Origin of the sequence: Bacillus paramycoides, from assembly GCF_001884235.1 — a bacterium.
Taxonomy (GTDB): Bacteria; Bacillota; Bacilli; order Bacillales; family Bacillaceae_G; genus Bacillus_A; species Bacillus_A paramycoides.
Genome location: NZ_MAOI01000085.1, coordinates 1 through 57,671 on the forward strand (window position 1 = coordinate 1; position 57,671 = coordinate 57,671).

Annotated in this window: 46 protein-coding genes, 1 tRNA gene and 3 pseudogenes (1 of these 50 running past the window's edge); 35 read left to right on the forward strand and 15 right to left on the reverse strand. The window is 34.2% G+C overall.

Annotated elements, in window-relative coordinates:
- The first annotated feature begins 42 nt into the window (after positions 1-42).
- The 12 genes from BAU28_RS19210 (at position 43) to BAU28_RS19265 (ending at position 12,824) form a co-directional block, all read left to right on the forward strand.
- Positions 43-115 (forward strand) — tRNA-Phe (locus BAU28_RS19210).
- A gap of 282 nt (positions 116-397) precedes the next feature.
- Positions 398-1,105, forward strand: coding sequence for a cell wall metabolism DNA-binding response regulator WalR (walR, locus tag BAU28_RS19215; protein ID WP_002174499.1), 708 nt, complete (start codon positions 398-400; stop codon positions 1,103-1,105).
- Between the two features lie 3 nt (positions 1,106-1,108).
- Positions 1,109-2,944: a cell wall metabolism sensor histidine kinase WalK gene (gene walK / locus BAU28_RS19220; RefSeq protein WP_071719596.1), complete on the forward strand. Its 1,836-nt coding sequence runs from the start codon at positions 1,109-1,111 to the stop codon at positions 2,942-2,944.
- The gene (locus BAU28_RS19225) at positions 2,941-4,278 is read left to right on the forward strand and encodes a YycH family regulatory protein (RefSeq protein WP_071719597.1); all 1,338 of its coding nucleotides are present in this window, start codon (positions 2,941-2,943) and stop codon (positions 4,276-4,278) included. The genes walK and BAU28_RS19225 overlap by 4 nt, the downstream gene beginning before the upstream one ends.
- Positions 4,259-5,095: a two-component system regulatory protein YycI gene (locus tag BAU28_RS19230; protein WP_071719598.1), complete on the forward strand. Its 837-nt coding sequence runs from the start codon at positions 4,259-4,261 to the stop codon at positions 5,093-5,095. The genes BAU28_RS19225 and BAU28_RS19230 overlap by 20 nt, the downstream gene beginning before the upstream one ends.
- Positions 5,079-5,873 carry an MBL fold metallo-hydrolase gene (locus tag BAU28_RS19235; protein ID WP_002174495.1) on the forward strand — a complete coding sequence of 265 codons (795 nt, stop codon included), beginning with the start codon at positions 5,079-5,081 and terminating at the stop codon, positions 5,871-5,873. The genes BAU28_RS19230 and BAU28_RS19235 overlap by 17 nt, the downstream gene beginning before the upstream one ends.
- Positions 5,874-5,936: 63 nt before the next feature.
- The gene (locus BAU28_RS19240) at positions 5,937-7,124 is read left to right on the forward strand and encodes a S1C family serine protease (protein ID WP_071719599.1); all 1,188 of its coding nucleotides are present in this window, start codon (positions 5,937-5,939) and stop codon (positions 7,122-7,124) included.
- 53 nt (positions 7,125-7,177) lie between these two features.
- Complete coding sequence (locus tag BAU28_RS19245) at positions 7,178-7,363, forward strand: CxxH/CxxC protein (RefSeq protein ID WP_001052827.1); 186 nt, start codon at positions 7,178-7,180, stop codon at positions 7,361-7,363.
- A 59-nt stretch (positions 7,364-7,422) separates the two neighbouring features.
- Positions 7,423-7,902 carry a 23S rRNA (pseudouridine(1915)-N(3))-methyltransferase RlmH gene (gene rlmH, locus BAU28_RS19250; protein ID WP_002174493.1) on the forward strand — a complete coding sequence of 160 codons (480 nt, stop codon included), beginning with the start codon at positions 7,423-7,425 and terminating at the stop codon, positions 7,900-7,902.
- 129 nt (positions 7,903-8,031) lie between these two features.
- Positions 8,032-10,050, forward strand: a complete 2,019-nt coding sequence (locus BAU28_RS19255; RefSeq protein WP_071719600.1) for a GAF domain-containing sensor histidine kinase — start codon at positions 8,032-8,034, stop codon at positions 10,048-10,050.
- A 299-nt stretch (positions 10,051-10,349) separates the two neighbouring features.
- A complete protein-coding gene (locus BAU28_RS19260; protein WP_071719601.1) occupies positions 10,350-11,786 on the forward strand; it encodes a WD40/YVTN/BNR-like repeat-containing protein in 1,437 nt (478 codons plus the stop codon).
- A 159-nt stretch (positions 11,787-11,945) separates the two neighbouring features.
- Complete coding sequence (locus tag BAU28_RS19265; RefSeq protein WP_025146952.1) at positions 11,946-12,824, forward strand: radical SAM/SPASM domain-containing protein; 879 nt, start codon at positions 11,946-11,948, stop codon at positions 12,822-12,824.
- Positions 12,825-12,938: 114 nt separating this feature from the next.
- Here the strand turns inward: BAU28_RS19265 and pepF are convergent, their stop codons facing one another.
- Positions 12,939-14,756, reverse strand: a complete 1,818-nt coding sequence (gene pepF / locus BAU28_RS19270; protein WP_071719602.1) for an oligoendopeptidase F — start codon at positions 14,754-14,756, stop codon at positions 12,939-12,941.
- A gap of 134 nt (positions 14,757-14,890) precedes the next feature.
- Positions 14,891-15,874 (reverse strand): GMP reductase, encoded by a 984-nt coding sequence (gene guaC / locus BAU28_RS19275; protein ID WP_071719603.1) that lies wholly within the window; start codon positions 15,872-15,874, stop codon positions 14,891-14,893.
- A 271-nt stretch (positions 15,875-16,145) separates the two neighbouring features.
- Here guaC and BAU28_RS19280 point away from each other — a divergent pair, with 271 nt between their 5' ends.
- The 3 genes from BAU28_RS19280 (at position 16,146) to BAU28_RS19290 (ending at position 20,922) form a co-directional block, all read left to right on the forward strand.
- Entirely contained in the window at positions 16,146-17,123 is a 978-nt protein-coding gene (locus BAU28_RS19280) for a lysozyme inhibitor LprI family protein (protein WP_071719604.1), read from the forward strand.
- 218 nt (positions 17,124-17,341) lie between these two features.
- Positions 17,342-18,787, forward strand: coding sequence for a DEAD/DEAH box helicase (locus BAU28_RS19285; RefSeq protein WP_071719605.1), 1,446 nt, complete (start codon positions 17,342-17,344; stop codon positions 18,785-18,787).
- A gap of 344 nt (positions 18,788-19,131) precedes the next feature.
- Entirely contained in the window at positions 19,132-20,922 is a 1,791-nt protein-coding gene (locus BAU28_RS19290) for a S9 family peptidase (RefSeq protein WP_071719606.1), read from the forward strand.
- 34 nt (positions 20,923-20,956) lie between these two features.
- On the opposite strand, the gene BAU28_RS19295 is transcribed toward BAU28_RS19290, so the two are convergent.
- The gene (locus BAU28_RS19295; RefSeq protein WP_071719607.1) at positions 20,957-21,517 is read right to left on the reverse strand and encodes a DUF1836 domain-containing protein; all 561 of its coding nucleotides are present in this window, start codon (positions 21,515-21,517) and stop codon (positions 20,957-20,959) included.
- 164 nt (positions 21,518-21,681) lie between these two features.
- Here BAU28_RS19295 and trhA point away from each other — a divergent pair, with 164 nt between their 5' ends.
- Together trhA and galE are read left to right on the forward strand one after the other, a co-directional pair.
- A complete protein-coding gene (gene trhA / locus BAU28_RS19300) occupies positions 21,682-22,329 on the forward strand; it encodes a PAQR family membrane homeostasis protein TrhA (RefSeq protein ID WP_025146958.1) in 648 nt (215 codons plus the stop codon).
- 184 nt (positions 22,330-22,513) lie between these two features.
- Positions 22,514-23,530 (forward strand): UDP-glucose 4-epimerase GalE, encoded by a 1,017-nt coding sequence (gene galE / locus BAU28_RS19305; RefSeq protein ID WP_071719608.1) that lies wholly within the window; start codon positions 22,514-22,516, stop codon positions 23,528-23,530.
- Positions 23,531-23,581: 51 nt separating this feature from the next.
- Here the strand turns inward: galE and pelG are convergent.
- Positions 23,582-24,232, reverse strand: a pseudogene (gene pelG / locus BAU28_RS19310) (exopolysaccharide Pel transporter PelG); the annotation flags it as partial.
- Positions 24,233-24,624: 392 nt separating this feature from the next.
- Here pelG and BAU28_RS19315 point away from each other — a divergent pair.
- Both BAU28_RS19315 and BAU28_RS19320 read left to right on the forward strand, forming a co-directional pair.
- Entirely contained in the window at positions 24,625-25,215 is a 591-nt protein-coding gene (locus tag BAU28_RS19315; RefSeq protein WP_071719609.1) for an AmiS/UreI family transporter, read from the forward strand.
- 105 nt (positions 25,216-25,320) lie between these two features.
- On the forward strand, positions 25,321-26,199 hold the full coding sequence (locus tag BAU28_RS19320) for an NAD-dependent epimerase/dehydratase family protein (RefSeq protein WP_116500399.1): 879 nt from the start codon (positions 25,321-25,323) through the stop codon (positions 26,197-26,199).
- A gap of 88 nt (positions 26,200-26,287) precedes the next feature.
- Here BAU28_RS19320 and sodA read toward each other — a convergent pair whose 3' ends face one another.
- Entirely contained in the window at positions 26,288-26,914 is a 627-nt protein-coding gene (sodA, locus tag BAU28_RS19325; protein ID WP_071719611.1) for a superoxide dismutase [Mn], read from the reverse strand.
- 217 nt (positions 26,915-27,131) lie between these two features.
- Here sodA and BAU28_RS19335 point away from each other — a divergent pair, with 217 nt between their 5' ends.
- The 8 genes and pseudogenes from BAU28_RS19335 (at position 27,132) to msrB (ending at position 34,700) form a co-directional block, all read left to right on the forward strand.
- Entirely contained in the window at positions 27,132-28,202 is a 1,071-nt protein-coding gene (locus tag BAU28_RS19335) for a nitric oxide synthase oxygenase (protein WP_071719612.1), read from the forward strand.
- A gap of 144 nt (positions 28,203-28,346) precedes the next feature.
- Positions 28,347-30,116: a two-component system sensor histidine kinase LytS gene (gene lytS / locus BAU28_RS19340; protein ID WP_071719613.1), complete on the forward strand. Its 1,770-nt coding sequence runs from the start codon at positions 28,347-28,349 to the stop codon at positions 30,114-30,116.
- Positions 30,094-30,834 carry a LytR/AlgR family response regulator transcription factor gene (locus BAU28_RS19345; RefSeq protein WP_071719614.1) on the forward strand — a complete coding sequence of 247 codons (741 nt, stop codon included), beginning with the start codon at positions 30,094-30,096 and terminating at the stop codon, positions 30,832-30,834. The genes lytS and BAU28_RS19345 overlap by 23 nt, the downstream gene beginning before the upstream one ends.
- A 132-nt stretch (positions 30,835-30,966) precedes the next feature.
- Positions 30,967-31,398 (forward strand): antiholin-like murein hydrolase modulator LrgA, encoded by a 432-nt coding sequence (lrgA, locus tag BAU28_RS19350; protein WP_002174469.1) that lies wholly within the window; start codon positions 30,967-30,969, stop codon positions 31,396-31,398.
- A gap of 37 nt (positions 31,399-31,435) precedes the next feature.
- The gene (lrgB, locus tag BAU28_RS19355) at positions 31,436-32,128 is read left to right on the forward strand and encodes an antiholin-like protein LrgB (RefSeq protein ID WP_002174468.1); all 693 of its coding nucleotides are present in this window, start codon (positions 31,436-31,438) and stop codon (positions 32,126-32,128) included.
- A gap of 332 nt (positions 32,129-32,460) precedes the next feature.
- The gene (locus BAU28_RS19360; protein ID WP_048375011.1) at positions 32,461-33,495 is read left to right on the forward strand and encodes an AI-2E family transporter; all 1,035 of its coding nucleotides are present in this window, start codon (positions 32,461-32,463) and stop codon (positions 33,493-33,495) included.
- Between the two features lie 239 nt (positions 33,496-33,734).
- A pseudogene (gene msrA / locus BAU28_RS31030) lies at positions 33,735-34,202 on the forward strand (peptide-methionine (S)-S-oxide reductase MsrA); the annotation flags it as partial.
- 45 nt (positions 34,203-34,247) lie between these two features.
- Positions 34,248-34,700 carry a peptide-methionine (R)-S-oxide reductase MsrB gene (gene msrB / locus BAU28_RS31035; RefSeq protein WP_276327755.1) on the forward strand — a complete coding sequence of 151 codons (453 nt, stop codon included), beginning with the start codon at positions 34,248-34,250 and terminating at the stop codon, positions 34,698-34,700.
- A 25-nt stretch (positions 34,701-34,725) separates the two neighbouring features.
- Here msrB and BAU28_RS19375 read toward each other — a convergent pair whose 3' ends face one another.
- Entirely contained in the window at positions 34,726-37,842 is a 3,117-nt protein-coding gene (locus BAU28_RS19375) for an efflux RND transporter permease subunit (RefSeq protein ID WP_071719617.1), read from the reverse strand.
- A 294-nt stretch (positions 37,843-38,136) separates the two neighbouring features.
- On the opposite strand from BAU28_RS19375, the gene BAU28_RS19380 reads away from it, so the two are divergent.
- Positions 38,137-39,012 carry a TetR/AcrR family transcriptional regulator gene (locus BAU28_RS19380; protein ID WP_071719618.1) on the forward strand — a complete coding sequence of 292 codons (876 nt, stop codon included), beginning with the start codon at positions 38,137-38,139 and terminating at the stop codon, positions 39,010-39,012.
- Positions 39,013-39,145: 133 nt separating this feature from the next.
- Here BAU28_RS19380 and BAU28_RS19385 read toward each other — a convergent pair whose 3' ends face one another.
- Positions 39,146-40,699 (reverse strand): ABC-F family ATP-binding cassette domain-containing protein, encoded by a 1,554-nt coding sequence (locus BAU28_RS19385; RefSeq protein ID WP_025146972.1) that lies wholly within the window; start codon positions 40,697-40,699, stop codon positions 39,146-39,148.
- A gap of 169 nt (positions 40,700-40,868) precedes the next feature.
- Here BAU28_RS19385 and BAU28_RS19390 point away from each other — a divergent pair, with 169 nt between their 5' ends.
- The gene (locus BAU28_RS19390) at positions 40,869-41,441 is read left to right on the forward strand and encodes a TetR/AcrR family transcriptional regulator (protein ID WP_071719619.1); all 573 of its coding nucleotides are present in this window, start codon (positions 40,869-40,871) and stop codon (positions 41,439-41,441) included.
- 57 nt (positions 41,442-41,498) lie between these two features.
- Positions 41,499-42,437, forward strand: coding sequence for an SDR family NAD(P)-dependent oxidoreductase (locus BAU28_RS19395; RefSeq protein WP_071719620.1), 939 nt, complete (start codon positions 41,499-41,501; stop codon positions 42,435-42,437).
- Positions 42,438-42,512: 75 nt separating this feature from the next.
- Here the strand turns inward: BAU28_RS19395 and BAU28_RS19400 are convergent, their stop codons facing one another.
- The 5 genes from BAU28_RS19400 to BAU28_RS19420 all read right to left on the reverse strand — a co-directional run bounded on the left by BAU28_RS19400 (position 42,513) and on the right by BAU28_RS19420 (position 49,781).
- A complete protein-coding gene (locus tag BAU28_RS19400) occupies positions 42,513-43,451 on the reverse strand; it encodes a glycosyltransferase family 2 protein (RefSeq protein WP_071719621.1) in 939 nt (312 codons plus the stop codon).
- Positions 43,452-43,535: 84 nt separating this feature from the next.
- Positions 43,536-46,214 (reverse strand): YfhO family protein, encoded by a 2,679-nt coding sequence (locus BAU28_RS19405; protein WP_071719622.1) that lies wholly within the window; start codon positions 46,212-46,214, stop codon positions 43,536-43,538.
- Positions 46,215-46,572: 358 nt separating this feature from the next.
- Positions 46,573-47,988 carry an oligosaccharide flippase family protein gene (locus tag BAU28_RS19410; protein WP_071719623.1) on the reverse strand — a complete coding sequence of 472 codons (1,416 nt, stop codon included), beginning with the start codon at positions 47,986-47,988 and terminating at the stop codon, positions 46,573-46,575.
- A gap of 93 nt (positions 47,989-48,081) precedes the next feature.
- On the reverse strand, positions 48,082-49,062 hold the full coding sequence (locus BAU28_RS19415) for a glycosyltransferase family 2 protein (protein WP_071719624.1): 981 nt from the start codon (positions 49,060-49,062) through the stop codon (positions 48,082-48,084).
- Positions 49,063-49,268: 206 nt separating this feature from the next.
- Positions 49,269-49,781 (reverse strand): acyl-CoA thioesterase, encoded by a 513-nt coding sequence (locus tag BAU28_RS19420; RefSeq protein WP_071719625.1) that lies wholly within the window; start codon positions 49,779-49,781, stop codon positions 49,269-49,271.
- A gap of 387 nt (positions 49,782-50,168) precedes the next feature.
- On the opposite strand from BAU28_RS19420, the gene BAU28_RS19425 reads away from it, so the two are divergent.
- Positions 50,169-51,482, forward strand: coding sequence for a glycosyltransferase family 39 protein (locus tag BAU28_RS19425; protein ID WP_071719626.1), 1,314 nt, complete (start codon positions 50,169-50,171; stop codon positions 51,480-51,482).
- A 48-nt stretch (positions 51,483-51,530) separates the two neighbouring features.
- On the opposite strand, the gene BAU28_RS31600 is transcribed toward BAU28_RS19425, so the two are convergent.
- From BAU28_RS31600 to BAU28_RS19435, 3 genes and pseudogenes are all read right to left on the reverse strand, one after another.
- Positions 51,531-52,232: a methyl-accepting chemotaxis protein gene (locus tag BAU28_RS31600; RefSeq protein ID WP_420866070.1), complete on the reverse strand. Its 702-nt coding sequence runs from the start codon at positions 52,230-52,232 to the stop codon at positions 51,531-51,533.
- A 102-nt stretch (positions 52,233-52,334) separates the two neighbouring features.
- Positions 52,335-52,835: pseudogene (locus BAU28_RS31605) on the reverse strand (protoglobin family protein); the annotation flags it as partial.
- A gap of 127 nt (positions 52,836-52,962) precedes the next feature.
- Positions 52,963-53,595, reverse strand: coding sequence for a trimeric intracellular cation channel family protein (locus BAU28_RS19435; protein ID WP_002174452.1), 633 nt, complete (start codon positions 53,593-53,595; stop codon positions 52,963-52,965).
- Between the two features lie 483 nt (positions 53,596-54,078).
- Here BAU28_RS19435 and BAU28_RS19440 point away from each other — a divergent pair, with 483 nt between their 5' ends.
- The 4 genes from BAU28_RS19440 to BAU28_RS19455 all read left to right on the forward strand — a co-directional run.
- Entirely contained in the window at positions 54,079-55,530 is a 1,452-nt protein-coding gene (locus tag BAU28_RS19440; RefSeq protein ID WP_071719627.1) for an O-antigen ligase family protein, read from the forward strand.
- Positions 55,531-55,625: 95 nt separating this feature from the next.
- A complete protein-coding gene (locus tag BAU28_RS19445; RefSeq protein ID WP_048374973.1) occupies positions 55,626-56,735 on the forward strand; it encodes a glycosyltransferase family 4 protein in 1,110 nt (369 codons plus the stop codon).
- A 21-nt stretch (positions 56,736-56,756) separates the two neighbouring features.
- A complete protein-coding gene (locus BAU28_RS19450) occupies positions 56,757-57,497 on the forward strand; it encodes a WecB/TagA/CpsF family glycosyltransferase (RefSeq protein WP_002174449.1) in 741 nt (246 codons plus the stop codon).
- 154 nt (positions 57,498-57,651) lie between these two features.
- Positions 57,652-57,671: the 5' portion of an MFS transporter gene (locus BAU28_RS19455; RefSeq protein WP_048374969.1), read on the forward strand. The gene runs 1,180 nt beyond the window's last position; only the first 20 of its 1,200 coding nucleotides appear in the window; it begins with the start codon at positions 57,652-57,654; its stop codon lies beyond the right edge, outside the window.

Here is a 57,671-nt window from a genome sequence, read left to right on the forward strand (position 1 = left end):
ACTTTTGTTTATACCACCATTAGTGGTTTTATATATAGTTTTGGCTCGGTAGCTCAGTCGGTAGAGCAGAGGACTGAAAATCCTCGTGTCGGCGGTTCGATTCCGTCCCGAGCCACTCTCAGGATATTAAGTGGGCCCACTTAATATCCTTTTTATTTATGTAATTTTACAAAATTGAGTAGTTATTTTAAAATAGAATGAGGAGCCTCTAGCAGTTGAAGCTAGAGGTTTTTCTATAGATCGTATAGGATTCCGTGTAAAAGTGGATCATACATGGGTCTATGAGAATAGAGGAGAAAATACTTAAACAAAGGGTACGGTCATATAGGGACATACTATATAAACGTCAGTGTGTTTAAGGATTATTGACCATATTTTTATAAGGAGGAAATAGACGATGATGGGAAAGAAAATTTTAGTAGTTGACGATGAAAAGCCGATTGCAGATATTTTAAAGTTTAACCTAGAAAAAGAAGGTTTTGAAATTGTAATGGCGCATGATGGTGATGAGGCAATTGAGAAGGCAAATGAAGAACAGCCAGATATGGTTTTATTAGATATTATGTTACCGGGAAAAGATGGCTTAGAGGTATGTCGTGAAATACGTAAAAGCTCAGAAATGCCAATTATTATGCTTACAGCAAAAGACTCTGAAATTGATAAAGTATTAGGGCTTGAGCTTGGAGCAGATGATTATGTAACGAAGCCATTTAGCACGAGGGAGTTGCTTGCGCGTGTGAAAGCGAATTTACGTCGCCATCAGCAGGGTGGTGCAGCAGAAAAAGAAGAAAATACTGAAATGGTTATTGGACCAATCGTTATTAATCCGAATGCTTATAGTGTGACAAAGCGTGAAGAAAGCATCGAACTTACACATCGCGAATTTGAATTACTACATTATTTAGCGAAGCATCTAGGACAAGTTATGACACGTGAACATTTATTGCAAACAGTTTGGGGTTATGATTATTTTGGAGATGTACGTACAGTGGATGTAACGGTACGTCGTTTACGTGAAAAAATTGAAGATAATCCAAGTCACCCTACTTTAATTGTAACTAGACGTGGGGTAGGGTATTACTTGCGTGACCCAGAGCAGGAATAGTATATGAAGAAAGTCGGTTTTTTTCAATCTATTCATTTAAAATTTGTGCTTATATATATGCTATTGATATTAATAGCGATGCAAGTTATTGGCGTATATTTCGTCAGGGAATTAGAAAAAAGCCTTGTAAAAGGTTTTCAAGATTCCTTAACGCAGCAAACAAACTTACTTTCTTATAACTTGAAGCAAGAGTTTGTAAAAGAGCGTCCTAAAACAGAATCAGTAGATAAGGCTATTAAGGAATCGATTCAAAAATTTGCATCAGACCGTAAGAAAGACATTCAAGAAGTAAGTGTAATTGACGCCAATAGAAAATTGATGGCAATTTCAGACGCGTCTAAGCAAAATAAGGTAGGAAGAATGTCAACAGATAGAGCTGTACAACGGGTAATGGTACAAAAGAAACCAGAGTCAAAGATTGAGAAAGATGGACAGACAGGCCATCGAGTTCAAGTTATGATTACGCCTATTTTAAAAGAACCAGGCGGAGAGGTACTTGGCGTCATTCATATTGTTGCATCTATGGAAGATGTGTATAAACAAATGAAGGATATAAATCAAATTTTTGCAACGGGGACAGTAATTGCCTTATTAGTAACAGCTGTACTTGGAATTTTATTGGCTCAAACAATTACGAGACCAATTTCAGATATGCGAAGACAAGCAATTGAAATGGCGAAAGGAAATTATTCGCGAAAAGTAAAGGTGCATAGTCATGATGAAATTGGACAACTAGCATTATCTTTTAATAATTTATCTAAAAAATTACAACAAGCTCGTTCCTCAACAGAAAGTGAAAGACGAAAATTATCATCTGTTTTATCACATATGACAGATGGGGTAATCGCTACTGATCGAAAAGGGGATATTATTTTATTAAATGATCCTGCGGAAAAAATGTTAAATGTTTCGCGTGAAACAGCGCTAGATCAATCGGTATTAGAAGTGCTAGGGATACAAGAAGAATTTACACTGGATCATTTATATGAAGAACCCGATTCAGTTTTATTAGACTTTAGTACGAGAAATGAACCGTATATTTTACGTGCTAGTTTCTCTGTTATTCAAAAAGAAACAGGGAAGGCAAATGGTTTAATTGCTGTATTATATGATGTAACAGAGCAGGAGCGCATAGAACGAGAGCGCCGTGAGTTTGTTGCAAACGTATCTCATGAGTTAAGAACGCCGTTAACGACGATGCGCAGTTACTTAGAAGCACTTACTGATGGAGCATGGCAAGATCCGAATATTGCACCACAATTTTTAACGGTTACACAAGAGGAAACAGAAAGAATGATCAGGCTTGTAAATGCATTGTTACAACTATCTAAACTAGATAGTACAGAACATCGTTTAATGAAGGAGTTTGTCGACTTTACTGACTTCTTTAACAATGTTATCGATCGCTTTGAAATGTCCAAAGAGCAAAATGTAAGTTTCAAACGATCTTTCTCTAAGAAATCTCGATTTATTGATATGGATTCGGACAAAATTACACAAGTTTTATATAACATTATTTCCAATGCATTAAAGTATTCACCGGAAGGTGGCACAGTAACATATCGCCTACGTGATCGCGGGGAGTTATTAGAAATTAGTGTGAGTGATCAAGGAATGGGAATTCCGAAAGAAAATGTAGAGAAAATCTTTGAACGTTTTTATCGTGTGGATAAAGCGCGTTCGAGACAGATGGGTGGTACAGGCCTTGGGTTAGCTATTGCGAAAGAGATGATTGAGGCACATGGCGGCTCGATTTGGGCGAAGAGTGAAGAAGGAAAAGGGACAACTATTTATTTCACATTGCCAATGGCGGCAGATGAAGAGGACGATTGGGAATGAGCATGGAAAACTTTAAAACGATAGTTCTAATTAATTTAGTTGTCATTAGCCTATTTCTTACTTTTAACCTATGGACATATGTTCCTGATTCTACTTCCATGCAAAACACAAAATTCGTTCAAGGTAACGAAGATATAAATCCAATAAAGATTTCGGAGATTGTTCGCCCATCTTCTGTCATTATTCATAAAGAGAAAAATCATTATGTGAGCGAAAATAAGGAAAATGTGGATTCAATTTATAAAATTCTTGAAAATGGAGAATTACATGATTTTAGGGAGATAACAGGGTCAGTTCCTAAAGGTGATTTTCTTTCTTATGTACACGGAGAAGAAAAAATTGAATTTGTTTTCCCTACAAATATCCCACTGGATACGATTAAAAGTATGTTTAATATTAAAGATAAAAACATAGAAAGTAACAGAAGTTTTAATCGTATTATAATTGACCCTTCTCGAAGCAAGGATCAAGAAATTAAAGTTAATTTTGTTTCCTATGATACTTCTCGTAAAATATATCAAGCGACATTGACTGGTGCTTACGTGAAGGATATTTTGAATGCTCAAAATCAACTTATAACAGTAGCAAGACCATATTTTGAATATCAAATAAATGATACAAAAAAACTTTTTTTACCAGATGGGATTACGGAATTAAGTAAGGTAGAGTATATTACATCTAAACTAGAAGTGGATACGTTTAAAAATGCTTTATTTAGTGATCCACGCTATTTAAGTCCTATTTCTGAGAAAACAAAGGAAACATTTACGGATGGTATCCGTTCTATGGAAATTGATAAGTCGAATGCAATGTTGAAATATAAAAACTCCGCTGTACATAGCGATAAAACTACAGATAATGCAATAATTTTACAAAAAAGTTTTGACTTTGTAAGTGGGCATAGTGGCACTTTAAAGTTTTATCGTTTTGATTACATTAGTAAGGGGAAAACTTCATTCCGTTTATATGAAGGCGGCTTGCCTGTATTTAATGCAGATGGAATCGCTGAATTAAAACAAGCGTGGGGTTCAGGTGAAGTCATGCAGTATGAAAGACCTCTTTATAATTTAAGTTTCAGTTTACCGAATAAACAACCAACAACTTCTCTTGCATCAGGTCATACGGTGATGACATCATTAGAAAATAATCCGGAAATTGACAAAAATTCAATTCAGGATGTTGGGATTGGTTATAAATTATCATTGGAACCTTCCATCAACGCAGGGAAAATGGGTATTTTACAGCCGATATGGTATGTAAAATATGATGAAGAAGGTAAGCAACAAATATTTGAGTGGAGTGAGGGGGGACTAAATGGATTGGGATCGAATTAAAACGATATTTATTGTGACCTTTTTTGTTTTAGACCTCTTTCTTATTTTTCAATTCATTCAAAAGCAAGGTAGTAATCAATTGGAGCTTGTGGCGGAAACAAAGATCGATCAACAATTAAAAGCTGAAAAAATTACTATGGGGAATTTTCCTAAAGAACCGAAAAAAGAGTCACTTATAATGGCGAAAAATAAGGCTTTCAAAGAAGAGGATGTGCAATCTTTAAAAAATCAAACGGCACACTTGCAAGGCGAATATCAAATAGAGAGTAAATTAAAAGAGCCTTTTTTAAATACGAAATCATTGTCAAAAGATAAGTATAATGACTTTTTGAAAAATTATGTGCTAGATGGACAAAAATATGAGTTTGGAGCAATAAAGGACTCAAAAATTTACTTCTTTCAAAAGTATAAAGATAAACCAATTTTCTACAATGAGCGTGCGATGATCGTTGTGGATTTAAATGAAAAGAATGAGCTTGTTTCGTATACACAAACGATGTTAACGGATTTAAAGGAAATGGGCGAAAGTGAAAAAACGAAAGAGCAAGAAATCATTACTGCTCAAACGGCTTTAGTGAATTTATATTTAAAAAATAAAATTGCGGACAATACGCATGTGAAAGAGGCGCAGGTCGGATATGCGACTCTTGCAGAGTCTTCTTCTAATATACAAGTGCTTGCCCCAACATGGAACTTAAAGACAGAGCAAAAAAAGGACTTTTTTGTGAATGCAATTGAAGGACAAGTCATGGAATTAGGCGAAAATCAAGTGCCTGAAGAATATAATGGAGTGAGAAAGAATGAGCATGCAGTTTAGTGTACTTGCAAGTGGAAGTACAGGGAATATGTTATATGTAGGAACGGATGAAAAAAAATTGCTCGTCGATGCAGGCTTAAGTGGTAAAGCTACAGAGGCTTTGTTTAAACAAGCTGAACTGAATATAAATGACATATCAGGTATTCTTGTAACACATGAGCATAGTGATCATATTAAAGGGTTAGGTGTATTGGCACGTAAATATGATTTACCTGTTTATGCGAACGAGAAAACATGGAATGCGATGGAACACTTAATAGGCAATATCCCAACTGATCAAAAATTTATTTTCTCAGTTGGGGATGTGAAAACATTTGGCGATATTGAAGTTGAATCATTTGGTGTTTCTCATGATGCAGCAGAGCCGATGTTTTACGCTTTTCATAATAATAATAGAAAGTTAGCTCTTATTACAGATACTGGCTACGTAAGTGATCGTATGAAGGGTGTTATTAAGGGAGCGAATGCTTTCGTATTTGAAAGTAATCATGATGTTGAAATGCTTCGTATGGGACGATATCCATGGAGCATTAAACGACGTATATTAAGTGATGTAGGTCACGTTTGTAATGAGGACGCCGCATTAGCGATGGCGGATGTTATTACAGACGAGACAAAACATATTTATTTAGCACATTTAAGCTTAGATAATAACATGAAAGAATTAGCGCGTATGTCTGTATCACAAGTATTAGAAGAAAAAGGTTTTGGCGTTGGAGAATCTTTTGAAATACATGATACAGACCCGAAAATGCCTACGAAAATTCAATACGTATAATTCTTCATTTTAGTAAACAATAAAGGTGAATATAGTTGTTTTTAGGAAGATAGGTGAACAAATATGTCCTTTATTGATGAAGAAAAATATCGTATAAAACGTGCGGGTAAAAAGAAGCGTAAAGGTATTGTAGTTTCTAGCATAGCGGGAACAATTGTAGGGGCTTCATTATTCGCATTTGGAGCCCCTTTATTTTCGAATCATGCAGGTACGCTTCCACAAGCTGAAGCAAGTGGAAAAAATATGGCTCAAGCCCAAGCTGGAAATGTTCCAGCTAAACAGATTAGCTTTGTAGATGCTGTTGATCGTGCGTCTGAAGCAGTTGTTGGTGTTATTAATATTCAGCGAGATGATTTTTCAGAGGCGGATTCAGAGGCGGGTACAGGCTCTGGTGTGATTTATAGGAGGACAGATGGACATGCTTATATTGTAACAAATAACCACGTTGTTGCTGGAGCGAATCGTATTGAAGTGAGCCTGAGTGACGGTAAGAAGGTTCAGGGTAAAGTATTAGGAACCGATGTAGTCACAGATTTAGCAGTACTAGAAATAGATGCGAAGTATGTGAAAAAAGTGATTGAAATTGGCGACTCTAATACTGTTCGTAGAGGAGAGCCGGTTATTGCGATTGGAAATCCACTAGGATTACAATTTTCTGGGACTGTCACACAAGGTATTATTTCGGCTAACGAGCGTATTGTTCCTGTAGATTTAAATCAAGATGGACATTACGATTGGCAAGTAGAAGTATTGCAAACAGATGCGGCAATTAATCCAGGTAATAGTGGTGGTGCACTTGTAAATGCAGCAGGACAATTAATTGGCATTAACTCAATGAAAATTGCAGCAAAAGAAGTAGAAGGAATTGGACTAGCTATTCCAATTACAAGAGCCGTCCCTGTTATGAATGAACTTGAGAAATACGGTAAAGTAAAAAGACCTTATGTTGGAATTGAACTAAGATCATTAAACGAGATTCCGAATTATTATTGGTCAAAAACGTTACATTTACCAGACAACGTAACGGAAGGAGTTTGCATTTTAGATGTGAAAAGTCCTTCGCCAGGTACGGATGCTGGCTTGCGAGAACATGACGTTATTGTGGCGGTAGATGGAAAACCGGTGCAAGATATTATTGGGTTCCGCACGGCCTTATATAATAAAAAAATTAACGATAAAATGACTCTTACGTTTTATCGTGGCACAAAACGAGCGACAACAACGGTGAAATTAGGCATTCAAAAGTATTAAAAACAGGAGGGCCTACCTCCTGTTTTCTATTGTAGAAAAGTGAGGTGAGGAATATGAATTTACCTTGTTGTTTAGAACACGTTGAATTAGCACTAGATATCATTGTGGATGAGTGTGAAGTTGCGCCAGTTATTAACAATGTGGATAACTCTGAAAAAGAGAAGAAAACATGTGAATTTTGTCAAAATGAGGCGACATATGTTGTATCGAACACAGATTCTCACACAATATGTGGGTAACATTTGTGGATATGTGGATAAGTTATGTGGATAACGTGTTTGTAAGGTGGGGAATAAATGTGAATATCTCGATTATTTCAATCGGAAAATTAAAAGAAAAATACTTGAAACAAGGTATAGCAGAATACTTAAAACGATTATCTTCTTATGCAAAAGTAGAAGTAATTGAATTACCGGATGAAAAGGCACCAGAAAATTTAAGTGAAGCAGAAATGTTAATTGTAAAAGAAAAAGAAGGTATACGTATACTGGATAAAATTTCTGATGATACGCATGTCATTGCGCTAGCTATAGAAGGAAAACAAAAATCATCAGAAGAGTTTGCAGCAAGTCTAGATCGTCTTGCAACATACGGAAAGAGTAAAGTAGCGTTTGTAATTGGTGGATCACTTGGACTTAGCTCAGAAGTAATGAAGCGTTCAAACGAATCTCTTTCTTTCTCAAAGATGACATTACCACATCAATTAATGCGTCTAGTATTGCTTGAGCAAGTATATAGGGCGTTTCGGATTAATCGCGGTGAACCGTATCATAAGTAAGTGAGGTATTCTATGTAAAACAAGGGTAAGAAAAGAATACAGGAGAAAATCGAAAATGGCAGGTTGGTCTTGATTTTCACTGATATTATCATGTTTATTTTATTATGCCTATAATTGGGGGCTATGTGAATGTTAAGTGATCAGGCGAGATATTCTAGGCTCGCGAATATAACAAAAATAATAAATACAAAATTAGAACTACGTGAAGTATTGCAGCGTGTAACAATGGCGATATCAGAGGAGATTGTTCAATGCAACGCTGTTGGAATTTATTTACCCCAGGAAGATGGAACATTTAGAGGGTTTGCAGGAAAACCAGAGACCATAAATGGCGTAACGCTCGATACTCAGGTAATTGATCCTGAAATAGACTTACTGGCAAAAGAAGTTATTGAAACCAAGAAAACCATCTATATCCCTGATACCTCAAAGGATCATCGGCCAGATCCGAGATCAGTTGATGCGTTCAAAATTAAGTCCTTATTAGTCCTGCCTATCTCATTTGGGCAAGAGTTATTTGGTCTGGTTTTTTTATTTGATTATGGAACTCCAATGAACCTAACAGATTCAGAAATTCAAAGTGTTGAAGCTTATGTAAATATGGCTGCGGTCGCAATTCAAAACGCAAATAATTTAACACAAAAGGAAAACCTTATCGCCGAGAAGCAGCTGTTACTAAATGTTACCCGTGATTTATCAATGTGTTCCTCGATACAGGAGAGTTTTGATAAATGTTTTTTTTACTTAGGACAGATTTTAGAGAGTAAAAACATGGCTGCCCACCTTTTAGACCCGCTAGACAAAACAACGATTAAAACGACGAAGTTAAGCAAGGACTGTGATTGGACAGAAGCGGATTGGATGGAGAAAAGCTATGAAGCCAAGATCCAAGAGGTTATTCAAACAAAAAATATAGATAGTAAGGGTCTACTGATGATTCCATTGGTTTCAATGGGGGAAGTATTAGGGATAATCGTCGTTGGCAAAGAGGGAAAAGCTCACAATTACGATAATTCCCAAATTCAACTGGCAAAATCTATCGTTGATGCCACAGCTCCTACGTTTTCAAACTTGTTATATATGGATCAACTTGAAAGCATGGTGGAAGAGCGAACGAGAGAACTGGCTGTTGCTAATGAAAAAGTTATAAGTGTGATTGAAAGTATTACGGATGGATTCTTTACTTTGAATAATAAATGGGAATTTACGTACGTAAATAAGCATCAATATTTACCACAAAGAAAAACAGCAAAAGATGTATTAGGCAAGAATATATGGGAAGTTTTCCCGATTAGCGTCGACACAGTTATGTATAAGGAATTTCATCGTGCGAGGTCAGAGCGAACTACAGTTCATTTCGAATTTCTTCTTACCCCTGATGAATATTGGCACGAAGTTATTGCATACCCGTATGATGATGGTATTTGTTGTATTTTTAAAAACATAACGGAAAAAAAGCAATATGAACAGGAATTGAAAAGGTTATCCAACATAGAGTTAATAGGGCAAATGGCAGCAGGTATTAGCCACGAGATTAGAAATCCAATGACAACAGTACGAGGATTTTTGCAGTTATTAAAAGAAGAGAACAGCTATGAGAACCATAATAAGTACTTTAATTTAATGATTGAAGAACTTGACCGTTCCAATTCTATTATTACTGAATTTCTCTCAATGGGTAATACAAGGAAATCAGATTTGCAGATGTTAGATTTAAATTCAATTATTCACGATATTATTCCTTTAATAAAGATTGATACGTATAATCAAAATAAATATATTCAAGTCGATACAAATGACATTCCGGAATTACTTTTAAACCGTAATGAGATACGACAATTATTACTAAACCTATACCGTAATGGCTTAGAAGCGATGAGCACAGAGAAAGTTCTAACCATTAGCACCTACAAGGAAGGTCAAAATTGTGCGGTGCTTGCAGTACAGGATCAAGGAAAAGGTATCAAGCCTGAAGTATTAGAGAAACTGGGTACTCCATTTTACACGACCAAAGATAATGGAACTGGATTGGGATTAGGTGTATGTTATGCTATTGCCGCCCGCCATAATGCAAAAATAGAAATTCAAACAGGATCGGAAGGCACTACCTTTTTTGTTAAATTTAATTATGAAAATAATAAAAAATAACCTCATTTAGATTAGTTACGGTGAACCGTATCATAAATAGTGGATAGTAATCGAAAGTTAATACTGCTTTGTGTATTAACATATTGAATAAAAAATATGATCAAGAAAAAAAGCACTTATCTTTACAGGATAGAGTGCTTTTTTATACGCACTTTATAATTTTAGATGTAACTGCTACGTAATGAAAATGTACAATAAATATAGGGATATGCAAGTGTTTGGTAAAATCAAGTATACTCAATAGAGGAGAAAAGAAGTATTAGATGTAATTAGGGGGGCTTAACATACTTAGGGGAAATATGAAAAAAATACTTATATCATTACTAAAAAATCCATTAGTAATAATCGTATACTGGATTTTTTGCTATGAGTTAGCTTTATTATGTATGTATGGAAGAATCAATAATAATATTTATATTTGGTTATTATCTATAGCATTTTTAATACTTATCATTATATTTACTACAATTAAAGTTATAAAAAATAGGGAACGTGAATCGTCCAAATTATTAAATGTAAAGGGATGGAAATACATTTCCGTTATCATCCTTATCTTTATAACGTCTTTTTATGGGATGAAAATTTATAAAAGTGCAACGAATTATGGTGGTAAACTAGCATGGTTTATAGAAAGCGTAAAAAACGAAAGATCAGTTAAACTTGAGCGTGATAATATATATAAGTATGGTGTAGAGGGTATTTTTGAAGATATAAATAAGAAATATACTTTGCCAAAGAAGTTATATATGTCGGATGATTTTACTTTGGAATTTAAATCAGATGGAACAATTATATCATTTGATACTTTTCTTTATGGAAAAAATGCTGCTGGAAAAGAGGAAAGCTACTTAATATCTTATAATAAAAATAAATCAAAAGATATTTTTGTAGGATTAAATGGGTATGTTAACGCTGATTATAATGAAGATAAATTAGTAAAACCTTTAATTAAAACAGTTCAAGCTATTCCAGTTAAACAAACTGTCAGTAAGTGGAATGAAGATAAGTATGGGCTGGTTTATTATGGGAAAAGGAACTGGGGTTACAATGGAGAAGGAATTATTAATATTAATAAAGATGGGAAATTAGAGAAGCTTGAAGAAGCAAAATCCGAAATAATTGGATATACGGTATCTATATTTATCCCTGGAAAAGAGAAAGAGATAGTACCTGCTAGATATAATTTACTAGGTGACCCAAATTGGAGTAAGGAAAGTAGTTCTAAAAAGAAAAAGAAGGATTTAACTAATAATAATGAGCAATTTTACTTTTCAAAAGAAGTGGGTTATAAACTAGATGTTACAGATAAAGCATTAGGGAGTACCTTTTATTCCCTAAGCAAGACAATTGATGGTGGGGAAACATGGGGAGTTATAAATGAGGACCCGTTCAATGAAGCGGTTGGTAGTGCATCAGGAATCATCTTTTTTAATGAAAAGCTCGGATTTTTAAGGGCAGCCAGACCCTCTGGCAATGAAGGGAGGCTATACCGTACAGATGATGGTGGTATAACTTTTAAAAAGGTGAGCTATACGAATTATGAAGTGAAACTAGAAAGTGGACAGGTAATAAATCCGTTTGATTTTCCTAATCTGCCTTATGAGAAGGATGGAGTTTTTAACATGCTAGTAGGGCAAGGAGCAGATGGAGACTACAATGGTAATAGTAGTATACTTTATCAATCAAAAAATCAAGGTGAAACATGGGAGTATGTAAAAGAGGTTAAAGATAATTAATAGTGGGAAAGATCATTGGATAAAAATCACCGATGGTCTTTTAAACATTACTAGGTGGTATGTAGATTTCCTAAAATAAGTATGTTTCTATTTCCATAAAAATGTGCTGTAATATGAAGAGGAAAAAGTATAAGTAGTTAGAGAAGTGAGGAATTGAAGGTGAAGAAGTTTAAGAAGTTTTACTTGGAGATTACAAGTGTATGTAATCTTGCATGCAGCTTTTGTCCGCCGACGGAAAGGCAGAAGCAATTCATTTCTGTGGAGGATTTTGCTAAAAGATTAGATCAAATTAAACCTCACACAGACTACATTTATTTGCACGTGAAGGGGGAGCCATTACTCCATCCGAAAATAGATCAATTATTAGATTTAAGCCATGAAAAGGGGTTTAAAGTTAATATTACAACGAATGGAACGTTAATTAATAAGAGAAGGCATAGATTGTTAAATAAACCTGCATTAAGACAAATGAATTTTTCGCTGCACAGTTTTGATGGACACCCGGGATCGCAAGATAAAGAGGGCTATGTAAGGAGCATACTTTCTTTCATTAGAGAGGCGACAAGTCAATCGGATTTAATTGTTTCGCTAAGATTATGGAATTTAACTCAGGACAACAAAACGAATCTTGAAATTCAGCGGAATAGAGAGCTATTATCTATTATCGAAAAAGAATTTGATCTTTCTTATAAAATTGAAGAGAAGCTTACACCAGGAAAAGGTATAAAAATTGCGGAACGTGTATTTATTAATCAAGATTATGAATTCCAGTGGCCAGCATTACATGAAGAAGAGGATGATGGAAAAGGTTTCTGTCATGGCTTACGTAATCAGGCTGGAATTTTAGCGAACGGAACTGTTATTCCTTGTTGTTTAGATGGTGAGGGGATTATTAATCTTGGGAATATTAATAATGATTCATTCTCTAATATTATTGAGGGCGATAGAGCGAAAAATATTGTAGATGGATTTTCAAAAAGGGTTGCGGTAGAAGAATTATGTAGAAAGTGCGGATACCGCAAAAGATTTGGAAAGTAGATATAGAATAAGCCCTCATAAAGCGAGGGCTTATTTTTATCCCGCAAAAGCCCGATTGGTGTGGGCTAATAATCAGCGGGGATGGACAAAACCCCCACTGATTAAAGTTTCACTTTATTCCTGATAAGAACGTTCTAATTCATCAATTAATGAACCGACATAAGAAACAGCTTTACGGATTGCATCTGGTTTTGACATGTCTACTCCAGCGTGTTTCATTAATTCGAGTGGTTTCATTGTACCACCTGCACGAAGTACATTGAGCCAGCGATCAACAGCAGGCTGTCCCTCTTCCTTAATCATTTGGGCTACAGCGGTAGATGCAGTTAGGCCTGCTGAATATGTGTAAGAATATAAGCCCATATAATAGTGAGGTTGACGCATCCATGTTAAACCAGCACCTTCATCAATTTCTACTGAATCTCCCCAGAATGTAGAAAGGACATTCGTTTTTATGTCAGTTAAAGTTGTAGCAGTAAGCGCTTGCCCTTCTTCTGCTAAGGAATATACTCTGCGTTGATATTCACCCTCAAGTAAATGAGTAACAAAGTTATGATAATATGTGCCGAGTAGTTGCAAAATGATCCATCTACGCATTCTCTTATCCTCATTTGTCGCGAGTAGATGCTGTGCTAATAGTAATTCATTCATTGTTGAAGGTGCTTCCACAAAGTACATAGATGGACGTACGTTCATAATACGCTGATTCTTATTTGCTAAATAAAAATGACCAGCATGTCCAAATTCGTGAGCTAATGTGAAACATCCGCGCATCGTATTTTGCCATGTAATCAAAATATAAGGGTGAGAACCGTACGGGCTAGAGCAGAAGGCACCTGTTGATTTTCCAACGTTATCTGCAAGGTCTACCCATCTTTCTTTAAACCCCTTTTCGATAATAGCATTATATTCCGCTCCTAATACTTTTAAAGACTCTTGAATTAGTTTACCAGCTTCTTCGTATGTGATTGTCGGATTAAACTCAGGATCTAAAGGTGCGTGTAAGTCACAGAAAAGCATTTGATCAAGCCCTAATACTTTCTTTTTTAAATCTGCAAAACGGCGCATATGAGGTGCTAATTCGTTATAAATAATATCTAGTTGGTTGTTATACATTTCAAGTGGAACTTTTTGAGGCTCTAAAAGCATATGAGTAACGGATTCATATTTGCGTAAACGAGAAAGTGTCACTTGTTTTTTTACTTCAGTAGCATATGTTGTTGCAACTGTATTTTTATAGCGTTTCAATGTGGAAACAAATGATGAATATGCTTCTCTACGTATATATGCGCTTGGAGAAAATTCATATTTGCTTTCAAATAATGCAAATGATACAGGCAAATCATTTCCTTGTTCGTCCTGTATAGGAGTGAAATCCATATCCGCCAATTTAGTCATGCCGTAAATTTTATAGGGGGAACTATGAACTTCGCCGAGTGCAGCAAGGGCCTCCTCTGTTTCAGGTGAGAGAGTATGCTGTCTCTTTTTGATTACTTCTAATAATGATTTACGGAAAGGTTCGAGTTCTGTTTCCTCAGTTAAATATTTTTCAATCGTTCCTTCTCCAAATGAAAGAATTTCGTTATGAATAAAGGATCGTGCAGTATGCATTTTCGCACCTAGAGCTGAAATTTTGGAAGAGTTCGCTTGAATAACTGGATCTGTACGATCAGTAGATTCTTTTAAATTTGCATATGTGCTGAGTTTTGTTAACTTCATTAAAAGCTCTTCTTCTAAAAGTAGGCAATTTAATAAAGTGGCGGGATTAGTATGTAATTGTCCTTTAAATGCATCGAGTCTTTTTATATCATTTTCTAATACATTTAATGCAGTGTGCCACTCATTATCAGACTTATACAAATCAGAAAGATCCCATATTAGTTCAGTAGGAACTTCTTCGCGAATAGGGCGTTTCTCAATTACATCTTTCATTTAATGTATCCCCCTTATTTTAAGTATTTAAAAACATGATACTAGAAAATTCAGTTAAATGAAAATATTTAACAGTTTTATACATAAAAAAAGGACAAGCATAAAATGCTTGTCCTTCGAGTTAAATTTAAGAATTAATATACTTTGTCACCGTTGAAAATAGAGTTTTTCACGACAACATAATCTACAGTACGAATTGAGTCTAATTTTGTTCCACCAGCATAAGAGATAGAAGATTGAAGATCTTGTTCCATTTCGATTAAAGTGTCTTCTAAAGAACCTTTATGCTCAACGAACATTTTCTTACCTTCAACGTTTTTCTTCTCACCTTTTTGGAATTCAGAAGCTGAGCCGAAGTACTCTTTATAAAGTTTTCCATCTCTTTCAACTGTTTCCCCTGGAGACTCTTCATGACCAGCGAATAGAGAACCGATCATAACCATAGTCGCCCCAAATCGAATAGATTTAGCTACGTCGCCATGCGTACGAATACCGCCGTCAGCAATGATTGGCTTACTTGCAGCTTTTGCACACCAGCGAAGTGCAGCTAGCTGCCAACCACCAGTTCCAAAGCCTGTTTTAATTTTGGTAATACAAACTTTACCAGGTCCAATGCCAACTTTTGTTGCGTCAGCACCAGCGTTTTCTAATTCTCTTACCGCTTCTGGAGTTCCAACGTTTCCAGCGATAACGAAGCTTTCTGGTAAATGCTTTTTAATATGTTGAATCATGTTGATCACAGCATTAGAATGGCCGTGCGCGATATCGATTGTAATGTATTCAGGGGAAAGTTGCTCAGCAGCTAATTGTTGTACGAATTCATACTCGTCTTCTTTAACACCAACGCTGATTGAAGCAATTAATCCACGTGATTGCATATCTCTAATGAATGAGATTCGTTTCTCTGGTTGGAAACGATGCATAATGTAGAAGTAATTATTTTCAGCTAAATAAGTTGCGATTCTTTCATCAATAATCGTTTGCATATTTGCAGGTACGACAGGTAATTTAAATGTATGTTTTCCTAAAGTGACAGTTGTATCACATTCAGATCGGCTATTTACAATGCATTTTGCAGGAATTAATTGAATGTCTTCATAATCAAATACGTTTTCCATCATTTACACCCCTAAAATACGAATATTTTATTTTTATTAATTAAAAATGTTCGTCCATAGGATAATTTACATCATTTTTATTAAGAAGTCAAAGATTTTCTTAACATTTTTTTGGAAATCAGCTAATATTTTTCGAAAATAACGTTAAAGACGAATTTAAATTGCTTTTTTATTTTTATTGTTCGTTTATAAAAAAGTAAGGAAAGTTGTGATAATTGCATAAGATTGTATGTATGCTTCTTATTTTAAGTGAGGAGACTGGGGGAATACGATGAGAAAATTAATGTTGATTATGGGAATCGTTTTGTTAGCTACTGTTGGATGTAGCGATAATGATGCATTTGAGAAAGCAAAGAAACAAGGGGACCTAGCATTAGAAAATAAAGAATATGATAGAGCAGTTGCGTCTTTTGAGTTGGCACTAAAAGAAAAAAAGGATGATCGGGAAGTAAAACTGAAAATGAATCAAGCAAGTAAAATGGTTGAAGCATTAAAGGAAAGTGATGTAGACCGAGCAATTGTATTATTAAGTGAAATTGAAAATAATCCTACTAATTCAGTAATAGCAAAGCAAGCAAAAGAGAAACGAGAAGTTTTAGTTAATCAAAAAGATGAGGAAGAAAAGTATAAGAAAATGCTTGCTAAAGTGGAAGATTTGAAAAATCAACAGAAGTTTATGGAAGTAAAAGAGCAACTGAACGTAATTATTAGAGAAACGCAAGGGAAAGAGCAATTTAAAGTATATTATCGAAATGCGAATGAACAAATTACACAGAGTGTGCCAAAGATGATTGATGAAGATAAAAGAAAGGATGGAAATCTTAAGGAAGAAAATAAAAATGAGGAAAAGCCGAAAGGAGAAGAGCCTAAGAAAGAAAGTGTTATTACAGGTCAAAAGGCAGAGTATATTAGTAAATTGAATAGTATTGATGAGAGCTTGAAGAAACTCGATTATTTATATGAGAAAGGGATTACAACTGAAATGAAGGAAGGAGAGGGAAAAAGATACGAGGCGTGGGATAAGGCCTTAAATGAGATTTATGCTGTTTTGAAAAAGCAGCTTCCTACGGGTGAGATGAACGCTTTAAGAGAGAAACAACGTGAATGGATTACGTATCGAGACCAAAAGGCAGAGAAGGCTTGGAATGAATCTGGGCAAGGAACATTGTCGGGGTTAGCAACTATTTCATCGAAGGCAAATAGTACGAGGGAAAGATGTTATCAGTTAGTTGAGCAGTATATGAAATGATAGAGGTTTGTTTTTATAACGGAATTATATTCTTAAAAGCTTTTTTGGAATAGAAAATCCTCTTATTTATTCTTATATAAAAAGGCGAATCACGAATGATTCGCCTTTTTATGTGAGCTTTCAAGTATAATGAATAAGGTGATAATAACGCATATGATGATTCATTGATAGGAAAAGATAAATAAAGAAAATAATACAGGATAAAATGAGGTTAATATATGAATAAAAAAAGCTTTGCAGAGCATGCATTAAGTAAAGAAATAATAAGAGCACTTACTGGTCTAGGATATAATCATCCAACAGAGGTACAAGGAGAGGTTATTCCAGTTGCCTTACAAAAGAAGGACCTTGTTGTGAAGTCGCAGACTGGAAGTGGAAAAACCGCTTCATTCGGTATACCACTTTGTGAAATGGTGGAGTGGGAAGAGAATAAGCCACAAGCATTAGTATTAACACCAACGAGAGAACTTGCAGTGCAAGTAAAAGAAGATATTACGAATATAGGGCGCTTTAAAAGAATTAAGGCTGCCGCGGTTTATGGTAAATCTCCATTTGCACGCCAAAAATTAGAATTAAAGCAAAAGACACATATTGTAGTTGGGACTCCTGGCCGTGTGTTGGATCATATTGAAAAGGGTACTCTTTCTTTAGAGCGCCTGAAGTACTTGGTTATTGATGAAGCAGATGAAATGCTAAATATGGGTTTTATCGATCAAGTAGAGGCAATTATTGACGAATTACCTACGAAACGAATGACAATGCTATTTTCAGCAACACTCCCAGAAGATGTTGAAAAGTTATCTCGTACATATATGGATTCGCCAACTCATATTGAAATTAAGGCCGCTGGGATTACAACAGACAAAATTGAGCATACCCTTTTTGAGGTAAGAGAAGAGGAGAAACTTTCACTTCTTAAAGATGTAACAACGATTGAGAATCCAGATAGTTGTATTATTTTTTGTCGTACACAAGAAAACGTGGATCACGTATTTAGACAATTAAAACGTGTCAATTATCCTTGCGACAAAATACATGGCGGTATGGTACAAGAAGATCGTTTTGAAGTTATGGACGATTTTAGAAAAGGAAAGTTCCGTTATTTAGTAGCAACAGATGTAGCTGCGAGAGGGATTGATATTGATAATATTACACATGTTATTAATTATGATATCCCATTAGAAAAGGAAAGTTATGTACATCGTACAGGAAGAACGGGACGAGCTGGTAAGAACGGAAAAGCTATTACATTCATAACACCGTATGAAAATAGGTTTTTAGAAGAAATTGAGGAGTACATCGGCTTTGAAATTCAAAGGGCGCATGCACCTTCAAAAGAAGAAGTTATGAAAGGGAAAGGTGTATTTGAGGAGAAAATACATGCTAAACCAATTATAAAGAAGGATAAAAATGCAGACCTAAATAAAGGGATTATGAAACTGTACTTTAATGGCGGGAAGAAAAAGAAAATTAGGGCGGTAGATTTCGTCGGTACAATTGCTAAAATTAAAGGTGTTACAGCTGAAGATATAGGTATCATTACAATACAAGACAATGTTTCTTACGTTGAAATATTAAATGGAAAAGGACCGCTTGTATTAAAGGTCATGAAAAATACAACGATTAAAGGGAAACAATTAAAGGTTCATGAAGCAATTAAGTAAACAAAAAACTATCCACTTTAATAGGTGGATAGTTTTTTTGTTTCATTCGAAAGAAGTGGACATATAAATAAACGAGCATAAGGATAGCAGGGGATTTTAGGGAAATTGGATATCCATATTCGCTCCAATGATGAACCGTTGACCTTGCACGTGAAATTTAAAAACAAAAGAGGGTGTCTGAGAAACTTCTTCACATAATTTATTACAAGTTCATTTTGAAATGTTAATAAGAGAACCGGAAGGTGGAAGTAAATCAAAAAGGAAAAGGGATAAATAGGAAAATGAAGAACTTTTATATATATGCAAGTCTGAATTTTTAGATGAAATAGAGTGGGGGAAGAAGGATGATTCAATTTCCAAAAGCAGATGCTGAGCAATTTTTTAGATCGTATCGTATTGGCAAGTTTACAGTGAGTGAAGATGAAAAAAGATTAATTTTCAGTACAAATTTAAATGGTCATTCTAATTTATGGGCGATGGATTTACCAAACTTATCTCCTTATCCGTTAACATATTGTAATCAATCAAGCAATTTTATGAAAGTGGATCCTTTAAATCGATTTATTTTAGCTGGATTTGATAAAGATGGTGATGAAAATTATCATATTTATGCATTAAAACCAGAGGGTGGAGAATTACTTGAATTGATTCCAGCAGGAGAGAAAGAAAAGGATTATTATGTACATTTAACAGAAGATGGAGAACGATTATATTATGTTACGAGTAAAGATAACCCAAGCTTCTTTAATTCTCGCTGTTATAATTTGCGTACAAAAGAAGATATTCTCCTTTGTACGGGCGTAGAGACACCTACATATTTGAGTGCAGTGAGTCCAAATGAATCAAGCTTTATTGTCTTAAAATCGTATGGAAATACATATAATGTAGGATATGTGAAAAAGGGAGAGGAACTGATTTGTATGGTACCCTCCAGCGAAAAAGAACATATTATAACTTCCATTTGCTATGTCGATGAAAATACAGTGATTTTTGTTACAAATTATGAAGAAGAGTTTTCTTATGTGGCTTCTTTTGATTTGGATAAACAGGAATTCAAACCAATATGTAAAATAGAGAATGAGGAAGTATCCACTATAAAATGGCATGAAGAAACGAAAACTGGTTATATCGTTACAGCAAAAGGTGTTGAAGATAGGTTATATAGATTTGTATGGGGTACAAAGGAATTAATGCTATTAGATACTCCAGTGGATACGATAAAACAAATGGATATTTCTAAATCTGGAAATTTATATTTATTAGGTGAAAGTGCAACGAAAACAGCAAACATTTATTATAAGGAAAATGAAAGTACAGAGTGGGAGATGTTGACAAAAAACTATGTTATTGGTCTACATGAATCTTCTTTTGTTGAACCGGATGTTATAACATATTCTTCATTTGATGGATTAAATATAGAGGCATTATTATTTCGAGCGAAGGAAGAGGTACAAAACGGATATACAATATTTTGGCCCCATGGTGGTCCACAATGGGCTGAGATAAAGGACTTTACTGCATTGTTTCAATATTTATTAAGACAAGGATATAATATTTTCGCACCAAACTTTAGAGGAAGTACGAGATATGGTTCAACATTTACGAAAATGATCGAGGGTGATTGGGGAGAGGCTCCACGCTTAGATTGTGTAGCAGGAATAGAGTGGTTGTTTGAACAAGGTATTTCAACTGCAGATAAATTATTTGTTATGGGTGGAAGTTATGGTGGGTATATGACCCTATTACTTTATGGGCGCCATTCAGAATATTTTCGGGCGGCCATTGATCTTTTTGGACCTAGTAGTTTATTTAGCTTTATTGACTCTATGCCAGAAGAATGGAAGCCAATTGCTGTTAGTTTTATTGGTGATGTTGAGAAAGATAAAGATAAGCTTATGAAAGATTCACCAATCACATACTTGAATCAAATGAAAAAGCCACTTCTTATCGTTCAGGGGGCAAATGACCCTCGGGTTGTAAAGACAGAATCGGATCAAATTTTTCAAGCATTGCAAGGAAAAGAAGTCGATGTAGAATACATTGTACTTGAAGATGAAGGGCATGGATTTTCAAAGAAAGAAAATGAGATATATGTATATCGTCGTATAACAGAATTTTTAGCAAAGCATAAATGAAATAAATGGCACCCTTAGGGGGCCATTTATTTGTTTAAGATTCTTTTAGATCGTCAACAAGCTTCTCCGCTAAACGTCTATACATATTACTCATAGTCACGAAAGATGTTAGTAATAAAAACTTTTCTAGCCTTGGATCTTCTAAGGAAGAAACCTCGTTTACTTCCGTAACACGGTTAGTTACGTCGTGTTTAAAGTTTTCAACATTGGTTTCAGTTAGAGCAAGATAATCTTTATATAGAGTATCTAATTCGAATGTAGCGTCGTTTATTAAAGGTTCATTTATATTTTCTAAGGAACTTTTTATGTCGTTAATGGAGAGGGCTCCTTTTAATTGATAAATTAAGCTGATCAAAATCATATGCTCTTTTGAATACTTTTTATTTTTGATAGGGATGAACAATTTTCCTTTTGCGTAATTGTTAATCATTGTTTTTGTTAATACTTTTTCCTCATCGGTTCTCGTTGTATCTGCATAAGTATTCTCAAATAGTTGGACAACTTGGTCTACATATAAGTCGACAGTTGGGATATCCTCAAGTTTAATATTCTTTTCTAAACGTAATGTTTCCAGTAATTTATTTATATTTTCCACGTAGAACCCCTCACTTTTATAACATGGTGGAACTTAATGTTTGATATATCTTTAAATATGGTATTACGAAACAAATGAATTGTAAATGTTGACCTATATGAACATTATGTATATAATTACATGTAGTTATCAAAACTACATGTAATTATATGAGGGGTGTTTATATGAATGCTTATGTAAGAGAACCGGTTAATGCATTTACCCACTTAGGGGGGGCTGTATTATCATTTATTGCATTATTAGCTATGCTTGTGAAAGTTTCTGTTAAGATGCCATCTTTTGCTGCAATTACAGCTATTATTTTGTTTGGTATCGGGATGATGGTCCTTTATACAGCGTCAGCTGTATATCATAGTGTTGTAGCGAGTGAACGTGTTATTTATTTCTTTAGGAAGCTCGATCATTCGATGATTTTTATATTAATTGCAGGTACATATGCACCCTTTTGCTTAATTACATTACATTCCGCAAATGGCTTGCTATTATTTTGCTTAGTTTATGCAACTGCGATTTGCGGTATTGTTTTTAAAATGTTTTGGTTTAATTGTCCGAGATGGTTATCGACAGCAATTTATATTACGATGGGCTGGTTAATTGTTCTATTCTTTGCACCGTTAGCTGAGAATTTAAGCACAGGGGGCATCGTTTTCTTAGTGCTTGGGGGTATCTTTTATACAATTGGTGGGTTTATTTATGGTGCAAAACCGAAATGGTTAGAATTTAAACATATGGGGCATCATGAAATTTTTCATATTTTTGTATTGCTAGGTAGTCTTGCCCATTTTCTAAGTGTATATTGTTACGTAATTTAATGAAAAAAAAGCCACATTACCTCTATTATGTGGCTTTTTTGATTGCACAAGTGGAATCATTTATTATGCAAAATAATTATGGGATAAAATGTAATTTTATGTGTTCGCATAATAAACATATGGTAAGAAATATGTGATATACTTTGGGAAGCTTATAATGAATGAAATATGGAGGACTATAATTATGGCAATACTTGTAACAGGTGGAGCAGGATATATTGGTAGTCATACATGCGTGGAATTACTAAATAACGATTATGAAATTATAGTAGTAGACAACCTTTCGAATAGCTCAGTAGAGTCTATAAATCGAGTGAAAGAAATAACAGGAAAACAATTTAAGTTTTATAAAGAAGATATTTTAAATCGTGAGGCACTTGATACAATTTTTGAAGAAAATACAATTGAGGCTGTTATTCACTTTGCAGGTTTTAAAGCTGTAGGAGAATCAGTAGCAATTCCATTAACATACTATCATAACAACATTACAAGCACATTGGTACTATGTGAAGTGATGCAGAAGCATAATGTGAAGAAGATGATTTTTAGCTCATCTGCAACGGTATATGGTATCCCAGAAACATCACCAATTACGGAGGAGTTTCCATTAAGTGCAACCAATCCATATGGTCAAACGAAATTAATGATTGAACAAATTATGCGTGATGTAGCATTTGCTGATACGGAATGGAGTATCGCATTACTTCGCTATTTCAACCCATTTGGTGCACATAAGAGTGGGCGTATTGGAGAAGATCCAAATGGAATTCCCAATAATTTAATGCCATATGTAACACAAGTAGCTGTAGGTAAGCTAAAGGAATTAAGTGTATTTGGAAATGATTATCCAACAAAGGATGGTACAGGCATCCGTGATTATATTCACGTTGTAGACTTAGCGAATGGCCATGTAAAGGCACTTGAAAAAGTACTTGGCACTACTGGGATAGATGCATATAATCTCGGTACAGGTACTGGTTATAGTGTGTTAGAAATGGTTGAAGCATTTGAAAAGGTTTCAGGAAAGAAAGTTCCTTATAAAATTACGGAGCGTCGTCCTGGTGATGTAGCAGTATGCTTTGCCGATGCATCGAAAGCAAAGCGTGAACTAGGATGGGAAGCAACACGTGGATTAGAAGAGATGTGTGCAGATTCTTGGAGATGGCAATCAAATAACAAAAATGGCTATCTAGAAGTTTGATATACAGATAAAAAAATGACCTTTTTGCAGGAGCAAAAGGTCATTTTTTATTTATTTCCCATTAAGTTTATTAGCAAATTTAGTAAAGAAAGTTCGTTGTTTCATAGGAGCATTTGACTGACAAAATGTGTAGTAATCAATATTTTTAATGTAAGCAAAGAGTCGATAAATAGCATATGAGAATGTAATAGAAGACCCAATTGCAAAACTAATACCGTAGCCATTGAATCCAAATGGAAGTAGAAGAATACTTAATAATAGGTTTGCAAAAAAGAATAAAGCTGATGTTCGGAAGGCACCTTTACGATCCTCAAAGTATAAGAGTAGTAACGTAATAACGAGGACCATTCCATTTGCATAAGCACCTATTATAGTTAGTTGCAGAATAGAGTATTCAAGGATCATTTTTCCTGATTGTGAACTAAATATCCATATTATAAAAATAATAAGTAAAGAAAAAATACCTTGATTACGAAGTATGCGTTCTATCTCTTGTTTAAGAACAAAATTCATCGAATCTTTTAATTGTAAAATTGTATTTAATGTCCCTCCATTGTTCACCGAACCGAAGAACCTTTTATATCTTTCATAAAATCTTGTTTCAATGGATACTACGAAGAAAATATAGGTCGGAATAATGCTTAAATACGCCCAGAAAACAGAAGTATCATAAACTTTATGATAAATAAATGTATTTTCAATGAAGCATTCTGTTAACTTTCATAGAAATAAAAGGGAATAATTTAAAAATCATCCCAGGTCTTGTCTTGTTGTTAGAGTACGTTTATAATCAAATAATCCTATTAACTTTTTGATAGGATTATTTCTTATTGAAAGCGCTTTTAATTCGTGGTATTAGGGGAATACTGTTACTTTCAAATACTGAAAAGCTGACTAGGATTAAACAAGAAATAATATTGCTGTATAGCAGTTATTAAAGGGAGTTTTATTTTACTTTTCAAGGTAGGAAGTCTGACTTCTTGTATAAAAAACTATGTATGTAGTTTTGAGTAAGAAGAAAGATAATAAATAATATGATTTTTTATATGGGGGAGGTTACAGTGTGAAAATATAAGATTTTCACACGAGTATATATGGGTTATGTAGGATTATTACTTTCAGGTGCAGCCTTATTTTTAAATAGCCTTGTCATACTAGGCAAAGCAGAGATGAAGAGTGCAGGTGTTTTTAATTTATTTGTGGGGGCATTACAAATTATCATTCCGTTTTATTTAATTATGATCTCTGATCAAAGTAATTGGACGGTATATTCATATGCAGCTACTTTTTTATTTGGTTTAACGTATTTATACGTAGGGGTTACCTTTATTACAGGGATGAGTAGTACTGGATTAGGATGGTTTTGCCTATGGGTAGCTATTATCGCTTTATTTTATATGGTCGTATCATTTGTTCAATTTCAAGATGTTCTTAATGCGCTAACATGGTTTATGTGGGCTTTACTTTGGTATTTATTCTTTGTACTAAATGTACAAAAGAAAAATATTAATCAATATCTTGGTAGAATAGCGTTTGTACAATCATGGGTAACACTTACACTCCCTTCTCTTTTTTATTTTATGGGAATATGGGGAGAGTCAGTAGTATATGAAATATCTGTCTATGTATCGGTAGTTTCAATTTTATATTTTTGCTATTGTATTTTTAAATACCGAGTGCGTTAATTTATAGCATGTAGGAAAGCATGGAATCTTTATAATGATTCCATGCTTTTTATATAGTAGCATTTATAATAGAGGTGGTATTTTACAATTTCTAAAATGGGGATGATGAAGATGAAAAAAGTGCTGGTTCTAGGGGGAACAAGGTTTTTTGGTAAGCGATTAGTAGAAGCGCTTTTGCAAGCTGGACATAATGTAACGATTGCTACGCGGGGAATTACCGAAGATTCCTTTGGGGATACGGTAAAAAGAATTGTAGTAGATAGAGAAGACGAAAAGTTATTGGAAGAGCGTTTAGAAGGTAAAAGCTATGATGTTGTATACGATAATTTATGCTATAGCTCGAATGCTGCGGAAGTTATATGTAAAGTATTACGTGATAGGGTGAAAAAATATGTTATGACATCCTCAATGGCAGTCTATGAGCCTACATTAAACTTGCAAGAAGAAGACTTTAATCCGTATGAATATTCGATTACGTATGGAGATAGAGGGGATTTCACTTATAGTGAGGGGAAAAGATTAGCGGAAGCAGTGTTATTTCAACGGGCAACATTCCCTGTCGTTGCGGTACGCTTTCCCGTCGTTATTGGAGAAAATGATTATACGAAGAGATTACAGTTTTACGTTGAAAATGTTGTGAAACAAGAGTCTATTGTTGTGGATCATTTAGATGGAAAGTTGTCGTTCATACATGAAAAAGAAGCTGGAGAGTTTTTAGCATGGTGCGGAATGGAAAGCATAGAAGGTCCAATTAACGCTTGCAGTAACGGAGTGATCTCTATGGGAGAAGTTATTCGTTTCATAGAAGAACATAGTGGGACAAAAGCTCTTATTCAAGAAGCAGGAGACAATATAGCACCTTATAATGAGGTGACTAATTGTACGTTACATAATAGAAAGGCTCGCGAATTAGGATTTCCGTTCCGAGAATTAAAATTAGAAATAAAAAATGTTTTACAGCATTACATAGATATACTGAAGTAATCATAAATCCCCCGGTGGCAATCCGGGGGATTCTGGAGGATTTCGACAATACTAGTTTAACATTACCAAATTTACCTTATACGCACGACTAATGTTTTTGTGATTGAATTGCTTGCAAATACTTTTCATTTACTCGGTCCCAGTTAACTGTATTCCACCAATTGGTGATAAATTCTGGGCGCCGATTTTGATATTTTAAATAATAGGCATGTTCCCATACATCGATGACGAGTAATGGGATCTTTCCTTCTTGCAAAGGTGTGTCTTGATTTGGCGTACTCATAACAGCGAGTTCTTCACCATCAAGAACAAGCCATCCATACCCACTCCCAAAACGACTAATGGCTGCTTTGGACAGTTGGTCTTTTAAGTTGTCAAAGGTATTGAAATAATAATCAATTACTTTTGCAATGTCTCCATTAGGCTCGCCGCCACCTCGTGGGCTCATCACTTCCCAAAAAAGACTATGACAATAATGTCCACCACCGTTATTTCTTACGGCTGTAGCAATCTCTTTTGGCAAGGTGTTTAAATTACATAGTAACTCTTCTAACGATTTATTATGTAATTCGGTATAGCCCCCCAAAGCAGCATTTAAATTGTTTACATATGTCGCATGATGCTTGCCGTGATGAATGGCTAATGTGTCACCATCAATATATGGCTCTAGTTCATCATAATCATATGAAAGATTAGGCAATTGGAATGAAGACATGATATTACCTCCTTTCCACTCAAAAAGTTGGTCTTGGTAAAAACATTTTACCTAAGTCAAAAATACACTTGTTTATTCCGAAAGTCAACAACAATTCTAATAATTTTCTGAAAAATATTACGATAAAAGTAACACTTTTGATTTCGTTTGTGACTCTTATCCTTTTTGCTTATACTGTAAAGTAGTAGTGTCTTGTTGAGATAGAAGGAGATTGTTTATGAGTAAAACGAAACAATTAATAGAGGAAGCAAGTAATTTTATTAGGATTTGCTATAAAGAGCTTAATAAAGAGCAATTAATAGAAGAGCGTATGAAAGAAATTTTAATAGAGATAGAAAAGACCGGAACGTATGAGCATACATTTGAAGAACTTGTTCATGGATCACGAATGGCATGGCGCAATAGTAATAGATGTATCGGAAGACTATTTTGGAATAAGATGCACATATTAGATGCGCGTGAAGTAAATGATGAGGAAGGTGTATATAATGCATTAATTCATCATATTAAATATGCGACGAATGATGGAAAAGTTAAACCGACAATTACAATTTTTAAGCAATATCAAGGTGAAGAAAATAATATTCGGATTTATAATCATCAATTAATTCGATATGCAGGATATAAGACGGAAATGGGGGTAATTGGTGATTCTCACTCCGCTGCATTTACTGATTTATGTCAGGAGCTTGGTTGGCAAGGCGAAGGTACACATTTTGATGTATTACCACTTGTATTTTCTATTGATGGAAAAGAGCCTGTATATAAAGAAATCCCGAAAAAAGAAGTGAAAGAGGTACCAATTGAACATCCAGAGTACCCAATTTCATCTTTAGGAGTGAAATGGTATGGAGTACCGATGATTTCAGATATGCGTTTAGAGATTGGTGGTATTTCTTATACAGCAGCTCCATTTAATGGGTGGTATATGGGAACTGAGATTGGTGCTCGTAACTTAGCGGACCATGATCGTTATAATTTACTTCCGGCAGTTGCGGAGATGATGAATTTAGATACTTCGAGAAATAGTACGTTATGGAAAGATAAGGCACTGATTGAGTTGAATATTGCGGTGTTACATTCCTTTAAAAAACAAGGAGTTAGTATTGTAGATCACCATACTGCTGCACAACAATTTCAACAGTTTGAAAAGCAGGAAGCTGCTTGTGGCCGAGTTGTTACGGGAAATTGGGTATGGTTAATCCCTCCGTTATCCCCTGCTACAACTCATATTTATCATAAACCTTATCCAAATGATGTTCTTACACCGAATTTCTTTCATAAATAAAGAAAAAGCATTGAACTAGAGTTGTTCAATGCTTCTTTGTCGTCCAATATCACACGGGACTTCAAAATATACCCATTATTCTTGACGATTCCATTGTTATTTTCCGATAATAAAACTAACTAAACAAAAAGGAATGAATCACAGATGCTAAATTTAGTACTTATGATGATTGAACGCGTCGGGCTTATTGTTATTTTAGGATTTTTACTTTCTCATATTAAAACGTTCCGACGCCTTCTTCATAAACAGGATGGATATGTAGATAAGCTTAAGCTTATTTGTATTTTTTCGGTGTTTACAATTGTAAGCAATTACACAGGGATTGAAATAGCAGGAAATACTATTATGAATGAAAATTGGCTACAAGGTGTTTCTTCATCTAGCACGATTGCGAATACACGAATCATGGGGGTTGGAATTAGTGGCTTGTTAGGTGGGCCTATCGTTGGAATTGGAGTAGGGTCTATTGCTGGCATTCATCGTTATATGCTTGGCGGAACGACAGCGGCAAGTTGTGCAATTTCATCAATTTTAGCAGGAATTATAACAGGTTATATTGGATACATTTTCAAAAAATATAATCGTACAATTACCCCTAAATTTTCAGCGGCTTTAAGTGTTTTTATCGTTTCTTTAGAAATGATTATGATTTTATTAATTGTAGAGGATGGAATCAGTATTGTGAAAACAATTGCGATCCCAATGATCCTTGTAAATAGTTTCGGAAGCTTTATTTTACTTTCTATGATACAGGCTATTTTGCGTCAAGAAGAGAATGCAAAAGCTCTGCAAACACATAAAGTATTACGAATTGCTGATAAAACGTTGCCATATTTTCGCCAAGGGTTAACAGAAGAATCTTGCAAGCATGTGGCACAAATTATTCACCGCTTTACGGGAACAGATGCGGTATCCTTAACAGATACAGAGAAAATCTTAGCTCATGTTGGATTAGCATCAGATCATCATATTCCTTCACATAGTTTAATCACAGGTTTATCAAAAGAAGTATTAAAAACAGGGAAAATAATGAAAGCGAAATCACGTGAGATTATTAATTGCCAACATGAAGGGTGTCCATTGCAAGCGGCAGTTGTCATTCCATTAACTTCACATGGAAATACGATAGGAACATTAAAACTTTATTTTAAAACCCCTAATCAATTAAGTCGTGTTGAAGAAGAATTAGCGGAAGGACTGGCGAAAATATTTTCCACACAGCTTGAGTTAGGTGAAGCTGAGTTACAAAGTAAGTTATTACAAGATGCTGAAATAAAGGCGCTGCAAGCACAAATTAATCCGCACTTTTTATTTAATGCGATTAATACAGTATCAGCTTTATGCCGAACAGATGTAGAGAAAGCGAGAAAATTATTGCTACAGCTTAGCGTCTATTTCCGTTGTAATTTGCAAGGGGCACGTCAATTACTTATTCCATTAGAACAAGAGTTAAATCATGTACATGCATATTTATCGTTAGAGCAAGCAAGATTTCCGAATAAGTATGAAGTAAAGATGTACATTGAAGAAGAATTAAAGACAACATTAGTTCCACCATTCGTGCTTCAGTTATTAGTTGAAAATGCATTGCGCCATGCTTTTCCAAAAAAGCAATCAGTATGCCAAGTTGAGGTACATGTGTTTGAAAAAGAGGGAATGGTTTACTTTGAGGTGAAGGATAATGGGCAAGGAATTGAGAACGAACGTCTAGAGCAATTAGGAAAAATGGTGGTTCCATCAAAGAAAGGGACTGGAACAGCTTTATATAATATTAATGAACGGCTTATCGGGTTATTTGGAAAAGAGACAATGCTTCAAATTGAAAGTGAATTGGAGCGAGGAACAAAGATCCTCTTTATAATTCCAAAAAAAGTAGGGGAGGAAAAAGCGAGTGTTAAAGGTATTAGTAGTTGATGATGAAATGTTAGCACGGGATGAATTGAAATATTTATTAGAGCGAACGAAAGAAGTGGAGATAGTTGGCGAGGCTGATTGTGTAGAGGATGCTTTAGAAGAATTAATGAAAAACAAGCCAGACATAGTTTTTCTAGATATTCAACTATCTGAGGATAACGGATTTGAGATCGCAAATATATTAAAGAAGATGAAAAATCCGCCTTCAATCGTGTTTGCAACTGCATATGATCAATATGCACTGCAAGCCTTTGAAGTAGATGCGTTAGATTACATTTTAAAGCCATTTGATGAAGAGCGTATTGTACAGACATTAAAGAAATATAAGAAACAAAAGCAAACAAAAATAGAAACAAAGCAAGATGCAAAGAGTATAGATGTAACGACCGAGATGCATAAATTAGCACTACCAATTGAGGAATCAATTGTACTTGTTAATATTGAAGATATTATTTATGTAGGACTTGTAGATGGGAAAGTAACTGTAAAAACAATGAAAGAAACATATGTAACACATGATACACTTGTGATTTTGGAAAAGAAATTATCACAAACAATTTTTATGCGTGTTCATCGTAGTTTCATTGCTAATATTAATCATATTTCTGAGATACAGCCGTGGTTTAATTCGACTTATAACTTAATTATGAAAGAGGGGTCTAAAGTCCCAGTTAGCCGTACATATGCAAAAGAACTTAAAAAGCTGCTTCGCATTTAAGGAGCAGCTTTTGTATTTCACTCTATGATTTTTGTAACTGGTTGTATATATTTGACATTCCGTTATGTAAACGCTTACTTAGTTGTTTATATCCTATACAATAAAGGTACCAAATCGAAAGAGGTGGCCAAAATGAGCACAAAAAAAGTATATGGTTTTCTATCACAAATATTTGTTTTTTCAGCTATTATGTTAGTTTCTAATATTATCTCAACACATTTACCAATTCCGATGCCTTCATCAGTAATCGGGTTAGTCATTTTATTTAGTCTATTATGTTTAAAGGTTATTAAATTGGAGCAAGTTGAATCACTCGGAACAGCTTTAACAGGTATTATCGGATTTCTTTTCGTCCCATCAGGTATATCAGTTATTAACTCTCTTGGTGTAATGAGCCAATATTTTGTACAAATCATAACTGTAATCGTTGTCGCAACAATTATTTTACTTGCCGTAACAGGTTTATTTGCACAATTGATTTTAGGTAAAGATGACAAAGAAACAAAAGATACAAAAGAATTGAAAGTAGTAAATAAAGGACGCAAGCAAGGGAAAGTTGCGTAACTATTTTAGACCATTACATGGTTAGGAGGTAATGAACATGACAAGCACAATGACTCCATATTTCGGAATCGTCGTTTCATTAATTGCATACGGAATCGGAACACTTTTATTCAAGCACTCAAAAGGATTCTTCTTATTTACACCATTATTTGTAGCAATGGTATTAGGGATCGTCTTTTTAAAAGTAGGTAACTTTACTTTTGAGGAATACAATACTGGTGGGAAAATGATTAGTTTCTTCTTAGAGCCAGCAACAATTGCCTTTGCAATTCCGTTATATAAACAAGTTGATAAATTAAAAAAATATTGGTGGCAAATTTTATCGGCTATCGTGGTTGGATCTATTTGTTCAGTGGTTGTCGTGTTCATTGTCGCAAAAGCAATTGGCTTAGATACATCTGTAATGAATTCAATGTTACCACAGGCAGCGACAACAGCAATTGCATTACCAATATCTGAAAGTATTGGTGGTATTCCAGCAATTACATCGTTTGCAGTTATCTTTAACGCAGTTATCGTATACGCATTGGGAGCTTTATTCTTAAAAACATTTAGAGTGAAACACCCGATTGCTAAAGGGTTAGCACTTGGAACAGCAGGACATGCGTTAGGGGTTGCAGTAGGGATTGAAATGGGTGAAGTAGAAGCGGCTATGGCGAGTATCGCTGTGACAGTAGTTGGTGTTGTAACAGTGGTTGTCATTCCGATGTTCATGCCATTCATTGGGTAATAAAACTTACTTAAAAAATTATAAAAGCAAGCTATTTGTAGGACGGATTTCTACTGATAGCTTGCTTTTTATGTTACAGTAGTGGTAAGACCTATTTGTATTAGAATAAAAGTTTCCTTAAATATTCATTAATACTATGCATAATGCATTTTGAAATAGGTCATTGTATTGTAAAATAAGAAGTAACATAATATAGGACATATTAATGAGCAATTATAGAAGAGATAAATTGCTTGTAATACTAATATTAAGGATTAATTATAAGTAGGATATAGAGAGAATATACTTATAAAAGTTTTACTTTATAGGACAGGAGAGAGTACTCGTCGATTATGCAAATAAAAAACCTGTTTCAAAGCAAAGGATTTCAGAGGTTACTCGTATTAGTGCTACTTGCTCTCATATTGTATGGGCTGCAAAGTATGTTGAATTTAATTTTAATTACGTTTATGTTGACGTATTTAATGGATCGATTTCAAAAGTTCATTTCTCGTAAATTAGATCATTTCATGCCAATTAACCGGAAAATTATTATAGCGTTTTTATATGTAACGTTAGTTGCCGGAATTGCCATTACTCTCTTTAAATATTTACCGGTATTAACAATACAAATTTCACAACTAATTTATCAATTTAATGTATTTTTAAGAAATCCGCCAGATAGTGAATTAATTAAATATGCAGTTAATGCTGTTAATCATATGGAGCTTTCTAAATATGTAGGGCAAGGCGTAGACATTTTGTATAAATCTATTACGAATGTTGGGAAATTTGGCCTTCAAGTTTTACTTTCTTTAATTTTAAGTTTATTTTTCTTACTTGAAAAGGCTCGTATTTTTGCCTTTACTGCGAAATTTAAAGAAAGCCGACTTGCAATTTTCTATACTGAGATTGAGTATTTCGGAAAGAAGTTTGCACGTTCATTCGGAAAAGTAATTGAAGCACAATTTTTAATTGCAATTGTTAACTGTATTTTATCTGTTATTGCATTATGGATATTAGGATTTCCACAATTGCTAGGTTTAGCATTAATGATTTTCTTACTTGGTTTAATTCCAGTAGCAGGTGTTATCATTTCGTTATTCCCACTCTGTATGATTGCTTACAATATCGGCGGTATTATGTATGTCGTTTATATTATAGTTATTGTAACGGTAATTCATGCGCTTGAGAGCTATGTATTAAATCCGAAGTTTATGTCACAAAAAACAAACTTACCAATCTTCTACACATTTATGGTATTAATTTTCTCTGAACATTTCTTAGGTGTATGGGGATTAATTATCGGTATTCCAATCTTCATATTCTTATTAGATGTTTTAGACGTGACAAGTGATGAAAATGAGAAGGATTTTTCAGGAAAATAAAGTAAAGAAAAAGCATCGATATTCGATGCTTTTTCTTTTACCCCGCTATTTGCGGATAGTAAGACTCCCACCTCAAAATTTGGCGAATGCGAGGAAGTTAGGTGGGAGTCGGGCTACCGATTGGTGTGGGCTAATAATCAGTGGGGGATGGACAAAACCCCCACTGATTAAAGTTTCACTTTATAAATTATGGTACTTTATGACATACTGTAAGAAGAATATACAATTGGGGTGAAATAATGGCTATAAATGAAAAGAGAGAGTTAGCTACATTTGCTGGTGGGTGTTTCTGGTGCATGGTTTCACCGTTTGAAGAGATGGAAGGAATTATACAGGTTGTTTCAGGCTATACAGGCGGCCATAAAGAGGATCCGACGTATAAAGAAGTGTGTTCGGAAACTACTGGACATTATGAAGCAGTACAAATTACATTTGATGCAAATAAAATGCCGTATGAAGAGTTGTTAAATATATATTGGAGACAAATTGACCCGACTGATATTGGAGGGCAATTCCACGACCGTGGGCAGTCTTATGAAACGGTGATTTTTTACCATAATGAAGAACAACATAGACGAGCAGAGGCTTCAAAAGAAGAGCTTGCGAAGGGTGGACGTTTTTCAAAGCCAATTGCTACAAAAATATTGCCAGCTGCTACATTTTATCCAGCTGAAGAATATCATCAAGGATATCATAGGAAAAATACATTCCGCTATGAACTATACCGCAAGGGCTCAGGGCGCGATGCTTTTATTAAAAAGCACTGGCCGAAGGACAATGCTCATTTAAAAGAAAGATTAAACGAGATGCAATTTTATGTGACCCAGGAAAATGGGACAGAACCACCATTTCAGAATGAGTATTGGAATTATAAAGAAGAGGGTTTATATGTAGATATTGTTTCTGGTGAACCATTGTTCACTTCTATAGATAAATTCGATAGCGGATGCGGATGGCCGAGTTTTACGAAACCGGTTCTGTCAGCTAGTGTAAAAGAGAAAATGGATGTTAGTCATAATATGACGCGTACGGAAGTGAGAAGTAAAGAAGGAGATTCACATCTAGGGCATGTATTCCCAGATGGCCCAGGGCCAAATGGCCTTCGTTATTGTATTAATTCAGCGGCTCTTCGATTTATCCCAAAAGAGAAGTTAGAAGAAGAGGGATATGGTGATTTCTTAATTCTGTTTGGCAATAAAAAATAACCTCGCAGTTAGCGAGGTTATTTTTTTATTTTGCTTTTTTCTTTTTAAATTTACTTAGTGCTTCATAAACGATTGGTACGATAAGAAGTGTTAATAATGTTGAACTTGTTAATCCACCAATTACGGTTACTCCAAGTCCTTTAGAAATTAAGCCGCTACCTTCAAATCCTAATGCAAGCGGAATAAGAGCCCCGATTGTTGCAATTGCAGTCATTAAGATAGGACGTAGACGTGTTGCGCCAGCCTCTAGTAATGCTTCACGTGTTGATAGACCTTCGTTTTCTTTATGAATAACGCGGTCAATAAGTACGATTGCATTCGTTACAACGATACCAATTAACATAAGAGCCCCAATCATTGCGGATACACTTAATGTTTCGCCAGAGATTAATAGGGCAACAAGTGCACCAATGATTGTGAATGGTAGCGAGAATAAGATTGCAAATGGTGCAAGAGCACCGCCAAATGTAACGACAAGGACGAAGTATACAATGGCAATTGCAGCTAACATCGCTAAGCCAAGTTGCTTAAATGATTCTTGAATATCTTTTGTAACACCGCCCATAGAAACGTCTACACCAGAAGGGAGATCCATTTTATCCACTTCTTTTTGAACTGCAGCCGATGCTTTTGAAACGTCATCAGATGTTAATTTTGCACTTACTGCTGCATAAACGCGGCCATCTCGATGTGTTACGGTGTTAGAAGTTTCACCTTCTTTTACAGTCATAACATCTTTAACAGCAACTTCATTACCGAGTGGTGTTGTAATTTTACGATTCGTTAAATCATCAATCGTTTCATAGTTTTGTTTTTCAGTCTCTACATATACATTTATATCTTTATTATCTTTTTTAATCGTTGTAAGAACAGGGCGGTCGTGTTGATTAGAAAGTCCCATTCCAATTTGGGCAGCAGTTAGCCCCATTTTACTTAGCTTTTCTTGATCTGCGACTAAAGTGTATTCTGCATATGTTTTCGCAATACTAGAGTCTACGTCTTTTAAGTCTTTATTTTTCTTCATGATATTTTGAATATCTTTAACGACAGGCTTAATTTCTTCAGAGCTATCTCCATAAACGTATAGTTTAATTTCGTTACTACCGCCACTTGCTCCGAAATCTTGGTTTTTCCATTCGCCTTTTCCAGACATCTTTTGTAAATCTTTAACGACTTGTTCTTTCTCTTTTTCGAAGTTCTTCGTATCGTTATCATATTGAACGAAGAACATAGCTTGATTTGTTTTACCAGGGCTCATTGGGTTTTCGCCACCTAATGAGAATTGAATTGTTTTGACGTCTTTTTTATCTTGGAAGTGCTTTTCAGCTTTCGTTGCAATTTTTTCAACGTCTTCTAACGTTTGACCTGGCTCAGGGTTGTATGTTGCAATAATCATTTTTTCTTCTTCAGATGGTAAGAAGCTGACACCGATAATTGGTACCAATGCAAGGCTACCTACTAATAGAAGGACGGCGATACTTGATGTAATAATTTTATGGTTTAACGCCCATCGAAGTATGCGTTTATATCCGTTTGCTAATTTGCTTGGTTTTTCTTCATGATGCACTTCTTTTTCTCTCATACTCTCTTTCTTGAATAAGGAGTGAGCTAGCATTGGTACAATTGTAATTGCCACTAGTAATGACGCTAATAAAGCAAAGACAATAGTTAAAGCGAATGGTAAGAACATTTCACCAATCATACCTTTTACAAGTCCAAGAGGTAAGAATACAGCAATTGTTACAATTGTAGAAGACATAATCGGGATAAACATTTCTTTCGTAGCTTCACGAATTAAATCTTTCCCACGTAATTTCTCTTCTGATAACGACATACGTCGGTAAATATTTTCAATAACAACAATTGAATCATCGACAACGCGTCCGATAGCGACCGTCATTGCTCCAAGTGTCATAATGTTAAGTGTAATATCCATTTGTTTTATTACTAAGACTGCAATTAATAAAGAAAGTGGTATAGAAACGACAGAGATTAGTGTTGTTCGAATGTTTCTTAGGAACAACATAATAATAATAATCGCAAAGATAGCACCGAAAATAGCTTTGCTAAGCATTGTTTCAACTGATTTTTCGATCGGTGCACCTTGGTCGAATGTTGAAATGATCTCTAAATCCTTATATTTTTTCTCAAGGTCTTTTACTTTATCTTTAACTGCATTTACAACATCAACTGTATTCGCATCAGCAGCCTTCACAATTTGAATTCCGATTGCTTCTTTTCCATTTGTTCGAGAAATAGATTCTGCTTTTCCGACTTCTTTAATATCAGCAATTTCTTCTAATGTGACCGTTGGTATGCCGTTCATAGCGGCTGGATTCATTTGCGGCGTTTGTGCACCAGCTCCAGCATTTTGACTACCTTGGCCGCTCGGTGATGAAGGTACAGCTGGGATTTTTAGTTCTTTTAATGCTTTAATTGTTGTGATATTTCCATCTACAACAACTGATTTTTCCGTGTCTTTAAATGTATATAAGCCAAGTGGTAAAGATACGTCCGATCCTTTAATAATATTTTTTACAGTATCTTCACTTAAACCTAATTCTTTCATCTTATCTTGTTTGAAGACAAGCTGTACTTCGTCTACTTGTTGACCTGTGATTTGAACAGATGCGACACCATCAAGTCCTTTTAAACCTGGAACAACATTTTTTTCAACATTTTCAGTTAAGGTAGCTAAAGATTCATTTTTACTTGCTACGCTTAATGAAATAACTGGAAAGGCATTAAAGTTTACTCGAGAGACTTTCGGATCTTTCACACCTTCCGGCAGTTTCATATTTGTGAGTGCCTCTTTAACTTCTGTTTCGGCTTTTTCCATATTTTTATCAAAATCATATTCTATTTGAATAGAAGATGCATTTTGATAAGATGATGAGCTAACAACGTTTACGCCGCTTAAATTTTGCAGTTGCTCTTCCATCGGTTTTGACACTTTATCAGCTACTTCAGCTGGTGTAGCACCAGGATAAACCGTAGTTACTGTTACAATCGGTGTTGTAATATCAGGAATTGTCTCCAGCTTCATATTGAGTCCAGAATAAATACCTGCGATAGTAACAATAATGGTTAGTAGCCAAACTGCGAACTTATTTTTTAACGAGAAATTGATGATTTTGTTCATGTTTGCGCTCCCTTTTTATTGTATTGACCAATCGGTCAGTCTAATACACAATATAACTGACCGACTGGTCAGTAGTCAATGAAAAGAGATGGTATAATAAAGCTAAAATGTAAGGGGAGAGATTTTTTATTATTCCTTACTGAATTATTAGCTTTTATTAATTGAACTTCTAAATAGATAGTAGGCCTCAAAAATAACTTGTTTGTTCCGTTAAATTTTTGGGGAGGAGTCTTGCTGCTTGCTAATATAAGATAAATTTACATAAGATGCGAAATTAGGCTTAGGAGAGAAGATATGAAAGAAAAAGAGCGCTTAATTATAGAGATGGCTATGAAGTTATTTGCGACTAAGGGTGTAAGTGCAACGTCAGTACAAGAAATCGTCACCGCCTGTGGTATATCGAAAGGGGCTTTTTATTTGTATTTTAAATCGAAAGACGAGCTTTTATTAGCGACACTTCGATATTATTATGACAAAATCCAAAAGAAAATGCTGGATATTGAGGAAGAATCTTTATTACCACGTGAAAAATTCGAAAAACAATTATATTGTCAGTTTACTGATGTGCAAAGACATAAAGAATTTATTATTATGCATGCAAGAGAAAATGCAATTCCGTTTAATAAAGAAGTAGAAGAGTTTATGATGCGGATGAAATTAGAGTCTCATGCATTTTATCGGAATAGCTTACTGTCCATTTATGGTGAAAAAGTCAGTCCATATTTATTAGATTTGGTAATTATGGTGGAAGGGATATGCCATGGTTATTTACAGTTAATTATTTTAAATGAGCCAGAAATTGATTTTTCTTATGTTTCTTCATTTATTTTAAAAAGAATAGACCACTTAGTAGAAGGGCTTCTAGGCTCTTCGGAGGAACCTGTTTTAAATGAGGAAAAGATAGGGGAGTTTTTTTGTAGCTCAGAACTTATTAAAGAACAGGTGAAAGAGCATTTTTTGAAAGAAATTATTATGTTAAAGCGAACATTAGCAGATCAACTGGAAAATGATGAGGTTTTAGTCACTTTAGATGTTTTAGAATCAGAAATGAAAGTTCAAAATCCAAGGATTCCAGTTATTCGAGGGATGTTAGCGAATTTGGAAGCGTATAATGATTTGAAGGATTTTCGATTAAGGTTAGCTCGATATTATAATATAGAGTTGAAATAATGAAATGTTAGTTTAATCTTTTTGTCTTATTGGCCTGAAGCTACTGAAAGCTTCGTTATTATAAAAAAATCCGTTCCTAAATGCTTTCTAGGAACGGATTTTATTTTACAATTATAATGAAATAATTTAAGGCTTATTTATTTTGTTCTGCCCATTCTTCAACATTCCAAGTTTTTGTGATCCAGCCTTCATAAAATTCTGGTTCGTGACATACAAGAAGGATTGTCCCTTTATATGCTTTCAGAGCTTTTTGAAGTTCTTCCTTTGCTGTAACATCAAGATGGTTTGTTGGCTCGTCGAATAATATCCAGTTACTTTCTTCACCCATTAGCTTACATAAACGAACTTTTGCTTGCTCGCCACCACTTAATTGACTTAGAGGGCGAGATATATGCTCATTTTTCAATCCACATTTCGCTAACATTGCACGGATTTGATGTTGGTCCATGCTAGGGAATGTGTTCCAAACGTCATCAATTGGTGTTATATTATCAGCTTTTACTTCTTGTTCGAAGTATGCAGGTTCTAAGAAGTCACCAAGACTCGTTTTACCGCTTAATGGTTTAATTTTTCCTAAAATTGTTTTTAATAATGTTGATTTACCAACACCATTACATCCAACGATAGCGATTTTTTCACCGCGTTCAATTGTCATTGTTAGTTTTGGTAGTAATGGGTGTGTATATCCGATTTCTACATCTTCACCTTCAAAGACGAAACGGCTACTTGCACGACATTCTTTAAATGAGAATTCTGGCTTAATTGCTGTTTCAGGACGATCAATAAGCTCCATGCGATCAAGCTGTTTTTGACGACTCTTTGCACGACCTGTAGTTGAATAACGAGCCTTGTTCTTCGCAATGAAATCTTCTTGCTTTTTAATAAACTCACGTTGCTTTTCATAAGCGTTTATATGTTGGTTTTTATTGATTTCTGCTAGTTCTAGGAATTTTTCGTATGTCGCTGTATAGCGCGTCATTTTCGTAAATTCTAGATGGAAAATAACATCAACACATTTATTCATAAATTCTGTATCATGGGAAATTAATAAGAATGCATGCGGGTATTCTTTTAAATAATTCGTTAACCAATGAATGTGTTCAACGTCTAAATAGTTGGTAGGCTCATCGAGTAATAACACTTCTGGTTGCTCAAGTAAAAGTTTTGCAAGCAATACTTTTGTACGTTGTCCACCACTTAGTGCTGAAACATCACGATCTAAACCAATCGCATCAATTCCAAGACCTCGTGCTGCTTCTTCGATTTTCATATCTAGTAAATAGAAACCGCCTGCTTCGAGTGCATCTTGTATTTCTGCCATCTGCTCAAGAAGGTCCTCTAATTCTTCTGGTGTAGCAGTTCCCATTTTTTCTGTAACTTCATTTAACGCCTGTTCCTTTTTAAATAAAGGTAAAAAGGCATCAGCTAATACGTCACGAATTGTACGACCAGGTGTTAAAACTGTATGCTGATCTAAGTAACCGTAATGTGTGCCCGGTGTCCACTCTACACGACCTTGGTCGTGAATAAGCTGTCCAGTAATAATATTCATAAATGTTGATTTACCAACACCATTTGCACCGACTAATCCAACGTGTTCACCTGCTAGTAATCGCATAGATACATCTTTAAATAATGTACGATCACCAAATGTATGTCCTAGTTTTTCGACTGTTAATAAGCTCATAGTATCCTCCGTCCAACTTGAAATAGTACCTTGAATCATGATACTAAATTATTGAGTATAATGCTATCCTTTCGAAATGTATCTTTTTGTAAGAAGAATATTGTATTTTTTTAGGAAAAAGTTATAATATAAATTAAACGGTGGTCAATTAAAATGTGAGGTATGAAAAATGTCGCCAAGAAGGGCAGTTAAACAAGAATTAACGAGAGAAATGATTATGAATGTAGCAAGGGACCTATTTATAGCACAAGGGTATCAGCATACTTCAATGCGTAAAATCGCAACGGAACTAGGGTATAGTCACGGTGCCATCTATTATCATTTTAAAAATAAGGCAGAGCTTTTTTATGCAATGGTAGAACAAGATTTTCAGTTGCTAAATCAAAAGTTAGATGAGATTAATGATCAAAATTTTCCACAAGAGGAACAATTAAAAGCTGTTTTATTTGGTTTTATTGAATTTGGTTTGCAAAATCAAAGTCATTATGAAATCATGTTTTTAATTAGAGATGATGAGTTAAAAGAATGTTTAGCAGATGGCCCAAATGTTAGTTACGAAAAATTTGCTACTGTTGTATCTTCTTTGTGTAATGAGAAGGTAAATGTAATGACAATATGGTCTGTTTTTCTATCATTACATGGGTTTGTGGCACACTATTGTGGAAGTGATCAAACATTTGAAGAAGTAAGAGGATTAGCTAAAGTACACGTGGAGTTTATTTCAAAATCGCTTCTTATGTAAGTGATTTTCTTTTTAATATTAATTGAACAGTGGTTAATTAATTGGGAGGGATTTATAATGAAAAAAGCTTTAGTGCTAGGAGCATCTGGATCAATGGGGTATGCAATTGTAAAAGAATTATGTAACCGGGGAATTCACGTAGTGGCCTTTGCGAGGAATAAAGGAAAATTAGAGGTATTATTTTCTGGAGAAGAAAATGTGAAAGTTGTAGCGGGAGATGTATTTATACAGGAGGATATAATGGAAGCTGCGAAAGGCGTTGATATTATATTCCATGCTGTAAACATTCCATATTCGGAGTGGGAGAAACAGCAAGCAAAGTTATTAATAAATATATTAGAGGTAACGAGATACTATGGTATCAAGTTAGGGATAGTTGATAATATTTATGCGTATGGAGAGCAAGGACGAGAGCTTGTAAAAGAAGATGCTGAAAAGAGACCACATACAAAGAAAGGGAAAATTCGTTTGCAACTTGAAGAGATGGCAAAACAGGCGAATGTACAAATGTTTATTGCTCATTTCCCTGATTTTTATGGTCCAAATGCAGAAAGCACACTTGTCCATCATACATTAAAAGGAGTACTTGCAGATAAAGTGTCTAGTTTCGTTGGAGATAAAAAGATTGCACGTGAATATATTTTTACACCAGATGGTGCAAAAGCGATAGTTGAATTAGCATTACGTGATGAAGCGTACGGGCAAAATTGGAATATACCAGGATGTGGCGTGATTACAGGGGAAGAGATGATTCAATATATGAGAGAGTTAGTAGGGTATAAAAAATCGATAATAGCGGTAAATAAGGGGGCTATTAGGATACTAGGACTATTAGATAAACAAATGAAGGAATTTGTGGAGATGTTATATTTAGTAGAAAGACCAGTTATATTAAGTGGTGAAAAATATGAAGAGTATATAGGAGAAATTCCTAAAACGCCTTATTACGAGGGGATAAGAGAAACTATTGAGTATATGGGTAAAATGAAACGTTAATTAATTGGAATGCCTGCAAATAGTGGAGAATAATATTAAAAAAAGTTACTTCTGTAAATAGAAGTAACTTTTTTATTAAGCCTCTTGTTTTACTTTACTAACTTTTTTTTCTGCTACAATGAAATGTGGTCTACGCTTTGTTTCATAATAAATACGACCAATGTATTCACCGATAACTCCTAGGAAAATGAGTTGAATGCCACCGATAAATAATATGGCAGAAATTAATGTAAAGTATCCTGGTACATCGACGCCGCTAACGGTGATTTGAATAAATGTAGTGATTACATATAAAACAGCTAAAAGCGTTGTTAACAATCCGAGATATATAGATAATCGCAATGGTTTATTGTTAAACGAAATTACACCATCTATCCCGTAATTTAATAACTTAGAGAAAGTCCATTTACTTTCTCCGTCAGAACGTAATACATTTTCGTACTCAATAATTTGTTCTTTGAAACCAATCCAAGAAAATAAACCTTTTGAAAAACGATTGTATTCAGTTAGAGAAAGTAATGAATCGACTGCACTTCTACTTAAAAGTCTAAAATCACCGATGCCATCTACTAGCTCAATATCAACGAATTTATTCATGACTTTATAATATAAGCGAGAAACGAAAGAGCGTACTGGTGAATCACCCGTTCTAGTTCGCTTTGCAATTACTTGATCATAGCCGTTATTATAGCCGTCTAACATATCTTTTATTAGTTCGGGTGGATGTTGTAGATCAGCATCCATAATAACTACAGCGTCGCCTGTAGCGTACTTTAGACCGGCAAGCATGGCAGCTTCTTTTCCAAAATTCCTACTAAATGATATATAATGCACATTTGAGTCTGAATTGGCTAGGTCACGTAGAATCTCTAATGTTTTATCTTTACTTCCATCATTGACGAAAACAAATTCATAATCAGTAGTTAGCTTATGAATTTCAAGAGAAGTCTCTGAATAGAAAGCTCGAAGTACCTTCTCCTCATTATAACAAGGTACTACTATTGAAAGGGTCATGTTAGAACCTCCTTAGGTGTAATTTTAAACTGGGCATGAAGTAAAAGTTGAAGCAACTATCTTCAACTTTTACTTTACCTTATTTTAATGCCCTTTTTTAAAACGATTTTTTAATTTTGTATATCGATCCTTATCTCCAAGAACTAGAAGCGAGATACAAATGATAAATGAAATGATAGAAATAACGAGACCCATTTTGAAATAAGGCGTGACGTATTTCATTTCAATTACATGCTGTCCTTTTGAAATAGGAACACCAATAAAGGCAGAATTAGCCTTCGTAAACTCAGTTTCTTTACCGTCAACCTTTATTGACCATCCTTTACTATACGGTACAGATAAATATAGTAATCCCTCTTTAGTAGAATTAATATCACCTTTTAAATAGTTACCTTTATAGTAAATATTTTGTAGGCTATTTTCTTTTAAAGTACTTACTTTTTTCGGGACGGTTTTATAGTTAGTACTGTTGATTTGTAAGTCTTTAAAATCATATTGACCAGGAGTAGTGATAGAAATGATTAGCTCAGTTGGCTTCGTATCTTTTCCTAAATTGTAAACAAATCTTTCTAACGGATAAGCATAAGCTCCGTCTTCATTACCTTTTATCATAGATTTGCCATTCACAGTAACCCCAAATGATTCCTTAGTTATATTTCTAATTTTAATCTCAACAAGGAGATCACCTAACATATCTGTATTATCAACAGGTACTATTATACGCCCATTTTCATGAACAGTGAGTGTATCTTTATCTTTCTCTATATTTTCCCACTTAATTTTATTTGGATTAATCTTAATTTGTTTTGAATCTAGCTGCTTTGTATTAAATTGTTTTAATGGAAGACTTTCAACATTATCTACAACTACAGCATCTAATAAAAGTTGATCTCTTTCAGCAAAATTAAGTTTTAAAAATTCTTCATCACTTATTCCAGCGTCATATACATAACCTAGTGGTAGGGCATATTCGTTTTTATAAATGTTGTAAGGGCCTACTTTTTGTAAGTGTTTATAACCATATGGAATATCAGTTTTATCAGCACTTTCACTTAATACATAATATTTTACCCCTAGCATGTTCTCAAGGAATAGTCGTTTATCTAATTGGAAGAACATGGATGGGCTATCGTATCCTTGGAAAACATTGTACTTATTCTTCATAAAGTCATGAACATGGTAATTGACTAGGCTTTGATAAGTACTTGTGCCATGATAACCTTGCAGCATCGGTGTATTCTTATAATTGTTGTTTGGGTTGATAATTCGATAAAAATCTTTATCTTGATTTTGTATATAATGAATTGCGTCAATTTCATCCTTATTATCGAGACCTGGTCCATGTAATGATTCTTTTGTTACGCCTGCTTGATTAAAGTGTTTACTAAGAGCTGTATCTGAATAGAAGTAATTAATACATATTACATTGATCAGTACATTTAATATGATTAAAAATTGTAAGACTACTTTTGATAAATAGCGCCATAGTAATATTGTAATAATAGATAAAGCGGTAGTTCCAATTAAAATATTATCAATCGTTTCTAGTGGTTGCTCGTTTATGTTTACTTTCCTATAAAATGCGTAAATAAATAATCCTGTCGCTAGCAAGGGACCTATTAAATAGTTGACCTTCTTTTTGTGAAGTAGCATCCAATCTAAAATGTAGGCTGAAGTTTGGGCAACCACAAATGCAAATAAATAAAACCATCTGTGTTGCATAGCAGAAAAACCATTAAATACGGAATACGTATATGGAAGCATATACAGAACTAACATAAACCCTGTAAAGAGTAACCTATTTGTGACAAGTTTATTGCGTATTAGAATCGCACTAGTAATAAGGAAGAGGATGAAAACTGGGAATGCGAGCTGATAATCCTCTGTATTATTAATGAAAAAGATGCTTTCCATTAAGTTTTTATAAAACTTATCTTCAAAAAATAACGGAATAGTAAATTTTGTAGCTAGTCGATCTGAACTAAATACACCATTTACAGATGGTATAAAGCAAACAGCAGCTAATCCTAATGATAAAATGTATAGGAAAGCAATTCTAATATAATAAGTTAGAAATGTTTTTATTGTTTTATTTTGCTGTGTAGCGAAATATTGGAAAAAGGCATAAATATAGATGAAAATGCTAGTAATGAAAGCGAAATAGAAATTTGATGCAAGCATAAGCGCTGTCGCAAATAGGAATAGTCCCTTTTTTCGCTCTAAAATATATTTATCCAGTCCCCATATTACTAAAGGTAAGAATACTATAGCATCTGCCATGAAATCCCATAATAAAGAATGGCGAATAAAAGTCACACATCCCCCGTATATAATGGCAGAAATGAAAGAAGAAAAAATAGTTTTATTATGATAACGTAAAGAGCCATACATGAATAACATCGCTAATGAGCTTTTTAAAATACTCATATATAGCTTCATCTCAAAGATTTGGTCAAAATTTAGTTTAGGAAGAAGGAGCGTAAGCCAGAAAAGTGGCGCTGTACTATAGTAATAACTAAATTCCCCGAATAAATCTCCACCTAAGCCATAGTCCCAAGACCAAAATAAATTCCCATCTTTAAATGCATGTTGTAAAAGGAATGTAAAAAAGCTGAATTGTGATAATGCATCTCCTGTACTAGAAAATACACTGTCCGATTCTAGGAAAAAGTAATGAAAGGCAAATGCACATATTATTAATAATGGAATGATAATAAGTGTGCTTTTAGTAAAAAATGTTCTTTTATTTACTTCTGAATTCATTAAATGAATAAGCCTCCTAAATACAATTATTAAAATTTAAGCCGTATTATCCATATATCAATATTTATTATATATTGAACGAAAATCATGGATGAATCGGCGGTTTTGAATGGTATTAATAAAATTTTCGTATGTACAATTTATGGTAATTTTTGAATGTAGCAAGTTAATATTTTTATAGAAGATTAACTGCAGGTTGCTTTGATATTAGGTGTTGTACATCTAAGGCCGTTCGTTTCCAAGTATAATCATTCCAGAAAGGCAAGTCAATTTAAGATAAAGATTGAAAACAGGGTTAGTTTTAAGTGAAGAAGATAAAATAAAAACTTCAAATTTAATTTGAAGTTTTTATTTTTATTTATTTTCTATCTAGCTTTTTATTTATAAATCCTAAAATCAACCCGCGTATTTGTGGATCAATTGCAAGGCCGATAATGCCGTACAATACACCAGTAAGTATTAAAGCTACTAGCGGTGGTAAGCTAATTAATACTGTGCGGTATATTGCATAACTGATTATAAATGCTAGTGTATTGAATATTATTCCTTTGAATAGTAATGTAAAGCCTTTACGAACGAATAAAGTAAATCCAATTAATAATGTAATCTCGGTAAGGATAGCAGCTACAGCAGCTCCCATCATTCCAAAATGGCTACCTAATATGATGTAACTTATGATAGCGACAGCTAATCCAATCCCCATCGTTGTCGCGCGTTTCCATTGTTGGCCAGCTGTTGTTAAATTATCAGCAAGTGGATAGTTGATAGATTGTAAAATGACCATAAAGGCTAAAATTGCAAGGGCATCGCCAGCGGATGCATATTTTTCACCTAATAAAGTTACAATCCAAAAACTTGGATCGGCGATAAATGGGATAGAAATTCCCATTCCTAAGAAAGACATAAGTTTTAATTCGAACTGAGATAGTTTTCTATGTTCATCAATATTCTTTTCATTTCCAAAAGCAAATAACTTAGGGTAAAAGGCTGCTGCAATTACACCGGGTATTTGGTAAAGTACAGCAGGCATTTTATAGGCGGCCGAAAAGAATCCAACTTGTGCTTTCGTTGAAACTTTTTCTAATATAATGGGACCTAACTGCGGTAAAAGCATAATGATAACGCCATTGATTGTGAAAATAAGTAATTGATCTAAAATGCCTTTATCCCAACCCTTATGAATTGTTGTATAGCGGATTGTCATTATAAAGGCAATGACTCCTGTTACAAGACTAGATATTCCGTACATGGCAGCGACCATCATAAGTGACCATTTAAATGACATTCCTAGTAGAAGAGCAGCTGCGGCTGTTACCCCTTGTAGTACAGAAATAATCGCTGTAAATTGCATACGCTCTGTTACTTGGAAATAGGCCATCCCAACACCTTGTAAAGTAGCTCCAAACATGGTTGGTAGTACGACCCAATATACCATGGCACGTAAGTAAGCATCGGCGTAGAAGAACTGAGCGAAAATGGCGAAGAGCACAGAAATTACGATAGCTAATACTAAACGAATACGTAAATAACTACTTATTAATACGCTAATGTTAGCATCGCTTCTCGTTCCTTCCCGCATAAACGTATGTGTCAAACCTGCATCTGTAAAATAACAAATGACAGCGGAAACTGCTAATGCAACTGAAAACATCCCATACTCATCTGGTGAAACATATCTTGCAAAGAGAATGGTAGCAATAGCTAGTACAAATCGAACGGTGATATTTCCTACAAAGAGGTAGGAGGCGTTTTTTAAAATTTTATTTGTTTTCATGGAAAAAGACCTTTCTATTCCTTAGGACATACTTTGTCCTAGTTGTAAATTTGATTTGTTTACGGAAAGAATGTTTAGAAGCGTACCTTTAATTTAAGAAAACATAAACTTAATTCGTACAAACCAAAGCATTGCATATAACTTCTTGCTTCGTTTTCCATTTTTTGAATAAATTTTGCGACAATATTGTTTTATATCTTTTTTGATTAATTGAACTTGTGATTTATCTAACTTAGAGCTTCCTTTAATGTATATACAAGCATTATTAATGACTGTATATGGGAATAGATAAGTTTCAAGGATTTCAATAATTTCTGTAGAATCATTCACAATTAAATCTTTTGACTTAGTATGAACCCAATCTTTCATTCGATTAAACACTTCTAATTCTTTTGTTGTTTTTAATTCATAATCTTTATACTTTGAAGAAAGATTTCCTTCTGATAAGATTCGATAATAGGTTAAATATTCATCTACATAGCATACATTTGTTACACTCATTAATTTAAATAGAAATTCTAAGTCTTCTCCCCAGCTACATCCTGGCGTGAAACGAATGTTATGATCCATCACGATAGATCTTTTGAAAATCCAAGTACTCGTTTGAGCAACAACTTGATGTGTTAAGAAAGCCTTTGTCATATCACCTTTAATAAAGTTTGTCGTGTGCTCAACCCTTTCCCCAGTCTCTTCGTAAAAGTTCATATAGCCACAATAACAAGCGTTCATATCGTTTTTATGCATGCTTTCAACTTGTTTTTCGATTTTTGTTGGATGCCATAAATCATCACTATCAAGAAAAGCAACATATTCTCCGCTTGCATTTTCAATTCCTGTATTACGAGCAACAGAAACACCTTGATTTTCCTGAGGGACATATTTTATTTGTCCTGGATATTTTTGCTCAAGTTTTTTTACGATAGAAGATGATTGATCTTTACTCCCGTCATCTACAATTACAATTTCAATATTTTTATATGTTTGATTTAGTATCGATTCCATCGTCTCTTCGATATATTTTTCCGCATTATAAAGCGGGATAACAACTGAAACGATTTGTTTTTGTTCCATCATATAATTTTTATCTCCTCAAATTTTTTATGTTTTACACTATATATAGTCCTTTTCAAAGGAAGAAGATTGCAAGAACATCTGTATAAGTTTACCGCATATAAACTTTGTAAATCAACTCTATGTATTTTATATAAAACGTGTGTAAACAAGTGCTTTATATAAAAAACCTTCCTTTTTGATTAGAAAAAAGGAAGGTAAATTAGTTATTAAATATTCCAAGGTTTATTCAATGTTAACACTTCAGCCATTTCTTTACTTTTTAAGCGTCCTTTTTTTCGGTTTTCTGCGCGTTCTGAACCGGTTGTGTGTAACCAATGTTCTTCCTCTGTTTCGGGAAGTACTTGTGGTACGGATGAAGGTTTTCCATCTTTTAATGCGACAAATGTAATGAAGCAAGTCGCAGCAATTCTACGTTCGCCTGCTAATAAATTCTCTGCAATTACTTTTACGAAAACTTCCATTGAAGATTTTCCTGTATAACATACGAAAGCCTCATAACAAACAGAATCTGCTTGGTGAATTGGAGTTAAAAAATCAACGGAATCGATAGATGCTGTTACGCAATGTTTACGGCTATGTCTCGCAGCTGCAATTGAAGCGATACTATCAATTTCTGCTAATAATTTTCCTCCGAAAAGTGTTTGATGATTATTTAAATCATTAGGAAAAACACGTGTTGTTTTAATTGCTTTTGATTCTCGCATGAATTTCTTTTCCATATATTCAGCCCCTATTTTCTCTTTTCAATCAGAGTGACATGTGTAAGTGGAGTACTCAATTATTAAAAAATACTAGGTATTTAATGAAGTAAAGTGTTCCAAAAGAGGATTATTCCGCAAAAGCCCGATTGGTGTGGGCTAATAATTAGTGGGAGATGAATAAAACCCTTACTGATTAAGTTGCACTTTATTAAAACTTCTGTATTTGTATTCATGTAACTGAAAGAAAATTTATCGTATATAAAATGTAGTGTAAAAGAGGATTCGCTTACATTGCAAGTGAAAAAGTGATGACTATGTATTTGTCATAGAAATTCCCTATCAGCCGTGTGCCTATTCATGATAGAATCGTTTTGTTATGAATGGAAATAGAGGTGCAATGGATATATGAATCATATACAAACAAATTTTTCGTCTTTCTTCAGTAAAATAATGATTGGTGCGATGCTCGCGTTTTATGTTTATAGTTGTTGGGCAGCTTTCGAAACGAGTAAGCAGTTTTTTGGCGGAAGTACAACAAGTGTAACAATCGTATTGGCAGTTTTTATTATCCTCATTTTGTTAGTAGCATCGATCTTGCAATATCGTTTTACGGATAAACAATTTCTTGTTTTCCTTATAAGCGTATCTATAGTTGTGAGACTTAGCGTGGTTCTGTTTACAGACGTTCCAATGATAGGTGATATGAAAGCTATGTATGAGTCTGCAAAGCAGCTTGCAATTGGTAATAACATAGGGGATGTAACTCAGTTACCTTTTATTATTTATGAATCAATCATTATTCGTATATTTGGTGATACGGTATTCGCCTTACAATTATTTAATATTGTATTTTGCACAGGAACTGCATTTTTCATTTATCGTATTGCATCAATGGTGTTTGGGGAAGAGTGTGGTCGTATTGCTTCTGTGTTTTACGCTTTATATATTCCAAATATATTTATGAGTTCTTTATTAACGGCGGAATCGCTCGCAATATTTTTATTTTATTGTGCTTGTTACATACTTCTATATAAAGGCTTAGATCATCCTTATATGTGGGGGATTTCAGCTATTGTATTTGCACTTAGTAATATGATTTTCCCGCTGGGGTTATTTTTACCTATTTTTATAGCTGTATATGTGCTGTTAATTGAATTATTTCAATCAGCAACGAAGCAAAAATTCCTATTAAAAATGATAGGAATACTTATTCTATTTTATAGTACTCATTTTGGCGTGAGTTATGGGATCAAGGCGATGGGAATGTCGCAGTATACGATTTCTAATGAGACGTATGTTCAATCTGTTTTAATTGGAAAAAATGAAAATGGAGAAAAAACGTCTGGAAATCAAAGTGTAAAAGAGCACATTGATCAAAAGTTAAAAGAGATTGAAGTGGAAAGATTTAAGCTTTTAAAGCCGGTAATCAACCAGTTTTCAGATGAGGGAATAAACTCGATTCTTTTTAAATGTGAAAAACTTATATATATAGCGGTGACATTATTTATGGCTATAGCTTTATTACATTTTCTTATTAAAAAACAACAAAATGAAGGATATATGTTGTTTTTATTATTAATTGGCGGATACGTATCATTAAGGCTCTTTCAAGTAGATATGGCATATTATAATATTATTATGCCAGCTTTGTTTATTTTACAAAGCTTTGGTGTTTATATAAGTTATTTTTATTGCCAAAAGATCTTTTTCAGAAAATAAAAGAATCCAGTTCGGATTCTTTTTTTTATAGATAGATTATTAGTCGCCTTATCGGTTTAGTTCTAGCTGTAAACTATCAGCTGTTATGGCTATTTTTGAGGAATCGTCTTGAATATTCTTCATTACCTGTGAAATAGTTTCTAACTCATTTTCAATTTTTTTATTTTGTTCTTTGGAGTTAGACATATCTTTTACGATTTCTTGGAAATATTGATCTGTCGCATGCATACTATCTGTCCCTTCAGATACGAGAGAGCTAATTTGTTCTACGGAAGAAGAGACGTGTATAATCTGTTCATTGGTTTTTTCAACGAGTTTTGTAACGTTGGATATTGATTCTTTCGTTTGCTCTGATAACTTTCGAATCTCCCCTGCCACAACTGAAAAACCTTTACCAAATTCGCCAGCGCGTGCAGACTCAATAGCGGCATTTAATGCGAGTAAATTTGTTTGCTCAGCGATTGATTTCACAATATCAATGATTTCGTTAATTTTGTTAGAAATATCAAGAAGTTCATGAGTATCTGTAATAATAGTTTCCATATTCGTTTGAATACTTTCCATTCGTTTGTTTTGCAGATTTAATTGTTCCTTTCCTTTGTTGGCCTTTTCTTCTGATGTCGTAGCTAATGATGTACCTGCTTTTGCAATGCCCACGATATTTTCTGATTTAGATGTTAATTTTTGAATAGAAGAGCTTGTTTTTTCAGATACAGCTGCTAGTTCTGTTGCAATATGTGTAATCGTCATAGCAGTCAGTTCTTTTTCTTTTTCATGCTCTTTTTGAATTCTTTCGTATTCAGATTCATAGGCTGCAATAACAAGTTCTTGTTCTAATGTAAATAATTTATTTATTACATTTATAGAATAAGAAAAATCTTCTATTGTCGAAAATTTTGTTTGTAAAATCTTCATGACAGAGCGAAATAATTCTTGATAAGCGGCAGTATACCATTTTCTATGTAAACCAATTTGTACATGCCTTTTTGCAATTCTAATACGTTGTTCAATAAAATCTTCATGCATATTTCCACTGAATAATTCTTTAATGTGTGCCTTTAAAGTTTGTTTTAATTTTGGAATAGAGCTGTAACGCTCAATAATAGTAATTAAATTAGGTTGTTTTGTGATATTGGTATAGAATTTTTCTGTGATCCAATCTATTTCCTCATAAATAAAAGACTGTAGTACTTTTACAATTTGTAAATCTTCCTTTGAAATATGCAGCATATCCATTTGAGTTTTCAGTTCAGAATTAACGGGCACGTTAAATATTATTTGTTGGCCTTTACTTAATTCAATTATACTGGCGCTTGTTTTATTGTTATTTTTTTTAAAAACCCCAAGCATCATTCTTCCCCCCCCTGTTTGTAAAGCGTTTTCATTTTTTAGTTCATATATAATTATATATGTATATATAAAATTACTCTATAGTATGTAGAATTGTATATAAATTAAGAGAATTCTTTATAGAATTCTCTTAATGACCTTTATTAATCTTTGCATGTGTTTTAAAGAAAACTGGGAAATGTACATTATATATTACGGTGACGACACGAATAACGAATGTTATTAATAAACAAACATAGAAAGCTAACACGTGTGCCCCCAGTGCATGTGTGATTAGGAAGCTAACTGCTCCTAAAATAGAAGCGATTGCGTATATTTCTTTTCGGAATACATAAGGGATATCTTGAGCGCAAATGTCGCGTAAAATACCGCCTCCAATACCTGTAATGACTCCCATTGAAACGACTAAGAACGAGGCGTCAACGTGATGTGACATTGCTGCATTTGCACCAATAGCTGTAAAAACACCTAAACCAACAGCATCAGAAAGCATAATAACGACTTGAAGTTTATTAATACGCTCAAAAAACATACATGTGAATAATGCTGATAGTACACTTACGAAAAAGTAAATGGGTTTTACAAATGCGACGGGAGGCAGGTTACCAATCATAATATCACGAATAATACCGCCGCCGAGCGCAGTAGCTACAGCTAAACAAAGGACACCAAATAAATCTAAATCTTTTTTCAAACCAACTAATGTACCAGAAATGGCAGCGGCGATAATGCCAAGAAACGTAAATATATCGATTAATAACATGGCCTTAATCCCTTTCTCTTAAAGATGTTCCAGAGAAAAAATATACACTAAAGTTTTGGAAATAACAATTACTTTTCGCTACATGTAGAAAAATGGATGAAATACATAAAGAAAGCGTTTGAAAATGTTTGGAAAGTAAATTAAAAAAGTGCTGAGAGATTAATTTTGTAGTTTTTTGCTGTGGTTTAGTTGGAGGGGGGGACAATAGAAAAGGGGTAGTTTTACATTTGTATAAAATGATAAAAAAATATTTCTATATTGTCGAAAATAAGTAAATGGGTGTTAGATAGTTTGTATAGAGATAGGGAAGGATAGCTAAAGGACAATACCCTCCACTACTAATAATGCTGGATTTGACTAGTTTCGGCATAAAAAATAGTTCTCAATTTAAATATGAGTTATGTTATAATTGCTAGGTGTTTTTTAAACGATAGAAAACTATGATTAAAAGATAATGTAAAGATTTTGTATGGAGGTCTTGGAATGTTAGCAAATCAAGCTAGGGTTAGATTTGAGCATTTTTTGCTCTTTTTTATTATTTTACAGCCTGTTTTAGATTTATTAACGTCTCTTAGCATCATTTTATTAAAGTCAAATGCCACTGTTGGAATTGTAGTAAGATTTCTTATTATGGCTGTTGGTGGTATTTACATTTTAATTCAGGCGAAAGAGAAGGAAAATAGGAAGTTTTTAATTTACCTTATATTATTAGCAGTAGTATTAGGAATAGGATTTATTAATAATACACTAGTTAAGAATCCTATTGTACTGGGTGAAGAAGTTAAGTTTGTTGCGAAGGCATTATATATATATATTATGCTAGGGTCATACATTTTAGCTTTAAAATCATTGAAAAAGACAGTAAATATTAGTGATAAAGTCAGAAATAGCATTGTATATTCTACATTAATCATTAACGCTGTTATGGTTATTTCTATTTCAACATCTACAGACTTTGGTAGTTATGAATGGATGAAAGTTGGTTCCCGAGGGTGGTTCTATGCAGGTAATGAACTAGGATCAATCTTAGCTATCATTTTCCCTATTGTGGTACTATATTCTATTCAAAAAACAAAGAGCGTGAAACATGTTTTATATTGGATTCCATCGCTTTTAATGATTTACTCTTTAATTCAAGTTGGTACAAAAGTAGGAATGGGCTCAATTGGTGCTACGTTAGCAGCAGTAATTGGAATTATCGTACTACAATTACTATTCGATAGAAAAAATCCAAACAAGAAGTCTCTTGTACTTAATGCATTCATTGCTGTCGTCCTATTAGCTGGTGTTGCCGGAACGTTTAAAATGACACCATTAGCACAAAATATGGGCATTCATACTAACTATTTATCAGAACAAAATGTAGCGCAGCAAGGTCAAAAAGAACAAGAAATTAAAGAGAAAATTAAAAAAGAAGAAAAACAACATAAAGTTGAAAAGCCAGAAGAAAAGGCAAAGATAGAAGAAGAAGTTAAGAAAGAGCTGGAGAAAGAGCAAAAGAAAGAAAATCAAGAAAATCTTATTTTCAGCGGACGTCAAGTATATGAAGAGAGACATAAGCAGTTCTTTAAAGAAGCGCCAATGTCACAAAAGCTATTAGGAATGGGTTATGCAGGTAACTTTAAGTATAATGAACAAAAGCAACCAGATCCGAAGTTAATTGAAATGGACTTCCATGATTGGTTTTATGATTTCGGAATTATTGGCTTTGCATTACTAATGATTCCATTTATTTATTACGGCTTAAGAATCCTACTAGCATTTATTACAAGATTTAAGGAAATATTTAATATAAAATATGGAATGATTTCAGTAAGCTTAGTATTAGCACTAGGCATTGCATATATTGCAGGACATATTTTGACAGCACCAGGAGTTGGTATTTACTTTGTAGTGGTGTTAGCTTATCTAATTGTCGATCTAGAAATTGAATGATAAAAATAAAAGCTAACTTTTGTTAGCTTTTATTTTTTAGTACAGTAAGATGAAGATAGATGGAAATGCAGCGAGGATTTAAAGGAGGAAAAAATATGAGGATATTGCATATGAATGCAGGAGCAGAAGATGGGGGAGGAAAAACACATATTATTTCACTTCTCGATCAGTTTCCAACCGGTGAAGTAGAATTAGCAGTATTTGAAGATGGAATTGTTGCGAAAGAAGCAAGAGAGCTAGGGATAAAAGTTCATGTGTTTTCACAAAAATCTCGCTATGATTTATCTATTTTAAAGAACATAAGTGACTTCATTAATAAAGAAAAATTTGATGTAGTTCATACACACGGTCCTAGGGCGAATTTTTATGTTTCACTAATGAAAAAGAAAATCGAGGCAAAATGGGTAACGACAATTCATAGTGATCCATTTCAAGACTTTACTAAACAAGGCTTAAAGGGTTGGATTTTTACTAAATTAAACTTAAAGGCTTTAAAAAATATAGATTTATTTTTTGTTGTAACGAATAGATTGAAAAAAAGCTTAGCGGCATTAGGCATTTCAAATGAAAAGATGCATGTTATTTATAACGGGATTGAATATGATAAGGAAAAAGCACAAGGTTATAATAAACAGGAAATGTTTAATATTGATGAAGATGTGTTTACTGCAATTCAAGTGGCACGCTTGCATCCTGTTAAAGGACATGAAGTTTTATTCGATGCATTGAAGCAGACGAAATTGACGAAAATTAAAGTATTATTAGTTGGTGATGGTCCGTTAGAAAATGAGCTGAAGGCACTAGCTACTGAAAAAGGGATTAATGATAAAGTTGAGTTTTTAGGACATCGTCAAGATGTAAAACAATTATTTGCATCATCACATATAAATTTATTAACATCGCATAGTGAAGGGTTCCCATTAGTCCTATTAGAAGCGGCAAATCAACGTGTTCCATCTATCGTGACGAGAGCGGGAGAAATCGAACCGCTAATTGTAGATGAAACATATGGATGGATTGTACCAACCGGTAATGGTAAAGCATTAGCAGAGGCACTAGAGGAAGCTTATGACAAGTGGAAAACAGGAGAGCTAGCTGTGATGGGAAAACATATTTACGAACACGCTACAATGAACTTCTCACTACACAAATTATATGAAGATACGAAAGAAACGTATAAGCAATTAATAGCGAAAAACCTTTAATAATAGAGAGGATAGTTAATTATGGCAGTACAAACAGTTGATATTCTAGGCGTTCCTTTCTCTACAATGACAATGGATGAAACGATCCAATATTTAAAGAAACAACTAGAATTAGAGCAAGCTCATACTTTTCAGGTGGTAACAGCAAATCCTGAAATTGTTATGTGCGCAAAAAAGGACGAAAAGTTCCATAAAACATTATTAAATACAGACTTAATTACACCTGATGGTATTGGGGTTGTAAAAGCAAGTGGTATGCTTGGCACACCATTAAAAGAGCGTGTAGCTGGATTTGATTTAATGAGCAATTTATTTGCAAAGTTATCAGAAGATAAGAAATCAGTATCTGTTTTCTTATTAGGTGCAAAACCACATGTTGTACAAGCTGCAGCTGATCATTTAACGAAGACATATTCGGCTGTATCTATTGTGGGTATACAAGATGGATATTTTAAACAAGAAGAAGAAGAGAATATTGTTTCACGTATTCAAGAGGCAAAACCAGACCTATTACTTGTTGCGCTTGGCTTCCCAAGACAAGAAAACTTTATCCAAAACAATAAGCATCGTTTAGAAACGAAAATGGCTGTTGGAGTAGGCGGTAGTTTAGATGTATGGGCAGGAGAGGTAAAACGTGCCCCAAAATGGATTCAAGCTATTCATTTAGAGTGGTTTTATAGATTATGTAGCAATCCAACACGTTGGCGCCGTCAGTTAGTATTAGCGGAATTTTTAAAAGAAGTAATGCGTTCAAAAAAGTAGCGGAACATCGCTACTTTTTTTATTTGTTCATTTTTGATAAACATTTTATTTTTTGGGAATGATGAAGGAGAATTTTTTACGCGAAAGTATTTTACTTATACAATTCACACATGTAAAATGATGTGTAAAGACAGCTGTGTAAGGAGGACCTCTTGTGGGTAAGGTAAAAGAAAT

Bases quoted from the DNA above. Each gene is read 5' to 3' on its own strand.
- walR (WP_002174499.1), top strand. From the start codon at position 398: ATGATGGGAAAGAAAATTTTAGTAGTTGACGATGAAAAGCCGATTGCA.
- walK (WP_071719596.1), top strand. From the start codon at position 1,109: ATGAAGAAAGTCGGTTTTTTTCAATCTATTCATTTAAAATTTGTGCTT.
- BAU28_RS19225 (WP_071719597.1), top strand. From the start codon at position 2,941: ATGAGCATGGAAAACTTTAAAACGATAGTTCTAATTAATTTAGTTGTC.
- BAU28_RS19230 (WP_071719598.1), top strand. From the start codon at position 4,259: ATGGATTGGGATCGAATTAAAACGATATTTATTGTGACCTTTTTTGTT.
- BAU28_RS19235 (WP_002174495.1), top strand. From the start codon at position 5,079: ATGAGCATGCAGTTTAGTGTACTTGCAAGTGGAAGTACAGGGAATATG.
- BAU28_RS19240 (WP_071719599.1), top strand. From the start codon at position 5,937: ATGTCCTTTATTGATGAAGAAAAATATCGTATAAAACGTGCGGGTAAA.
- BAU28_RS19245 (WP_001052827.1), top strand. From the start codon at position 7,178: ATGAATTTACCTTGTTGTTTAGAACACGTTGAATTAGCACTAGATATC.
- BAU28_RS19255 (WP_071719600.1), top strand. From the start codon at position 8,032: ATGTTAAGTGATCAGGCGAGATATTCTAGGCTCGCGAATATAACAAAA.
- BAU28_RS19260 (WP_071719601.1), top strand. From the start codon at position 10,350: ATGAAAAAAATACTTATATCATTACTAAAAAATCCATTAGTAATAATC.
- pepF (WP_071719602.1), bottom strand. From the start codon at position 14,756: ATGAAAGATGTAATTGAGAAACGCCCTATTCGCGAAGAAGTTCCTACT.
- guaC (WP_071719603.1), bottom strand. From the start codon at position 15,874: ATGGAAAACGTATTTGATTATGAAGACATTCAATTAATTCCTGCAAAA.
- BAU28_RS19280 (WP_071719604.1), top strand. From the start codon at position 16,146: ATGAGAAAATTAATGTTGATTATGGGAATCGTTTTGTTAGCTACTGTT.
- BAU28_RS19285 (WP_071719605.1), top strand. From the start codon at position 17,342: ATGAATAAAAAAAGCTTTGCAGAGCATGCATTAAGTAAAGAAATAATA.
- BAU28_RS19290 (WP_071719606.1), top strand. From the start codon at position 19,132: ATGATTCAATTTCCAAAAGCAGATGCTGAGCAATTTTTTAGATCGTAT.
- trhA (WP_025146958.1), top strand. From the start codon at position 21,682: ATGAATGCTTATGTAAGAGAACCGGTTAATGCATTTACCCACTTAGGG.
- galE (WP_071719608.1), top strand. From the start codon at position 22,514: ATGGCAATACTTGTAACAGGTGGAGCAGGATATATTGGTAGTCATACA.
- BAU28_RS19315 (WP_071719609.1), top strand. From the start codon at position 24,625: ATGGGTTATGTAGGATTATTACTTTCAGGTGCAGCCTTATTTTTAAAT.
- BAU28_RS19320 (WP_116500399.1), top strand. From the start codon at position 25,321: ATGAAGATGAAAAAAGTGCTGGTTCTAGGGGGAACAAGGTTTTTTGGT.
- sodA (WP_071719611.1), bottom strand. From the start codon at position 26,914: ATGTCTTCATTCCAATTGCCTAATCTTTCATATGATTATGATGAACTA.
- BAU28_RS19335 (WP_071719612.1), top strand. From the start codon at position 27,132: ATGAGTAAAACGAAACAATTAATAGAGGAAGCAAGTAATTTTATTAGG.
- lytS (WP_071719613.1), top strand. From the start codon at position 28,347: ATGCTAAATTTAGTACTTATGATGATTGAACGCGTCGGGCTTATTGTT.
- lrgA (WP_002174469.1), top strand. From the start codon at position 30,967: ATGAGCACAAAAAAAGTATATGGTTTTCTATCACAAATATTTGTTTTT.
- lrgB (WP_002174468.1), top strand. From the start codon at position 31,436: ATGACAAGCACAATGACTCCATATTTCGGAATCGTCGTTTCATTAATT.
- BAU28_RS19360 (WP_048375011.1), top strand. From the start codon at position 32,461: ATGCAAATAAAAAACCTGTTTCAAAGCAAAGGATTTCAGAGGTTACTC.
- BAU28_RS19375 (WP_071719617.1), bottom strand. From the start codon at position 37,842: ATGAACAAAATCATCAATTTCTCGTTAAAAAATAAGTTCGCAGTTTGG.
- BAU28_RS19380 (WP_071719618.1), top strand. From the start codon at position 38,137: ATGAAAGAAAAAGAGCGCTTAATTATAGAGATGGCTATGAAGTTATTT.
- BAU28_RS19385 (WP_025146972.1), bottom strand. From the start codon at position 40,699: ATGAGCTTATTAACAGTCGAAAAACTAGGACATACATTTGGTGATCGT.
- BAU28_RS19390 (WP_071719619.1), top strand. From the start codon at position 40,869: ATGTCGCCAAGAAGGGCAGTTAAACAAGAATTAACGAGAGAAATGATT.
- BAU28_RS19395 (WP_071719620.1), top strand. From the start codon at position 41,499: ATGAAAAAAGCTTTAGTGCTAGGAGCATCTGGATCAATGGGGTATGCA.
- BAU28_RS19400 (WP_071719621.1), bottom strand. From the start codon at position 43,451: ATGACCCTTTCAATAGTAGTACCTTGTTATAATGAGGAGAAGGTACTT.
- BAU28_RS19405 (WP_071719622.1), bottom strand. From the start codon at position 46,214: ATGAATTCAGAAGTAAATAAAAGAACATTTTTTACTAAAAGCACACTT.
- BAU28_RS19410 (WP_071719623.1), bottom strand. From the start codon at position 47,988: ATGAAAACAAATAAAATTTTAAAAAACGCCTCCTACCTCTTTGTAGGA.
- BAU28_RS19415 (WP_071719624.1), bottom strand. From the start codon at position 49,062: ATGATGGAACAAAAACAAATCGTTTCAGTTGTTATCCCGCTTTATAAT.
- BAU28_RS19420 (WP_071719625.1), bottom strand. From the start codon at position 49,781: ATGGAAAAGAAATTCATGCGAGAATCAAAAGCAATTAAAACAACACGT.
- BAU28_RS19425 (WP_071719626.1), top strand. From the start codon at position 50,169: ATGAATCATATACAAACAAATTTTTCGTCTTTCTTCAGTAAAATAATG.
- BAU28_RS31600 (WP_420866070.1), bottom strand. From the start codon at position 52,232: ATGACGATTACACATATTGCAACAGAACTAGCAGCTGTATCTGAAAAA.
- BAU28_RS19435 (WP_002174452.1), bottom strand. From the start codon at position 53,595: ATGTTATTAATCGATATATTTACGTTTCTTGGCATTATCGCCGCTGCC.
- BAU28_RS19440 (WP_071719627.1), top strand. From the start codon at position 54,079: ATGTTAGCAAATCAAGCTAGGGTTAGATTTGAGCATTTTTTGCTCTTT.
- BAU28_RS19445 (WP_048374973.1), top strand. From the start codon at position 55,626: ATGAGGATATTGCATATGAATGCAGGAGCAGAAGATGGGGGAGGAAAA.
- BAU28_RS19450 (WP_002174449.1), top strand. From the start codon at position 56,757: ATGGCAGTACAAACAGTTGATATTCTAGGCGTTCCTTTCTCTACAATG.